Source organism: Shewanella canadensis (assembly GCF_003966225.1).
Lineage (GTDB): Bacteria > Pseudomonadota > Gammaproteobacteria > Enterobacterales > Shewanellaceae > Shewanella > Shewanella canadensis.
The window spans coordinates 173,015-230,685 of sequence record NZ_RXNU01000003.1; the positions used below are offsets into that span (position 1 = coordinate 173,015).

Annotated in this window: 57 protein-coding genes, 1 pseudogene and 1 riboswitch (1 of these 59 cut by a window edge); of the genes and pseudogenes, 39 read left to right on the forward strand and 19 right to left on the reverse strand. The window is 44.5% G+C overall.

Going from position 1 to position 57,671, the window contains the following annotated elements:
* Positions 1 to 90 precede the first annotated feature (90 nt).
* The 3 genes from EKG38_RS06880 (at position 91) to EKG38_RS24900 (ending at position 1,483) form a co-directional block, all read left to right on the forward strand.
* Positions 91 to 726, forward strand: a complete 636-nt coding sequence (locus tag EKG38_RS06880) for a response regulator transcription factor (RefSeq protein ID WP_126519549.1) — start codon at positions 91 to 93, stop codon at positions 724 to 726.
* A 238-nt stretch (positions 727 to 964) separates the two neighbouring features.
* Complete coding sequence (locus EKG38_RS06885; protein WP_126519550.1) at positions 965 to 1,318, forward strand: hypothetical protein; 354 nt, start codon at positions 965 to 967, stop codon at positions 1,316 to 1,318.
* A gap of 9 nt (positions 1,319 to 1,327) precedes the next feature.
* Positions 1,328 to 1,483: a hypothetical protein gene (locus EKG38_RS24900; RefSeq protein WP_185826802.1), complete on the forward strand. Its 156-nt coding sequence runs from the start codon at positions 1,328 to 1,330 to the stop codon at positions 1,481 to 1,483.
* A gap of 50 nt (positions 1,484 to 1,533) precedes the next feature.
* Here EKG38_RS24900 and EKG38_RS06890 read toward each other — a convergent pair whose 3' ends face one another.
* The gene (locus tag EKG38_RS06890) at positions 1,534 to 1,947 is read right to left on the reverse strand and encodes a TetR/AcrR family transcriptional regulator (RefSeq protein ID WP_126519551.1); all 414 of its coding nucleotides are present in this window, start codon (positions 1,945 to 1,947) and stop codon (positions 1,534 to 1,536) included.
* A 305-nt stretch (positions 1,948 to 2,252) separates the two neighbouring features.
* On the opposite strand from EKG38_RS06890, the gene hinT reads away from it, so the two are divergent.
* The 9 genes from hinT (at position 2,253) to EKG38_RS06935 (ending at position 10,642) form a co-directional block, all read left to right on the forward strand.
* Positions 2,253 to 2,609: a purine nucleoside phosphoramidase gene (gene hinT / locus EKG38_RS06895; RefSeq protein ID WP_126519552.1), complete on the forward strand. Its 357-nt coding sequence runs from the start codon at positions 2,253 to 2,255 to the stop codon at positions 2,607 to 2,609.
* 16 nt (positions 2,610 to 2,625) lie between these two features.
* A complete protein-coding gene (locus EKG38_RS06900; protein ID WP_126519553.1) occupies positions 2,626 to 3,630 on the forward strand; it encodes a PaaI family thioesterase in 1,005 nt (334 codons plus the stop codon).
* A 61-nt stretch (positions 3,631 to 3,691) separates the two neighbouring features.
* Positions 3,692 to 4,081 (forward strand): YcfL family putative periplasmic lipoprotein, encoded by a 390-nt coding sequence (locus tag EKG38_RS06905; RefSeq protein ID WP_126519554.1) that lies wholly within the window; start codon positions 3,692 to 3,694, stop codon positions 4,079 to 4,081.
* A 174-nt stretch (positions 4,082 to 4,255) separates the two neighbouring features.
* A riboswitch (TPP riboswitch) is annotated at positions 4,256 to 4,375 on the forward strand.
* A 64-nt stretch (positions 4,376 to 4,439) separates the two neighbouring features.
* Positions 4,440 to 6,635 (forward strand): TonB-dependent receptor, encoded by a 2,196-nt coding sequence (locus tag EKG38_RS06910; protein WP_126519555.1) that lies wholly within the window; start codon positions 4,440 to 4,442, stop codon positions 6,633 to 6,635.
* Between the two features lie 94 nt (positions 6,636 to 6,729).
* Positions 6,730 to 6,990 (forward strand): hypothetical protein, encoded by a 261-nt coding sequence (locus EKG38_RS06915; RefSeq protein ID WP_012143088.1) that lies wholly within the window; start codon positions 6,730 to 6,732, stop codon positions 6,988 to 6,990.
* 116 nt (positions 6,991 to 7,106) lie between these two features.
* On the forward strand, positions 7,107 to 7,748 hold the full coding sequence (pnuC, locus tag EKG38_RS06920) for a nicotinamide riboside transporter PnuC (protein WP_126519556.1): 642 nt from the start codon (positions 7,107 to 7,109) through the stop codon (positions 7,746 to 7,748).
* A gap of 145 nt (positions 7,749 to 7,893) precedes the next feature.
* Positions 7,894 to 8,919 carry a phosphotransferase gene (locus EKG38_RS06925; RefSeq protein ID WP_126519557.1) on the forward strand — a complete coding sequence of 342 codons (1,026 nt, stop codon included), beginning with the start codon at positions 7,894 to 7,896 and terminating at the stop codon, positions 8,917 to 8,919.
* A 448-nt stretch (positions 8,920 to 9,367) separates the two neighbouring features.
* The gene (locus EKG38_RS06930) at positions 9,368 to 9,964 is read left to right on the forward strand and encodes an HvfX family Cu-binding RiPP maturation protein (protein WP_126519558.1); all 597 of its coding nucleotides are present in this window, start codon (positions 9,368 to 9,370) and stop codon (positions 9,962 to 9,964) included.
* Between the two features lie 129 nt (positions 9,965 to 10,093).
* The gene (locus tag EKG38_RS06935) at positions 10,094 to 10,642 is read left to right on the forward strand and encodes an NAD(P)H nitroreductase (RefSeq protein WP_126519559.1); all 549 of its coding nucleotides are present in this window, start codon (positions 10,094 to 10,096) and stop codon (positions 10,640 to 10,642) included.
* Positions 10,643 to 10,748: 106 nt separating this feature from the next.
* Here EKG38_RS06935 and EKG38_RS06940 read toward each other — a convergent pair whose 3' ends face one another.
* The gene (locus EKG38_RS06940; protein ID WP_126519560.1) at positions 10,749 to 11,483 is read right to left on the reverse strand and encodes an oxygen-binding di-iron domain-containing protein; all 735 of its coding nucleotides are present in this window, start codon (positions 11,481 to 11,483) and stop codon (positions 10,749 to 10,751) included.
* Positions 11,484 to 11,558: 75 nt separating this feature from the next.
* Positions 11,559 to 12,188: a chemotaxis protein gene (locus EKG38_RS06945; protein WP_126519561.1), complete on the reverse strand. Its 630-nt coding sequence runs from the start codon at positions 12,186 to 12,188 to the stop codon at positions 11,559 to 11,561.
* 58 nt (positions 12,189 to 12,246) lie between these two features.
* On the opposite strand from EKG38_RS06945, the gene EKG38_RS06950 reads away from it, so the two are divergent.
* From EKG38_RS06950 to EKG38_RS06995, 10 genes are all read left to right on the forward strand, one after another.
* Positions 12,247 to 12,774 carry a GNAT family N-acetyltransferase gene (locus EKG38_RS06950; protein ID WP_126519562.1) on the forward strand — a complete coding sequence of 176 codons (528 nt, stop codon included), beginning with the start codon at positions 12,247 to 12,249 and terminating at the stop codon, positions 12,772 to 12,774.
* A 102-nt stretch (positions 12,775 to 12,876) separates the two neighbouring features.
* Positions 12,877 to 13,476: a GNAT family N-acetyltransferase gene (locus EKG38_RS06955; RefSeq protein WP_126519563.1), complete on the forward strand. Its 600-nt coding sequence runs from the start codon at positions 12,877 to 12,879 to the stop codon at positions 13,474 to 13,476.
* A 76-nt stretch (positions 13,477 to 13,552) separates the two neighbouring features.
* Positions 13,553 to 14,008 (forward strand): hypothetical protein, encoded by a 456-nt coding sequence (locus EKG38_RS06960; RefSeq protein ID WP_246033110.1) that lies wholly within the window; start codon positions 13,553 to 13,555, stop codon positions 14,006 to 14,008.
* Between the two features lie 156 nt (positions 14,009 to 14,164).
* A complete protein-coding gene (locus EKG38_RS06965; RefSeq protein ID WP_126519564.1) occupies positions 14,165 to 14,551 on the forward strand; it encodes a hypothetical protein in 387 nt (128 codons plus the stop codon).
* Positions 14,552 to 14,883: 332 nt separating this feature from the next.
* Positions 14,884 to 15,570: an ABC transporter ATP-binding protein gene (locus EKG38_RS06970; protein ID WP_126519565.1), complete on the forward strand. Its 687-nt coding sequence runs from the start codon at positions 14,884 to 14,886 to the stop codon at positions 15,568 to 15,570.
* Positions 15,560 to 16,603 (forward strand): HlyD family secretion protein, encoded by a 1,044-nt coding sequence (locus tag EKG38_RS06975; RefSeq protein WP_126519566.1) that lies wholly within the window; start codon positions 15,560 to 15,562, stop codon positions 16,601 to 16,603. Before EKG38_RS06970 ends, EKG38_RS06975 begins: the two co-directional genes overlap by 11 nt.
* On the forward strand, positions 16,600 to 17,799 hold the full coding sequence (locus EKG38_RS06980; protein ID WP_126519567.1) for an efflux RND transporter periplasmic adaptor subunit: 1,200 nt from the start codon (positions 16,600 to 16,602) through the stop codon (positions 17,797 to 17,799). The genes EKG38_RS06975 and EKG38_RS06980 overlap by 4 nt, the downstream gene beginning before the upstream one ends.
* The gene (locus EKG38_RS06985) at positions 17,796 to 19,058 is read left to right on the forward strand and encodes an efflux RND transporter periplasmic adaptor subunit (RefSeq protein WP_246033111.1); all 1,263 of its coding nucleotides are present in this window, start codon (positions 17,796 to 17,798) and stop codon (positions 19,056 to 19,058) included. Before EKG38_RS06980 ends, EKG38_RS06985 begins: the two co-directional genes overlap by 4 nt.
* Complete coding sequence (locus EKG38_RS06990) at positions 19,055 to 20,311, forward strand: ABC transporter permease (RefSeq protein WP_126519568.1); 1,257 nt, start codon at positions 19,055 to 19,057, stop codon at positions 20,309 to 20,311. Before EKG38_RS06985 ends, EKG38_RS06990 begins: the two co-directional genes overlap by 4 nt.
* Before the next feature lie 349 nt (positions 20,312 to 20,660).
* Entirely contained in the window at positions 20,661 to 21,725 is a 1,065-nt protein-coding gene (locus tag EKG38_RS06995; protein WP_126519569.1) for a Preprotein translocase subunit SecY, read from the forward strand.
* Between the two features lie 142 nt (positions 21,726 to 21,867).
* Here the strand turns inward: EKG38_RS06995 and EKG38_RS25345 are convergent, their stop codons facing one another.
* Positions 21,868 to 21,990, reverse strand: coding sequence for a hypothetical protein (locus tag EKG38_RS25345; protein ID WP_281276985.1), 123 nt, complete (start codon positions 21,988 to 21,990; stop codon positions 21,868 to 21,870).
* 78 nt (positions 21,991 to 22,068) lie between these two features.
* Between EKG38_RS25345 and EKG38_RS07000 the strand changes: the two genes are divergently transcribed.
* From EKG38_RS07000 to EKG38_RS07035, 7 genes are all read left to right on the forward strand, one after another.
* Positions 22,069 to 23,133 carry a M43 family zinc metalloprotease gene (locus tag EKG38_RS07000; protein ID WP_126519570.1) on the forward strand — a complete coding sequence of 355 codons (1,065 nt, stop codon included), beginning with the start codon at positions 22,069 to 22,071 and terminating at the stop codon, positions 23,131 to 23,133.
* 344 nt (positions 23,134 to 23,477) lie between these two features.
* A complete protein-coding gene (locus tag EKG38_RS07005; protein ID WP_126519571.1) occupies positions 23,478 to 24,710 on the forward strand; it encodes an iron-containing alcohol dehydrogenase in 1,233 nt (410 codons plus the stop codon).
* 150 nt (positions 24,711 to 24,860) lie between these two features.
* Positions 24,861 to 25,424 carry a phosphodiesterase gene (gene yfcE / locus EKG38_RS07010; RefSeq protein WP_126519572.1) on the forward strand — a complete coding sequence of 188 codons (564 nt, stop codon included), beginning with the start codon at positions 24,861 to 24,863 and terminating at the stop codon, positions 25,422 to 25,424.
* A gap of 107 nt (positions 25,425 to 25,531) precedes the next feature.
* Positions 25,532 to 26,224, forward strand: coding sequence for an aspartate/glutamate racemase family protein (locus tag EKG38_RS07015; protein ID WP_126519573.1), 693 nt, complete (start codon positions 25,532 to 25,534; stop codon positions 26,222 to 26,224).
* 756 nt (positions 26,225 to 26,980) lie between these two features.
* Entirely contained in the window at positions 26,981 to 27,640 is a 660-nt protein-coding gene (locus EKG38_RS07025; RefSeq protein ID WP_126519575.1) for a response regulator transcription factor, read from the forward strand.
* Positions 27,630 to 28,961, forward strand: a complete 1,332-nt coding sequence (locus tag EKG38_RS07030) for an ATP-binding protein (RefSeq protein ID WP_126519576.1) — start codon at positions 27,630 to 27,632, stop codon at positions 28,959 to 28,961. Before EKG38_RS07025 ends, EKG38_RS07030 begins: the two co-directional genes overlap by 11 nt.
* 320 nt (positions 28,962 to 29,281) lie before the next feature.
* Entirely contained in the window at positions 29,282 to 29,944 is a 663-nt protein-coding gene (locus EKG38_RS07035; protein ID WP_185826804.1) for an FUSC family protein, read from the forward strand.
* Positions 29,945 to 30,018: 74 nt separating this feature from the next.
* Here the strand turns inward: EKG38_RS07035 and EKG38_RS25185 are convergent.
* Positions 30,019 to 30,144, reverse strand: a pseudogene (locus tag EKG38_RS25185) (YccF domain-containing protein); the annotation flags it as partial.
* An 87-nt stretch (positions 30,145 to 30,231) separates the two neighbouring features.
* Entirely contained in the window at positions 30,232 to 30,510 is a 279-nt protein-coding gene (locus EKG38_RS07045; protein ID WP_126519578.1) for a glycosyltransferase family 2 protein, read from the reverse strand.
* 139 nt (positions 30,511 to 30,649) lie between these two features.
* On the opposite strand from EKG38_RS07045, the gene EKG38_RS07050 reads away from it, so the two are divergent.
* Positions 30,650 to 32,296 (forward strand): YiiX/YebB-like N1pC/P60 family cysteine hydrolase, encoded by a 1,647-nt coding sequence (locus EKG38_RS07050; protein ID WP_126519579.1) that lies wholly within the window; start codon positions 30,650 to 30,652, stop codon positions 32,294 to 32,296.
* Here EKG38_RS07050 and EKG38_RS07055 read toward each other — a convergent pair.
* The 3 genes from EKG38_RS07055 to EKG38_RS24905 form a co-directional block, all read right to left on the reverse strand.
* Positions 32,268 to 33,422 carry an alpha/beta hydrolase gene (locus EKG38_RS07055; protein WP_126519580.1) on the reverse strand — a complete coding sequence of 385 codons (1,155 nt, stop codon included), beginning with the start codon at positions 33,420 to 33,422 and terminating at the stop codon, positions 32,268 to 32,270. The genes EKG38_RS07050 and EKG38_RS07055 overlap by 29 nt on opposite strands.
* Positions 33,423 to 34,398: 976 nt before the next feature.
* Positions 34,399 to 34,809 (reverse strand): YgiW/YdeI family stress tolerance OB fold protein, encoded by a 411-nt coding sequence (locus tag EKG38_RS07060; RefSeq protein ID WP_126519581.1) that lies wholly within the window; start codon positions 34,807 to 34,809, stop codon positions 34,399 to 34,401.
* A 58-nt stretch (positions 34,810 to 34,867) separates the two neighbouring features.
* Positions 34,868 to 35,017: a hypothetical protein gene (locus tag EKG38_RS24905; protein WP_185826805.1), complete on the reverse strand. Its 150-nt coding sequence runs from the start codon at positions 35,015 to 35,017 to the stop codon at positions 34,868 to 34,870.
* A gap of 897 nt (positions 35,018 to 35,914) precedes the next feature.
* Here EKG38_RS24905 and EKG38_RS07065 point away from each other — a divergent pair.
* Positions 35,915 to 37,639, forward strand: a complete 1,725-nt coding sequence (locus EKG38_RS07065) for an Ig-like domain-containing protein (protein ID WP_126519582.1) — start codon at positions 35,915 to 35,917, stop codon at positions 37,637 to 37,639.
* 471 nt (positions 37,640 to 38,110) lie between these two features.
* Here the strand turns inward: EKG38_RS07065 and EKG38_RS24910 are convergent, their stop codons facing one another.
* The 3 genes from EKG38_RS24910 to EKG38_RS24915 are packed head-to-tail and all read right to left on the reverse strand — an operon-like array spanning position 38,111 to position 38,945.
* Entirely contained in the window at positions 38,111 to 38,284 is a 174-nt protein-coding gene (locus EKG38_RS24910) for a hypothetical protein (RefSeq protein WP_185826806.1), read from the reverse strand.
* A complete protein-coding gene (locus tag EKG38_RS07070; protein ID WP_126519581.1) occupies positions 38,285 to 38,695 on the reverse strand; it encodes a YgiW/YdeI family stress tolerance OB fold protein in 411 nt (136 codons plus the stop codon). It lies immediately after the preceding gene.
* A 58-nt stretch (positions 38,696 to 38,753) separates the two neighbouring features.
* Positions 38,754 to 38,945 carry a hypothetical protein gene (locus EKG38_RS24915; RefSeq protein WP_185826807.1) on the reverse strand — a complete coding sequence of 64 codons (192 nt, stop codon included), beginning with the start codon at positions 38,943 to 38,945 and terminating at the stop codon, positions 38,754 to 38,756.
* A 457-nt stretch (positions 38,946 to 39,402) separates the two neighbouring features.
* Between EKG38_RS24915 and EKG38_RS07075 the strand changes: the two genes are divergently transcribed.
* The 5 genes from EKG38_RS07075 (at position 39,403) to EKG38_RS07095 (ending at position 45,846) form a co-directional block, all read left to right on the forward strand.
* On the forward strand, positions 39,403 to 40,080 hold the full coding sequence (locus EKG38_RS07075) for an ABC transporter ATP-binding protein (RefSeq protein WP_126519583.1): 678 nt from the start codon (positions 39,403 to 39,405) through the stop codon (positions 40,078 to 40,080).
* Positions 40,081 to 40,175: 95 nt separating this feature from the next.
* Positions 40,176 to 42,563 carry an ABC transporter permease gene (locus tag EKG38_RS07080; RefSeq protein WP_246033112.1) on the forward strand — a complete coding sequence of 796 codons (2,388 nt, stop codon included), beginning with the start codon at positions 40,176 to 40,178 and terminating at the stop codon, positions 42,561 to 42,563.
* A 64-nt stretch (positions 42,564 to 42,627) separates the two neighbouring features.
* A complete protein-coding gene (locus EKG38_RS07085) occupies positions 42,628 to 43,764 on the forward strand; it encodes a type 1 glutamine amidotransferase domain-containing protein (protein ID WP_126519585.1) in 1,137 nt (378 codons plus the stop codon).
* Between the two features lie 119 nt (positions 43,765 to 43,883).
* Entirely contained in the window at positions 43,884 to 44,582 is a 699-nt protein-coding gene (locus EKG38_RS07090; protein ID WP_126519586.1) for a response regulator transcription factor, read from the forward strand.
* Positions 44,575 to 45,846, forward strand: a complete 1,272-nt coding sequence (locus EKG38_RS07095) for a sensor histidine kinase (protein ID WP_126519587.1) — start codon at positions 44,575 to 44,577, stop codon at positions 45,844 to 45,846. Before EKG38_RS07090 ends, EKG38_RS07095 begins: the two co-directional genes overlap by 8 nt.
* Positions 45,847 to 45,850: 4 nt before the next feature.
* On the opposite strand, the gene EKG38_RS07100 is transcribed toward EKG38_RS07095, so the two are convergent.
* Positions 45,851 to 46,606, reverse strand: a complete 756-nt coding sequence (locus tag EKG38_RS07100) for a hypothetical protein (RefSeq protein WP_126519588.1) — start codon at positions 46,604 to 46,606, stop codon at positions 45,851 to 45,853.
* Positions 46,607 to 46,749: 143 nt separating this feature from the next.
* A complete protein-coding gene (locus EKG38_RS07105; protein WP_126519589.1) occupies positions 46,750 to 47,646 on the reverse strand; it encodes an eIF2B alpha/beta/delta subunit family protein in 897 nt (298 codons plus the stop codon).
* 458 nt (positions 47,647 to 48,104) lie between these two features.
* Here EKG38_RS07105 and EKG38_RS07110 point away from each other — a divergent pair, with 458 nt between their 5' ends.
* Together EKG38_RS07110 and EKG38_RS07115 are read left to right on the forward strand one after the other, a co-directional pair.
* A complete protein-coding gene (locus EKG38_RS07110) occupies positions 48,105 to 48,620 on the forward strand; it encodes a DUF2087 domain-containing protein (protein ID WP_126519590.1) in 516 nt (171 codons plus the stop codon).
* A 65-nt stretch (positions 48,621 to 48,685) separates the two neighbouring features.
* Positions 48,686 to 49,108, forward strand: coding sequence for a GNAT family N-acetyltransferase (locus EKG38_RS07115; protein ID WP_126519591.1), 423 nt, complete (start codon positions 48,686 to 48,688; stop codon positions 49,106 to 49,108).
* 474 nt (positions 49,109 to 49,582) lie between these two features.
* Here the strand turns inward: EKG38_RS07115 and EKG38_RS07120 are convergent, their stop codons facing one another.
* The 5 genes from EKG38_RS07120 to EKG38_RS07140 form a co-directional block, all read right to left on the reverse strand.
* On the reverse strand, positions 49,583 to 50,884 hold the full coding sequence (locus EKG38_RS07120) for an anaerobic C4-dicarboxylate transporter (protein WP_126519592.1): 1,302 nt from the start codon (positions 50,882 to 50,884) through the stop codon (positions 49,583 to 49,585).
* 357 nt (positions 50,885 to 51,241) lie between these two features.
* Complete coding sequence (locus EKG38_RS07125; RefSeq protein WP_126519593.1) at positions 51,242 to 51,562, reverse strand: YdbL family probable chaperone protein; 321 nt, start codon at positions 51,560 to 51,562, stop codon at positions 51,242 to 51,244.
* Positions 51,563 to 51,589: 27 nt separating this feature from the next.
* Positions 51,590 to 51,751: a YnbE family lipoprotein gene (locus EKG38_RS07130; RefSeq protein WP_398355961.1), complete on the reverse strand. Its 162-nt coding sequence runs from the start codon at positions 51,749 to 51,751 to the stop codon at positions 51,590 to 51,592.
* A 233-nt stretch (positions 51,752 to 51,984) separates the two neighbouring features.
* The gene (locus EKG38_RS07135; RefSeq protein WP_126519594.1) at positions 51,985 to 55,548 is read right to left on the reverse strand and encodes an intermembrane phospholipid transport YdbH family protein; all 3,564 of its coding nucleotides are present in this window, start codon (positions 55,546 to 55,548) and stop codon (positions 51,985 to 51,987) included.
* Positions 55,549 to 55,780: 232 nt separating this feature from the next.
* The gene (locus EKG38_RS07140) at positions 55,781 to 56,629 is read right to left on the reverse strand and encodes a D-hexose-6-phosphate mutarotase (protein ID WP_126519595.1); all 849 of its coding nucleotides are present in this window, start codon (positions 56,627 to 56,629) and stop codon (positions 55,781 to 55,783) included.
* A 255-nt stretch (positions 56,630 to 56,884) separates the two neighbouring features.
* Between EKG38_RS07140 and EKG38_RS07145 the strand changes: the two genes are divergently transcribed.
* A protein-coding gene (locus EKG38_RS07145; RefSeq protein ID WP_126519596.1) for an acyl-CoA dehydrogenase C-terminal domain-containing protein crosses the window boundary here: on the forward strand, positions 56,885 to 57,671 show its 5' portion. The gene runs 1,004 nt beyond the window's last position; only the first 787 of its 1,791 coding nucleotides appear in the window; it begins with the start codon at positions 56,885 to 56,887; its stop codon lies beyond the right edge, outside the window.

Genomic DNA, 57,671 nt, shown 5'->3' on the forward strand with positions numbered 1-57,671 from the left:
TTGTAGCTAGATTTGTTGTCTTAATGTAGCTTGTGTTGTTACTGGCCTGATTTGTGTTAACTGCCTATTTTGTTGCATGGAGTGCGATTAATGTTCAAAGTTACCCACTGGGTTGTCATTTCCCGTTCTCAACTTTTATGTGATCTACTCGAAACCCGCTGGCCCCAGGAATTTTTAGTCAAATTGTACAGTATCAGGCCTGAGTCGCTCGAATGTCAGCTGAGGGAGACGCAGTCATCCTTAGTCATTATTGATCTTGCCTCGATAGATGTGCAGGTCGCCTATCAACTGCAGCGGCACATAGAGCGTGAGCACCCTGGCCTTAAAGTGGTTTTTATCCACTTCCCAAAACAGTTAGACCTTAAATTTTTAATTAACTCCTCGGTGACGGCGGGTGCTTTTTATAATGATCTGTCTTTGGAAGCGATTGGAAAGGAGTTAAGCAATATTCTCAGGGGCAGGAGTTATATTCCTGCTGAGTTGAGCGTTTGCACCAGTGACGAAGAGGTCAGTCATGAAGAGAGTGAAAGCCTGACGATCCGCGAGCGTGAGGTGTTACAGGCACTGCTTTCGGGTAGTACCAATGTCGATATCGCCAATCAACTCTTTGTCAGTGAAAGTACGATTAAAACTCACCTCTATAGAGCATTCAGAAAAATTGGTGTGTCCAGTAGAGGGCAAGCCATCGCTTGGGCTCAGACCCACCTCCATGAGGTTCATGCTTGATATAGTGCATACCAAAACGACCTCGAAATGCAGGAAAGTGACGACTTTCCTGCTTTTTTTTGTCTCGAAAATGGTGATAAAGCTTAATGATGATCTGAAAAAGGATAAGCAATATTAAATGGCGGGAGTTACTAGTGAATAGTTGCGTGACTATACAGTTGTGTACTTGTTGTGTATACTTGCACACTCTTATTTACTCTTAGGGTAAATATTCACCGTTTAAGTTGAGGTTTTTAAGATGGTTAAGTCACTAACGGCTATTTTTAGCATGCTGATATTATATTTTGGCACCACCGTTTCTTTTGAATCTAATGCCGCGACAGTCGGCTGTGAACGGGCGGGTGGGGTTAAATGTCAATATGTGAGCCCTAAACGTGTAAAAAGAGGGGCCGTGATTGTTGTTCCTAAGACTCATCGCCATTATCGCTCTTATCATTCTCCTATGTTAACGGCTTTGGGAATTGCCATCATTTTGGATGCTGCGGGTAATGCGGTAACTGAAAAGGGACAGCAGGTTGTTGTACTGGGTGAGGGTAATGAAGTCAGTAATGTGTATGAGAAAGATGGCACTGTTTACTTGATTAAAGCCTAGGGTACGGTGATGAAAAGTACCAATGAGTTTACGCGTAATCTCGGGACTCTCGATACGCTGCTCACGATTTCATTGGCTATTTTGACTATGGGTGGTGGATTTACACTACTGACCATCTATGGCGATCAAGATTCCCTATGGGGCATATTAGCTCTGCTAACTTGATACTTAGAGATAAATGGGCGAGTTTCAAACTGCGCCCAGAGATGTTGGTACTAGGCCTTTTGAACTCTCTCTGTATTTAAGAAGTCAAACCCTTGCTTGAGGAAAGAGAACTCTTCAACATCAGGCAGATTTTGTACAGCTTTGAACATCTGCTCAAAGGCGGAGTCTATCATGAGTCTATCGGCCAGTTTCAGGTAGTTGTAGACAACAGGGCGCAATACAACGGTAAAATCACCGGTTAATTCTTTATATCTTTGCTCTTCAATCGCACATGTATTTTGCACCAGCTCACGCATGCATAGTGCGGCAAGCAGAGAGTTTTTATCACTGAAGGATTGATATTGAGCCGCTCGTGAATACCCAGCCTTCTTATGAACATCTGACATGTTCAGTGCTATCATTCCATGTTCTCTAATCAGATCGGTGGCGGCATTAAGTAATGCGGTTTCTTTGGCGGTCAGCATGGTGTTATCCCGGAAAAATTTTATCCATTAAATGCCTATCCAGAACCCTTGTCAATATATATGTATACACAATTGTGTAACTGTTGTTTTCTTGTTTAATCGCTGTTGTTTTCGTGGGTTCGGTTGTCGTTGATTGTAATTAATTGTTCGTTTAGCCAGCAAGTTCAGTCAGATATAATACCAAATCCTGGATTCGCATATACTAAGTGGATTATTTTAAGAAAGATGAATCTAGTGTGCTATTGATCATAAATCCTTAAATATAGGTATACTTCTATTATTCCCATCGAGTCGAGGACATTATAGTGGCCGAAGAAACCATATTCAGTAAAATTATTCGTCGTGAAATCCCTGCAGATATCTTGTTTCAGGATGATTTAGTCACCGCTTTTCGTGATATCAGTGCACAAGCACCGAGCCACATCTTAATTATACCTAACCATCTAATTCCAAGCGTGAATGAAGTTAAAGCATCAGATGAGAAAGCGTTGGGCCGCATGGTGACTGTTGCTGCTAAGTTAGCCGCGGAGGAGGGGATCGCAGAAGATGGCTACCGCTTGATTATGAACTGTAATAAACATGCCGGACAGGAGGTGTTTCATATACATATGCATCTGCTTGGCGGTGAGCCTTTAGGCCGTATGTTGAATCCTGACAGATAATGGTGAGTACGGAGTCATGAAGGTTAATCCTGAGTTTTTCCCCTTAACGCAAATTGCGACTCGTTTCGTCGATCAACTTGCGCAGTGTCGTCGTCTCAATCTGACCGTGCATGAGGCGAGTGAGCACCATGTATTGATAGAGCTGCCCTATAGCAGTGAATTGATTGGTTATCCCGATACCGGCGTTATCCATGGTGGTGTGATCACAACCTTGATGGATACGGCGAGTGGCAGTGCCGTAGTCTGTTCTATCTATGATCACTATCAGAGTTTAGAGCTATCACCGACTCTGGATTTGCGGGTCGATTACATGAAACCGGCACAGCCCAATAAGCCTGTGTATGGTTTTGCCGAGTGCTATAAAATATCGTCGAGTGTGGCCTTTACGCGTGCTATCGCGTACCAAGATTCTATCGATGATCCGATTGCTCATGCCGTCGGTTCATTTATGCGGATAAGTCCTGAGATGATAGGCGATAATTTTCGCCAGGCGTTGCTGGGCAAGACAAGTGAGCAGCCTAGGAATGTTTCGCTTCAGGCACAATCTCAAAGCCAGAACGAAACACACACTCCCGAACGTTCAGCCTTGTTAGACGTAAAGGAGATAGTTAAGCAGGCCACCGAGCTCAATGACTTCAGTCATCTGTTAGCGCATGTTCCCTATACCAACTTTATCGGTATGGCTGTCGAGCGTTTCGGTGATGAGTTGGTGTTCAGGTTACCCGCAAAGGATGACAATATCGGTAACCCGACCCTGCCTGCTATTCATGGTGGCGTGATTGCCGGATTTATGGAGATGTCAGCGATTGTTCAGTTGATGGTATTTATGAATACCTCAAAAGTCCCTAAGGTTGTTGATTTTTCTATCGATTATTTAAGGGCTGGTTACCATAAAGATACGTTTGCCGAATGTAAAATCACGCGACAGGGTCGCAGGGTGGCTAACGTTAGCATCGATTGTTGGCAGACAAGCAGGAAGAAGCTTATCGCTACGGCGCGGGCACACTTCTTGATTGATTAATTTCAAAACAGATAACTTTGATTGGAGCCGTATTGCTTCTGTGACAGAGAGAAAATTTACGATGAAAAAAACAGTATTGGCATTTGCCGCAGCGCTTGTACTCACCGCCTGTGCCCCACATACCTCAGGTATCATGGGAAGCTCGACCGGTGAGGTAAGAGTCGACAACCGAAGCTTTGCTAGTGAAGTGAGTGTCGATAAGATACAGGCTCGTCAGCAGGGTGACCTACTGCAGGGCTCGGGGATCATACAGAGTAAGGTTGCCACCGATCTGCGTCTTCAATATAAGTTCACCTGGTATGATGCCAGCGGGTTTACCTTAGAAGATGAAGCGAGTGCCTGGAAATCATTAAAACTCCACGGAAAACAACGCATGCAGGTGACGGCGCTTGCCCCGAATGCCAATGCGATAAGGTATGAGCTCTACGTGAGAAAAGCTTTCTCTAATTAAGCCTCCTTTTTCGCGCTCATTCAGGTGTGCTAATCGGGTGCTTTAATCGGTTAGCATCATGTTAATGTCGCTTCCTATTTTACAAAAAACGTCAGCATCGCTGACGTTTTTTTATGAAAATTCACTTAATGATGACATAAGTATGTCAATTACTTGTTTATCTCATGTATACTTGCCGGCGCCAAGGGGTGATGCCGTGCTGATAATGTTAGTGCCGTGTCTGAGATGTCATAAGACAAACCCTTTGAACCTGATCCGGCTAATACCGGCGTAGGAATGGGCCAAAAGTACAATTGTATTTGTACAACCTTTCTCGCTTTTCCAGTTGCCGGATCTCAAAATATTAATTTGGGGTCCTATGTCTATTTTTAAACCATTTACTTTTAAATCACTTAGTTTTAAATCTGATACGTTAAAACGCGTATCACCAGTCGCACTTGCCATCTCTACGGCATTGACCAGCGGCTATGCCTTTTCTGCAGAACCAGCCAATGAACCTACCGCCTCCGATGATATGGAAGTGATTGTGGTTACCTCTGATTTCAGAGGCGCTTCGTTAGACAAAATGCCGTCGAGTATTACCGTTATCGATCAACAGCAGATTGAGGATGAGGGGGCTCAGCATTTTGAAGAGGTGCTCAACTCGATTGCTAACTTCAACTGGTCCGGTGGAAGTTCGAGACCTAAATACTTCCAGATCCGTGGTGTCGGAGAGCAGGAGGAGTATCAGGGAGCACCTAACTCTTCGGTGGGATACATCATCGATGATATCGACATGTCCGGTCTTGGCATGATCTCCAGCATGTATGATCTTCAACAGGTTGAAGTGCTTCGCGGCCCTCAAGGAACACGTTATGGTGCTAACGCTCTAGCGGGTTTAATCTACCTTAAGAGTAATGATCCTACCGATGTCTTCGAGCATGGCGCCGAAGTGTCGATGGGTGATGATGACCTCACTACATTCAGTGGCTTTAGCTCGGGTCCATTGACCGATTCGGGTAAGTTACTCTATCGGGTATCTTTGCAGCAACATAAACAAAATGGTTATAGAGACAACCTCTATCTGGGCTTGGATGATACCAATGGGCGTGATGAGTTTACCGGACGTGCCAAATTACGTTGGTATGCGACCGACCATCTTGAGCTCGACCTTACCCTGCTTCATGCCGATTATAATAATGGCTACGACGCCTGGACATTGGATAACAATGGCTTCGATACGCTCACCGATGAGCCCGGTATCGATAAACAGCGCACCACTGGTAGCTCGCTGAAGATGACCTATTCCGGGGCAGAGTCATTCGAACTCGTCTCATTGACATCCTATGCGCAAACTCAGCATCATCATGGTTATGATGGCGATTGGGCCAACCCGGATTATTGGGGGGATCTGACCTGTTATGGTGAGGCTTGCCAGTATGATTACACCTGGAATAAAGAGGGTGAACGCAAAACCGTCAGCCAGGAGTTCAGACTGAGCTCAACCGAAGCCGGGCGAATTTTTGCCGGGAGTACCGACTGGTTAGTGGGGCTCTATGGCATGAAACTCGATGAAGATAACGATACGTTAGAGATCTATAACGGCTGGGAAGATCCATTAACGGCGGAATATGACGCTGAAAACCTGGCCGTCTTTGCTCAAATAGACTCAGACTTAGGCAATGATTACTCCCTTTCTGTTGGTGCCAGAGTCGAAAGCCGTGACAGTGAGTATAGTGACAGTGCCGGCGATGCGTTTAACCCGAGTGAAACGATGTGGGGAGGACATATCGCTCTGAGCAAGACCTTGAGTCATACTCAGCAGGCCTATGTCAGAGTCGCGCGAGGTTATAAAGCGGGTGGTTTTAATATGTCGCTGCCAGCCGAGCTGTCGGACAAGAAAGAATACGATACCGAGACCCTGTATAACTATGAAATCGGACTTAAATCCAACTGGTTAGAGGGGCAGGCGTCAACCAACCTGTCATTTTTCTATATGGACAGACGTGATCAGCAGGTGTCGGCCTCACAGCAGAACCCTGATGAGCCACAGAAATTTATCTTATATACAGAAAATGCAGGAAGCTCGCACAATTATGGCGCCGAGTTAGAGGGGAACTGGTACGCGACTGATAATCTAAAGCTTTATGCCACTCTGGGCTGGCTTGAAACCGCCTATGGTGACTATCAGTATCAGGATAAGTATGGCGGAACCGTCGACCTGTCGGGCCGTGAACTCGCTCACTCTCCTAACTTTACCTACAGCGCCGGAGCGACCTATCGCACCGATTCAGGTTGGTTCGCTAACCTGACGACCAGTGGAAAGAGTGATTTCTACTATTCAGACAGCAACGAGTCTAAGTCTGATGCCTATACTATCTTTAATGCACGTATGGGGTATGAGACCGATCTCTGGTCTGCCTATCTGTGGGGGCGTAACTTGTTTGATGAACAGTATGGCACCCGCGGTTTCTATTTCGGGAATGAGCCGGACCAAGATTGGGCTGATAAGCAATATATTCGTTATGGGGATCCGCGCCAGTTAGGGCTGACCGTTAACGTCAAATTCATGTAAGTCTGTCTAATTTTAACCACTAGATTATATAGTATTTTTTAATTTAATTGTGGCGGCTCTCTTATTATTAAAGAGGCTGCCTGAGGTCGATGAAATGAAATTAACTGCTGAGATAAGCTGTTACCCTTTACAAGATAACTACCTGGATCCGATCAGATGGTTTATCGGTCGGGTCGATAGTTATTCAAATATCGAGCGTAAAACCAATGCGATGGCCACTCAGGTCTGCGGTGAGTACAGCGATGTGATGTCTATGCTTGCTGTCGAGATGCAAGCGGCTCACGAGAAGTGGGGCAAGGCTGTATTTGTGTGTAAGTTTATTGGTGGTGAGTTGGATCTTTCTCACAGCGAATAACGAGAAACTTCCTGACAACATAGCCTCATAAACTCACGGCTATGCCGATGTGTTTTAATCGGTAGATGTGAGTTTATTTTTTAGCTGAGATCAGAAAATAGAAAGCGGATAGGGTAATGACAGATTTTTGGGCTGCATTGTTGAATACGATCGGTGGTGCTTTAGTTGAGGCAAACGCCTTGACTGCGTGGGAGGGCGTCGCGGTCGTTCTGGCGGCTGCATATTTAGTTCTTGCGATGAAAGGCAGTATATGGTGCTGGTTTGCCGCATTTTTAAGTACCGCCATCTACACGGCTCTTTTTTGGAAGGTGTCACTGCTGATGGAGTCGGTGCTGAACGTCTACTATATGGCGATGGCCGTATATGGTTTTCAGCAATGGTCCAAGGGAAAACAGGATGAGCATGGCAGTACGGTTATCTCCTGGAACCTTACCCGTCATACTCAGATCATCTTTGTGACGGCGGCAATCTCAGGTGTGGTCGGTTACCTGATGTCTAACCATACTCAGGCTTCTTACCCTTATCTCGATGCGGCAACGACCTGCTTCGCTGTCATGACGACCTACCTGGTGGCCAAGAAAGTGTTAGAGAATTGGCTATACTGGGTCATCATAGATCTCGCTTCTATCTATCTGTATTTACAAAAAGGGCTGATGCTAACGTCATTATTATTTATCCTCTATGTCGGTATGGCTATCGGGGGATACTTTTTATGGAAATCGACGATGCGTGAGCAGAACCAAGCACTCTCTTATTAGACCGTTTTATCAGGCTTCTTATTAAAGCGTCTTATTTAGTCGTCTTAATTAAAGAGCTTTATTGATTGGCTTTAACCTGAGTCATTATGATGGCAGTTTGCAGTGAGGGGCGTGATTGCCTGGAGCGTGAGAAGATGAATAAACCATGAAACCAGAAAAGCGCCTCCTTGCAGTGCTGCCAGCATCGGTTATCGATGAGATTAAGCACGTGGGGTTAAATTTTACTTCCGCAAATGATGTGACGCCTCTCGCTCATGGCTTGAGTAATCAAAACTATCTCATTAATGACGGTGAGCGAAATTGGGTTCTCAGGGTCAACTCATCGGCGAGCAGCCAACTCTGTGATCGTCAATCTGAAGTGAGAAATTGGAACATTGCCGCAAAGCAGGGGTTAGCACCAAAGCTCTATTTCGTCAGTCAAGATCATGCTTATTACCTTAGCGAATATATTCAGCAAGCCCCTGAAACACCATGGGGCAGCTTATTAACGGCAAAACCAGCGCACCCTTTGATCGATGAATCGACCCAATGGCCTGATGCTGAAGCCCTGTTGTTACCCTTTTTAAGAGAAATTTCTCGCTTACCAATACCTGAAAATATTATGGGTGTTACTAAGCAGTGGCAGAACTACCGCGATAAACTGGCGCTTATCGCAGCTAAGCTGTCGACTCACCCCAATGCGGATCTGGCGGTTCAATGGCAAATGAGTCACCTGGAATTGTTGGCATTAGAGGATGATATTATTATCTGGCTTGAACAACTCAATGCCTGTTCGCGCTCAGACCAATACAGTCACAGGGATCTTAACCCCCATAATCTACTGTATAAAGAGGGGAAGCTGTACTGTATCGATTTTGAGTATGCATGCAGCTCTCATCCTCTGTTCGATCTTGCGGGCGTCCTGTCGACCCATGCACTTTCCACTGCACAGCGTCATTATTTGATAGAGGGCTATCTGGACGGTCACCCCAACTTAACCTCCGATGCGAAGGCGGCACTGCCAGATGCAATAAACATCTATTGGGTCTTTGCCGCTTGCTGGTCTCTGTTGATGGCGGCCGACAGTAGCGATATGGCCTGTGTCACTCAAAATAACGACACCGGGGGGAACCCTCATAGTTCCCAGGAGTACCTGGATTGTTTCGACGATTTTGTTGCTCTCATAGGCTGAATCCGAACCGGAATTCTTGCACAAGCAAGAGCCATAATCCTATTCACCTGGGATTACATTTTCGGTCAATATTGTAATTATACCAATTTCAATAAATATCTATTCATTCAGCGGGAATTCAAAGCGCTGAAGGCAAGGCGGATGATTGAAGCTAATAGCTATTCTATATCAAAAGCATCAAACGTAGCATGCAGGGCTTTGAAACCCGCCCTGTGGGAGTATCTCAGACTTCCCACTTCTGTGTTGCATTGACTTACAAGGGAATAACCATTCTTTCATCAATGCGCCTTGAATTGAAAAGTCTGAGTGACTCTGAATTGATAACATATTTAATAAAACTGGTATTATATTAGTTATTTTAACAATGTTGACATAAAGTTAAATCCTGATGAAAGTTATTCCTCTCCATGATGGTCTATTGTGACAGTAGTGATAAAAAGGATTAGCGATGCCACTAGTTAAAATATATCAAAAGTTTTTAGGGTTACTTCAATACGTTGAAGGTCTGGCTCCTCTGGCGCTTAGACTCTATCTTGCGCCGGTGTTGATGCAGGCTGGATACAACAAGTTATCGCATTTCAGTGATACAGCCGCCTGGTTTGGTAATCCTGATTGGGGACTTGGCTTGCCTATGCCTGAGGTGATGGTGGGACTCGCTGCCGGTACCGAACTTTTTGGGGGAGGACTCCTGATCTTGGGGTTAGCCACACGCCTTATCTCTATTCCTTTAATGGTCACTATGTTAGTCGCCGCACTTTCGGTTCACTGGGATAATGGTTGGTTGGCCATCGCAGATGTTAACTCCTGGCTTGCCAACGAGCAGGTTCTCGCAGCGGGAGATAAATTGGCTAAAGCCAGAGAGCTGTTACAGGAAAATGGTAACTATGAGTGGCTGACGAGCTCGGGAAATTTCGTGGTGCTAAATAACGGGATTGAGTTTGCAATTACCTATCTCATTATGTTGATGGCGCTACTCTTTATGGGAGGAGGACGTTACACCAGCCTGGATTATTATGTCGACAGGTATTTTAATAAGAGAAATTAAACCTGCTTTTCCTCTGTCTTGATAACATTTTTGTAAATCCCACCATTTTGGTGGGATTTACGTTTAAACCTTTGTTATTCTGTTTTTAAATAGATAACCGATACCAATCGGTATAACAAGGACTGCATCTTGGACGCCATAAAATTACTGCTAACCCGACAGTCATCTCCTCGTCTTGTTGAACCTGGTCCCGATGAGACTCAATTAAAAAACATTTTGGATGCGGCCGTGAGGGTTCCCGATCATGGGGGCCTCTCGCCTTGGGAGTTCATCATCGCCGAGGGAGAAGGTTTATCCCGACTGGGTGAGGCCTTCCTCAATGCCGTGATAAAAAACGGGGGGGATGAGACCCTGCAAGGTAAGGTGAAAGGGATGCCACTACGTGCGCCTATGGTAATAGTGGTGGTAGCTAAACCAAAACCACACCCTAAGGTGCCTGAGCTTGAGCAGCTACTTGCAGCGGGCTGCGCGACGATGGCCATGCAACAAGCGGCGTTTGCTCAAGGGCTTGGCGGAATATGGCGTACCGGCGATATGGCATACGATGAGCATGTTCATCAAGCGCTGGGCCTCGAGGGGAGTGAGACAATTGTCGGCTTCCTGTATCTGGGGACTCCCGCACTGAAGGCACCGATAAAAGCGAGTCGAGAGGGGGCACATTTTGTTCGCTATCTCTGATCTGTTATTTCACGACTGATATCGACGGATAATTAGTCAATAAAAATGCCCGATTGATTCTCATAAACCGGGCGTTTTTATTGATAATAATTGGTGTTGTATCGCGTTAAGAGCCCGCTTTCCCAACATCCAGCTGTTCAAACCAATCCAGAAACTGAGCGACTTGTTCCCCTCTGAATATGCGTCCATGCTGAGGGCACATAAAGTCGATGTCGAGCTTTCTGACTCTTTGTATCCACTCATTTTTTGCACTGTTTGAGGGCATCCAGCGTTGATGGAAGAATTTCATCTTCTTGGTATGGGCCTCGAAGTCATCGACGAAAATATCGACATCGTGATCTTCCAGCGCGGCACCAATGTCACCACACATCAAAATCCTGGCTGCCGGATCATAAACATTCATATTTCCGGAGGAGTGCAGATAGTGTGCGGGGATAAAATGTATTTCTACTTGATCCAACATTAAACGACTTCCCTCATCGGGTATAGGCTCGTAGCTGATATTACTCATGCCAAAATGTCTGATAAAGCTCTCCCAAAGCCATGGCGAATAGAGCTTTGCGCCGGGCAGCGTCTGATCCCAGAGTCCGAGGGATGAGATGATGTCAGGGTCCTGATGGGAAGCAAAGAGGTGGGTGAGTTGTTCGAGCGGAATATGTTTTACGATATTGGCTAACATGGGCGCAAATAACTCGACTCCCCCCGGATCCATCAACAGGGCTTTCTTGTCGGTGACTATCATGTACTGATTTGTATCTATGATTTTTTCCGACTTTTCCGGATCCCGGCCAAAGTAGATCCATTTATGAGTGGGTGTTTCAACGATAAGCTGACTCTTCATCTATTGTGCTTCCCTGTCTGTGTGACTGAAATCGAGTTGAATATTGAGTGTATGAATTTAGTGTATGAACTTAGTTTATGCGGCTTCTTGTCCGCATGAACCATCGAAAAGTGCGATGGCATTATCGACTCGTTGCCGGATAAGGTTGGCAACATTGTCGACGCGATTGGCAACATCGTTAAAGGTTGCCTGATTGGCGACATCGACCCGACACGCCTCAATTCTGCATATGGATGCGAGGATATTGGCGGTTCTTAGGTTTCTCTTTAATTCATGGAGCTGCACCTCCATTTGGTTGATGAGATGCTGAAATGAATGTTGCAGTTGTTGATAATTTTTTGAGGTCTTCTCGACGGCAGGTGCGATGGTCGATGCAAATTTTGCCTCTCGAGCATTTTTCTTCGCTTTCTCAAAGTGCTTAAGTGCTGTCGCCGCTCTAGCGGTATCGGCAGCTAACTTACTGGCCTTGTGAGCCAGATTGTTAATGTCAGTCGCGGCCTTCATCGTGTAACAGGCTAGATCATCGATGAAACCGGTTAAGGCCTTAAACCCTAATGCGGCATTACCGACCCGGGATGATGCAGCCTGGGCATTGCTGGCGGTCAGGTTAATCTGTTTACAATAGGTTAATGTATGGTTGAGTTCGGCAGCAACAACGGCTGCAATGACGTAATATTGGCTGACTTGAGTTCGTTTCCTTGACATAGTTCGCTGCTTCCTCTGCTTGACTGAACAAAGTATAGTCTAATTATTTCATGTCAATATGTTGGAAATTCATTTGATTGTATTGGAAACATCCAGGTTAATTCTGCGTCATGTAGAGATCGCAGATGCAGATTTTATTTTGAGTTTACTCAATACTCAGGGGTTTCTTGAGAATATTGGTGATAGAGGAGTCAGGGACCTTTTACAGGCTGAAACCTATCTACTCGATGGCCCACTGGCCAGCTATCATCAGAATGGTTTCGGACTTTACCTCGTTGAGCTAAAAGAGAGTGGTGAACCGATAGGCCTCTCCGGCTTAGTGAAAAGACCACTGTTTGACAGTCCCGATCTAGGCTATGCACTCTTGCCTGCGTTTTGGGGGAAAGGCTTTGCGCTAGAGTCAGCTAAAGCCGTACTCCTTCATTGTAAAGTACTAGGGCTCAGGCGGGTGCTGGGTATAGTGAGTCCCGGTAACGAGGCATCGATTTCGGTGTTAGAAAAAGTGGGTATGTCTTATAAAGAGACAAGAGTCTGGGAGGAGGATAACTCGGAAGTACTCATCTATGGAGTCACTATTGACTGGTGAAGTCAGTCGGCAATTGTGTTAACTTTATTGATATAAATCAAAGTTGTTGTTTTTTTAACTCAGTTTTTTTGATTTTTGCCTAATCGAAACAGGGAGAGTGTTGTGAAAAGTGAAGTTCATGCTGAGTGTTTATCCGGAGAACATATCCTGCTCGAACCTTTGAGTTTAGAGCATATTCCCGCGCTTTCTCTGGCGGTCTCAGACGGAGAGCTTTGGCAGTTATGGTACACGAGCGCCCCTCATCCCGATGAGATGAAAGAGTATATCGAAACGGCATTAGCCGCGGAGAAAAAAGGAGAAGCATTAGCCTTTGCCGTACGGGATAAACTTTCCGGTGAGATCATCGGCTCGACGCGGATCTGCAATTGGGATCAGGCAAACAGGCGTTTGGAAATTGGTTATACCTGGTATGCCAAGCGTGCACAAAGAACTTCTGCGAACACCGAGGCCAAGCTGTTAATGCTGGAGTATGCTTTTGAAACGCTGGATGTCATGGCGGTGGAGTTTAGAACCCACTGGCATAATCAAGCCTCGAGAGAGGCCATCACCCGTCTCGGGGCCAAACAAGATGGTGTACTGAGAAACCATAAATTACTGAGTGACGGTACCGTCAGGGATACCGTGGTCTATTCGATTATTGATCGTGAGTGGGCCGCGGTAAAACAGAATTTGAAGTTCAGGATGCAGAAATATCACGTGTGATCAATAAGTACTATCCATAAGTACTATCAATAAAAGCTATCAATTATTTAAAACAATAAAAACCAAGGGATCTCAAATGCTGACTTCTGTACCTCATCTATCCATCTCCAATAAGCATAGAGTCAAAAATATTGTGCTCGTACTTTCTCTCTCTCTGTCGGTTCACCTGCCAGCCGCCGCAGCAGCCCCAGAGGCTTCAGAGGCTGAAATTGCGTTTAATCATGAAGTGCTCGAGTGTGCGTCTTATTATCAAATTAGCTCGAATGCGATCTCTCAGATGAATGCCCCACAGATGAAAGTCGTCGGTGAGCGTTTGTTGCAGTCTTCACTGGATGCGATAGCGTTAGCTGAGAAATATCAGAGTAAAGAGCAAGTCGCTAATACACTCTCGAGTGTCAAAGAAAAGCAGCTGGCATCATTGCCCAATAGTAAAAGTTTAGGGGGCTTGATGGGAAAATATAAAGACAGATGTAAGTCTCTGCTCGCCGACCCACAACAACGACTCGATTATTGGACCATGGCGACCATGTAATATCCTTCAGTTTCCTGTTTTCAAACCGACTCAGTTTATTAAGAATGAGCTTATTTGCCTGAAGGTGAGAATTTATTTGAAAGATTTAGATCCACTCTCCTGTCTATTAGGCAAGGTCAACCGATTAATGAGCGAAGGGAAGGTTAGATAATTTCCATGAATCTATATTTTATAGCTGCTGCAGGTATGGGACTTATTACCTGCGTAGGCCATTTCACCTATGGCGTTAAACATTTTTTAACGCCTATGCTGAATGCTCAGTTTGAGCCTGTGGCTAAAGCGGTATTACATTGTGTGTTCCATTATGTGTCAGTTTTTCTTGTTTTATCAACGTTAGTGCTCGCTTCATGTGGCTTCGAATTAGTGTCAAATATGCAGGGCTTTAGCCTTGTCTTGTTTGTGGCATTAAACTTTGGCATATTTGCTATCTGGCAGATCTATATTGCCTTTGTCAGCGATATAAAGACGCCATTTAGACACCTTTTTCAGTGGGTGTTATTTTTGGGGATCGCGACGATGACTCTGATGGGGGTCTACCTCTAATTATTCACCTTTTCGACCAACATGATTAACCTTTCTAACGTTATTTCCGCATTTGTTGCAGTTAGTTGAGAGTCATTCTTAACTAATTGCAAATTAATTAAATTCAATTGCTATTTCATTCACCTATCTGTCAATCTGTTGCGCAGATACCTGTCATGACTCGCTATATAAAACGCTGACATTATCAATTTGTCCTGAACTCCTATGGCTATTTTAGGTCGAAATTGGGTCGGGCTGGTATTCAATTTTGCAGGTGCAACACTGAGCCGCAAAGTGATGAGCTGTATTCCATTTTTTGTAGAGCTAAACATGAGCGTTAGTAAGAGATTCTTATGATAAAAGTGAGCGGATTAAAAAAAGAATACCGGATGGGAGAGACCTCTGTTTTTGCCCTCAATGGGGTCGATTTTACCATCAATAAAAATGAGTTTGTCGCGATTATGGGCCCATCAGGTTCGGGTAAATCGACATTGATGAATATCATAGGTTGTTTGGATAAACCCACTGAAGGGAGTTATCAGCTAAACCAACAAGAGGTTGCGAGCCTTGACGATGATGCCTTATCGGCGGTGCGTAATAAGGAGATAGGCTTCGTCTTTCAAAGTTTTCACCTTTTACCTAGGATGACCGCACTACAAAATGTCTTGTTGCCCCTGCGTTTTTCTAACCCTCCAAATGATGACCGCACCTATGCCAGTGAGTTGTTAACTCGGGTGGGACTCGGTACCAGACAAGAGCACCGTCCAAACCAGTTATCCGGTGGCCAAAGGCAGCGAGTCGCCATCGCGCGCTCGTTAGTTAATCGCCCCGCAATCTTACTTGCAGATGAACCGACCGGGGCATTAGACAGCAAGACATCGGTTGAGATAATGGCTCTGTTTACCGAGCTGCATAAAGCCGGGCAAACCATAATCCTGGTGACTCATGAAGAGGAGGTTGCCGCCTATGCGCAGCGGGTGATCCGTATGCGTGATGGTCATATTGTCGAGATAGAGGAGCGAGGTGAGTATGCGGCTTAACCGTAATGCCAAGGGAGTAAACTGGTGTCAGACCATGTTGATGGCCGCTCTTTTGCTGCCTTTTTCCCCTATAGGCGCAGCGAGTGAAGCCCCCGGCCTGAGCTCGAACCTTAGCTCGAACAAACCGTCAGTTGCTGAGCGCTTGTTATTGACAGGTAAGATCTCATCGGTGAAATCACAATCCTTTATGGTGCCCAAAGCAGGCGATGCCTGGCGCTATCAAATTCAATGGATGTTGCCCGAAGGCTCGATAGCCAAGCCCGGTGAAACCGTAGTCATCTTCGATAAGAGTCAGCTCGCTAATCAAATTGAACAGTTAGAGGCCAGTCTGCTGCGGGTGACGGCTCAAGAGCAGAGTCAGTCTATCGATCTGACCTCGAGCGTATTACAGGCCAAATTTGATCTTAAACAGAAAGTATCCGAGCTTGAGAAGAGTCAGCTCGATGCCGGTGTTCCCGCCGATTATATCGCTGCCAAAGATTATGCCGAAAACCAGTTTAATTTAATGAAGGCAAAAAGTGAGTTAGCTAAGGCTAAGCAATCCCTCAAAGAGGTATTAGATAAGCAGATGGCGAGTAATGCCCAGCTGGCCATAGATAAAAGTCGTGCAAACCTCGAGTTGGCACAAGCCTTAAATGGTTTAGAGCAGTTAGCGCTGAAAGCCGAGATAAAAGGCCCGCTGCTTTATGGTAGCGACCCCTGGTCGCAAAAGAAGTATGCGGTGGGCGATACCGTTCAGATAGGCAGGCTGATAGCCAGCTTACCCGCCATGGAGGAGTTAGAGGTTGTGGCGTGGGTGAATGAGGTTGATGTCGATAAGATCGCTATCGGACATCCCGTGACATTACGATTAGATTCGCAATCTGATATCAGTTTTAGTGGTGATATTAAGCTGATTGGCCGTCAGGCCCAGAAGCAGGTCGCCTGGGGAAGTAGTAACTGGTTTAAGGTGGAGATCCGTTTTGAGCCCGATGAGAGAGTCAAAATCATCCCCGGAATGAGTGTATTAGTCACCGCAGCGGGGCAGATATGATGTTTTCTAAAATGGGTAACAAGGGTCACACTCGACTAAAGCTGCTCGTCCCGACAGTCACTCTACTATTGCTAAGCGGCTGTGGCGGCGCGGCCGTGACCAGCGTGGAGCGAGGTGTATTGAGCCAAAGTATCGATGTCACGGGTGAGCTCGTTTCGGCCGATACCATCTCCATGATGCCGCCCGCATTACGCCGGGTGTGGCAATATCAGGTCAAACAGCTGGCACCCGAAGGCTCAGAGGTTAATCAGGGTGACATGGTCGCTCAACTGGATACTTCGGAGCAGACTCAACGTCTCTCGGTCAAGACGGCCAAGCTTGAGGCAACGACTCAAGATATTGAAACCTCTAAGTTACGCAATGCGAAAAGGCTCGAGGAGTTGAGACTCGAACTTGCCGAAGCCCGGATGAATTTCGAGAAGGCCCAGAGAAAATTCAAACTCTCTGACGATACGGTCGCCGCGATCGACAAAATAAAATATGAAAAAGATGCGGAGATCGCGAAGGATAGAGTCGTTCTGACCGAACAGAAGCTGGATCTCGAGGCCCAGAGCGCCAGACAGAGAGAAGCGATGTTGATGGGAGACCAGCAAAAATTTGCCTCTGAGGTCGATGCGCTCAAACGTGGGATCGCGTCTTTGACTCTGATTGCGCCGAGAGCCGGAATGGTGGTGTACGGTAATGATACTCAAGGGAATAAGATCAAAGAGGGTCAGTCTGTGTTTATGGGAGACACGGTGTTGAGTATTCCCGATCTCAACAATATGCAGGTGAACATGACGATTCCTGAGGTAGAGGCAAGAAGGGTTAAGTTGGGACAGGTGTTAAAAATTCGCCTCGATGCCAACCCGGATCGTCTCTTCAGCGGGAAGATCATCGAACTAGGCGCCGTCTTTCGTAATAAAAATCAGGATATCCCTTTGGTTATCTTCGATGCCGTCGCCAGCATAGATGAAGCGGATACTGAGCTTATGCGTCCGGGGATGACGGCCAAGATATCGATCGATATCGCCAACGATAAAGAGCAGCTGCTCCTGTCGCTGGATGCGGTGCATTATGATGCCGGTCAAGCTTACGTATTAACGCCGGGTCTGTTTGGTGAGTCAAAACAGCGGGTCACATTAGGCGCGATAGGCAAGGAGCTGGTGTCGATCACTTCCGGCCTCGAAGTGGGTCAGGAGGTGCTACTGCCATGATAGCCATATTCACACTAAAACAAACAGGAATGGGCACCACGGGTTGGGTTACAAGAGGTCAGCTATCTAAGGCATTAGCCTTAATCGGACTCTTGAGCTTGTCTGCCTGCAGTCAACAGGCCACCGATGGGGTGTTGACTATGGATGTACAACGCTCCGACTTTAATGTCGAGATCCCTGCCGTTGGTGAGTTAGAGGCCAGTCAGTCGACCGCGGTGACGGTGCCGTCGGGTCTGAGAGGGCCCCAGTCTTTAGCCTGGATCTTGGATAACTTTACGTCGGTTAAAGCGGGGGACGTTGTCGCACGTATGGATCCTACCCGTGAGACTTATCGTCTTAAGATGGAGCAGTTTGATTTCGATAAGCTCAGTTTCGACAGTCAGATACAGGCAGAGAAAGACAGGACCATCAGCCAGACACTGTCGACCGGAACAGAAATGACGAGCCGGGAGAAGGCGTTAGCCGAGCGTTATTTCAGTGAAGATGAACGCGTCTACACTAAGATAGAGATAATCGATCAGATGCGAAATCAAGACTATCTGGTCGCCAAGATGCACTATTTCGATTGGGGCCTGGATAAGCATGGTTCTCAAGCTCAGGCGGAGCAGGAGCTAATTAAGCTCAGGCAGAAAGGGCACTCGGCAAAAATTAATCGTTTCGAAAACAATCTAAACCAGATGGAGATCACCGCTCCCCATGACGGACTCTTCGTCTATCAAGCGGGCTGGGATGGTGCATTTCCGGTCGTTGGCGACATGATGTGGTCTGGTTTCCCCATTGGCCTGCTTCCCGATACATCTGTGATGCAAGCCAAACTCTTCGTGCAGGAGTCTGAAGCGGCAGGCTTATCTATCGGTAAAAAAGCCACCGTCTATCTCGACGCGTATCCGGACAGAGCGTTTATGGGAAAGGTGACGCAGCTCGACGCTTTAGCTAAGCCGAAAGAGAAAGACAGCCCGGTGAATTACTTTCAATTTACCATCAGTCTGGATAGTACCTCGGCAGACATCATGCAGCCGGGTCGTCAGGTGCGGGCGCAGGTGCACTCTCTGAATCTCAAAGATGTGGTGACAGTGCCCAATCAGGCGCTGTTTCAAAAAGAGGGACAATATTGGGTCTACCTGAAAACCGGCAAAGGTTTTATCAAGCAGCAGGTGACTCCCGGTAGTCGCAGCTTAAATCGCACCGTCATCACAGAAGGATTAGTCTCAGGAGATGTTATCGCCCTGACAACGCCGCCTAAAAGGAGTCGGGTATGAGTCTCTTGAACGAAAGCAGAGTCTACATAGAGGGCATTAAGCAAGCCTTCGATGAGATGCGCCATCATAAGCTTCGCACAGCATTAACCCTGCTGGGCATGATTTTCGGTGTCGGCGCGGTCATTGCCATGTTGAGTGTGGGGGAGGGAGCCGAGCGTGAAGCCCTTAAGATGATCGAATCCATGGGAGTCAGGAACCTGGTCGTCAACGCCAGATCCGCCGATGGAGAGGCGCTTAAGTCGATTCGTGAACACAGCATTGGTCTTAGTCTCAGAGATGTAGAAAGCGCGAAGGATACTCTGCCATTTGTTGAAAACTGGAGTGCCCAGAAGCAGGTAAAAACATTCAGCCTGTTTAGTCTGGAGGGGCGCAGTGATGCACAAGTTAAAGGCGTGACCCCGAGTTACTTCTCGCTCAGTGCACTCAGGCTCAGTGGTGGTAAAGCCTTCGATAGTTCGGATGAAAGTCATTACCGCCAAGTGGCTGTGCTGGGCCCGGAAGCGGCGAGAAGCCTGTTTCCTCAGGGGCAAGCTATCGGCAGCGAGATCAAGATAAATCATCAGTGGTTTACTGTGGTTGGCGTGTTAACCGACGCTCAGAGTGGTAAGTCAAAGATACAGGGCGTGAAGCTGGGCGGCGAACGAAATCAGGTCTTTATTCCGTTGGCGACGGCGCTTAAGAAGATGAACTTTAAGTCTCTGGAAGATGAATTGGATTCGTTTAAAGTGTCGATTACTGAAAATGTGGATCCCTCACTGGCTGCGAAGAGTCTGCGTCACCTGATTAACCGCCGCCATGGCGGTGAGAAAGACTATGACATCGTGGTGCCAGCCGATCTGCTGGCGCAGCACCAAAAGACTCAGCAGATCTTCAATATCGTTATGGCGTGTGTTGCCGGGATCTCTTTATTGGTGGGTGGCATAGGGATCATGAATATCATGTTAGCCACTATCATGGAGCGTACGGGAGAGATCGGTTTGTTGCGGGCACTCGGGGCGAGGCGTAAAGATATTGCACGTCAGTTCTTAATCGAGAGCATCGTCATCTCAGCCACCGGCGGCATCATAGGTATTGGTGTCGGTTTGCTGCTTGCTGTGGTGATATCGGCTGCTGCCGGCTGGCCTGTGGCTTGGTCACCCTTCGCCATCATTCTAGCGCTCGGTGTCTGCATGACAATCGGTGTCGGTTTTGGTCTGTATCCTGCCAAGAAAGCCGCCAGATTAGATCCGATTGTCGCCCTGCAACGAGATTAATAACCTCTTATGCTACCCATTATACCAATCGGTATAATGGGTAGCTCAACTCAAGCTAAGATCATTCAAGACCGCCAACCCTGCCTCGCTTCTCTGTTTACTCTCTCAATCCCTGTAAACCATCACAATCATAAAGTTTTCTGATGATTAGCGAGTGCTTTATAAGCAGAGCCTGAACACCTTTTAGACACTTACAGAATTGACGTTTGAAATTCCGGCAAAAGCGTTCGGTTGCTTATGTTTTATAAGGGCGTAACCGGCTTTTTGATATATCCTTACGCACCATTTTTTGCCTGACGATCCCGTTGACAGGTTTTGAGCTCGCCGCTCACCGATAAAGAAGTCCGTTATGTTTTACACCGAAAACCCAGCCGTTCGATACCCGAAAGGGAATTTTGCCATGTGGAGCGTTTACAGCTTTACGGGGGCATCCATCCTCGCCTCAATCGTCTTCTCCATGTTGTTATTTTTATCCATCGATGACGATCCATTTATGCAGGTGATGTTTGGCTCGCTTGCAGTGATTTTTGAGTTGGGTAAGTTTTTCGCCTGGTATGAAGTTGGCGAACGTCAGGCTCGGCGTAACTATAGTGGGATGATATTTGCTTTAGCCTTCTATGCTGTACTGGCTGCCATCTCAATAGGTGGCTCGGTAGGCGGAATAAACAGCGCCACCAATAAGGCGCAGGAGCATGCGAATGTTCATCAGAGCAAAGTGAACGCTTATAACATGCAGATTGACTCGATAGAGAAGCAGATCGAGCTTAATAACGTAGCGGCTGAGAAATATATTCAGATGGAGCGTATCGCAACTGGGGTTAAGCGTATTCAAAAAGAGAACGATAAACTCAGGAACGAACAGCGGCGCTTAGCGATGGAGCGAGACAGCTTGCCCCTGACAAGCCAGGGCTCGGTCATTGGCTTGATCGATAGTCTGGCCAACGCCTTGAATGTATCGACTCAGACGGCCCAATTAAGCTTAGTGGTTTTTCTCTCGGTACTGCTCGATTTTTTTGCCGCATTCTTCGTCGGACTCATAGGTGAAGAAAATCGATTCAGATACCAGTTCCGCCACACGAACCCGATGACCATTGATGGCTTCTCCATTCCGGAGCTGAAGGCCCCGGACCTGCTCAGTCATTTCAAACCACATCAAGCCAGTTCGATGCAATATGCCAGCGAAGTTGAAGATGTCACTGCTGCGCCAGTTATTTCAAAGAGCGCCTATGAAATGGCAATCGATGCCTTAACTGCAAATCAGGTTAATTGCAGTAAGCGCGCGGTCAGTAAATACCTCAATATCTCTACCGATGAGGTGGATCAGATATTTAGCCGCTTATTTAATGAAGGCATTGTCAGTAAGAAACCCAATAACCACTTTCAGTGGCATGGTGTGAGCGAGTCCATTGCTTAGTTAGTTATTGATTGATAATACGACTTTACCAGCTGCCTGGGATCACTTGGGCTGGTTGAGTCGTCCTTTCTCACCTTTCCATATCCTTTTCATTTTTACTGCCTTCTCAGATTAATCGAACGCTAATTCAGTTATTCAGACTTTACAAAATCCATATGTTCTGTATATTGAATATTGGATATTTTATCTGATTTGGTCGCAAACAGATAATGCTGTCATTCAATACCGCGGTGCCGGGTCGCTTGAACTCGGTTACTGCGCTCATCTATACCTCCTTGCTTTAAATTATTTTCACAGAATGTTTAACAAGGCAGGTTTAAAAACAATAAGAGAAACTATTGATATGATAAATAAACTGACCCTCTCGATCTGTGCCGTGCTGATAGGTACATCTTCATACGCACAGGCTAAGCAGCCCGAGTTCGCCGCTCACCACTGTAAAGCTGCAGAAATTAATGCTCAGCATTATAGGAATTTTCCTGATGCCTTACTGGAAGCTCAAATGCGGCAAGAGAGCATAGCTGCAGTTAAACAGGCTAGGCAGGATAATCGTCACAAGTCAGGGGATAGCAGCAGTCTTGTAGATATGTTGGCCATTTCAGACACTCCCGGATATGTCATTCCTGTGGTATTTCATGTCTATGGCACGGTTCATAATGGTGACACGGTTAATGATGCCGTCATCATCGATGCCCTCTATAAAACCAATGAAGATTTCCGGGGTCAGACTGCGGATTACGCCGACATCGATCCTGAGTTTACCGGTGTTAAAGACAGCTTGAATGTCGAATTTCGTCTGGCCAGTCTGGATCCCGACGGTAATCCCACTTCGGGGATCATCTATCATCCGCAATCTTCGGGTGCCGGTAACTATTCCAGCAGCGATGTGAAGAATGATCATTGGGATAACTACAAATACATGAACGTGTATATTCAAAATGATCTCTATGCCGATGGTGTGACCAATAACTCCGGGGTCGCCTGGTATCCGGACTCTGGCATGTCTGACGATGGTTTGGCCCGTGTTACCTACAATGGGGCTTATTTAGGTACGAACACAGATGAGAATTTCCGCTCTGTGTTAACCCATGAATTTGGCCACTTTCTCGATCTGATCCATACCTTCGAAGGTGGATGTAAGCGCGGCGCGGCTAAGCGTTGCGGTAAAACCGGTGATAAGAATTGCGACACGCCTCAGCAAAATAGTTGGCAGATGAACCCGGGAGATGGTGGGATCTTAAACTGTCTGGGTGAGACGATTAACTGGCAGAACTTTATGGCCTATTCGGATCAGTATGCTAATTACACTCAAGATCAGGTCGACCGCATGGTTAATGGCTTAAATAGCAATGCACGTCAAACCTTATGGTCAGCGTCTAACTTGGCGGCGACCGGCACCGCCGATTGAACCTTGTCATCATGCTGTCAGTAAAATAATTTATGGAAAATTTCGACCGCAAGGATGCGGTTTTTAAGAGTCCCCTTCAACACTAGCGTATCGACCTGATAAAACTCCAATAAGGCGACTGCACTACTCCCGGCAAACGGCTGCTCTCACGGCTCGATTTCACTTCTCAATTCCGTTTAACCTGTTAGAGTAGATACTCGACACCTGTCTTATGCTGGTCATTGAAAAATATCGAATTTTTCTACCGAAACATACCGGAAGCAGGTTAAAAGACTAATATCAGAAGCTAATACAAGCGCTTGTATCTGAGGCTAAGACAAGCGCTAATGTCAGGGAGAGTCACCATGGAACGCAACACTAAAAGCATGATTTTTAGTCTTCAGGTTATAGCGTACAAGGGCTATATGAAGGTTTTAAAGGTGGCGGCCAAGGTCATTCCAATGCCTAAACCAACCCTGTTTACCGGTGCCGGTTCATCACTTGAGTTGTGTGACGCCATGGCTCAGATGGGGATGAAGAGGGTGTTGATCGTCACCGACACTGTTCTGATAAAGCTGGGGCTTTTAGATGCGATTCAAACGAGTCTGTCGGACAATGATGTTGAATATGTCATCTATGATGGTGTATTGCCCGATCCGACTTATGCCCAGGTAGAGTCCGGCTTAGCCCTATATAAAAGCCATGCTTGTGATGCCATCCTGGCTGTCGGCGGAGGCTCGCCGATAGATGCTGCAAAAGTGATCGCCGCCAGGGTTAATAATCGCCGGGAGATCAAGAAACTAACCGGGCTCTTCAGAGTCTGGAAAGCGCCTGCGCCATTGTTTGCCATTCCGACCACTGCGGGGACGGGTTCGGAGGTGACTATCGCCGCGGTGGTTTCCGATCCAGTCACCCACAAAAAGACACCTCTCATCGATCCCAAACTTGTTCCCATGATGGCATCGCTGGACGCGTCGTTAATGACGGGGTTGCCCGCTCATGTGACGAGCGCGACAGGCATGGATGCACTGACCCATGCCGTAGAAGCCTTTATCTCAAAAAATGCCTCTGCCGATACCGATGCCTATGCAATCGCGGCGACGCGTCTTATCATGCAAAATTTATCAAAAGTGGTCCTCGATGGCAGCGATCTCAAGGCGCGGCACAATATGGCTATGGCCTCCTATTACGCAGGTCTGGCATTTACCAAGGCAAGCTTAGGCTATGTCCACGCCATCTCGCATAACCTGGGGGCCAAATATGGCACTCCCCACGGCTTAGCCAATGCCATCGTGTTGCCCTATGTACTTAATTACTCTAAGGCCGAAATAGTGCCACGTTTGGCCGAGCTGTCACGTGCCTGTGGTTTTGGCGCAGGTGGAGACACAGACGAGGCGTTGGGGCAGGGCTTTATCGAGCATATTCAGGAGATGCTCAAAGAGTATGGCATCGCTTCACAGCTCGATGTGTTGAAGCTTGAAGATGTGCCCGAGTTAGCCAAGGCGGCGTTAACAGAAGCCCACTTTAACTATCCTGTGCCAAAATATATGAATCAAGACCAGTGTGAATCTCTGATCAAGCAGATGCTGGTGGCTTAACCGGCACTGCTCAGCTATCAGGGGCCAGCGGATAGCTGAGCTTACTCATAGTCCTTGGTGAACTCGCCCGTAGAAGAGGGTGAGCTCACTCATAGAAAAAGATGCTGAATAGGCGTAATATGCCGTTCCTGTTTTTATGGTGAACTTCTTATGAAACTTTTTTTTGCCTCCGATCTCCATGGCTGCTTCGATAGCACTTCACAAATGATCGCCGCGTTCGAACGAAGCGGCGCCGAGCATCTTATCTTATTAGGGGACATACTCAATCACGGTCCCAGAAATGCGCTGCCATCGGGCTATGCACCTATCAAGGTTGCAGAACTGCTGAACCAATACGGTGATAAAATCATCGCCGTAAGAGGAAACTGTGACAGTGAAGTCGACCAGATGCTGCTCGATTTTCCTATCATGTCTGACTATAACTTAGTGCTGCTGCCTAACGGCCGACGTCTGTTTTTGACCCATGGTCACCTATTTAACAGTGATAGCAGTAACAGTCATAAGCATCCCCGCCTGTGCCCCGGTGATATCATCGCCTCCGGTCATACTCATCTTCCTGTCGCCGCACCCAAGGGTGAGTTTATCGAATTTAATCCAGGCTCTGTGACCATTCCCCGTGGCGGACATGTTGCCAGCTATGGATTACTTGAGGACGACACCCTATCGGTAATGAGCTTCGATGGAAAAGAGCTCTGCTCTGTGCACCTCGACTAAGTATCGCGGCTGCGATATCAATTAACTCATTGACTCGATTGTTTTTTCTGTGTTACTTGTTAATCACTGTTTGTGTTTAGCTTCGTGATAAGAAAGAGGGAGTAAGAGTGAAAACAATCGGCATGATAGGCGGAATGAGTTGGGAGTCTACGTTAAGTTACTACAAGGCCCTCAATGAGGGGGTAAAGCAACACCTCGGTGGGCTACACAGTGCGAAAATAGCACTCGTGAGTGTCGAGTTTGCCGAGATAGAGCGGCTACAACACTCGGGAGAGTGGGGCAAGACGGCAGATATTCTTAGCGATGCCGCCGTTTCGGTCGAAGCCGCCGGCGCCGATTTTTTCATGATATGCACTAACACCATGCATAAAGTCGCCGATGAGATCTGCGCTAAGGTGTCTATTCCGCTACTACATATCGCCGATGCCACGGCAGAGCAGTTAGTCAGTGACGGAGTAAAAAAGGTTGGCCTGCTGGGTACCCAATTTACCATGGAGCAGGACTTCTATCGTGGGCGCTTAACTGACAGGTTCGGTATCGAAGTGGTGATCCCAAATAGCGCACAACGAGAGCGCGTGCATCAGATCATCTATGAAGAGCTTTGTCAGGGGCAGGTGAATACAGCATCTCGTGAAGCCTACCTCGCTATTATTCAAGACCTACAAGCACAGGGAGCCGAAGCGGTCATCCTAGGCTGCACCGAAATAGCGCTGTTGGTGTCTCAGCAAGACACCGAAGTGCCTCTCTATGACACCACAGATATTCATGCCAAAGCGGCAGTTAAGCTGGCGCTGTCGTAGGTTTATAGTTATCTAAAGCCTGCGGCTCGTGCCGTGCAGGGATGCACAAATGTCGTGGTGGTAGTTCAATGATGTTCCCGACATCATCATGACATTACCCATATCCCTATGGGGCAGATGCCGATAAAGGACCCTAAAGTGCAGATACTTCTGTGGCTTGCTGTGAATACTTCCATGTAAGCTCGACGACAGCATCCATGCTGTCAACGGCCACAGCCGCATCTGCACCTGCTGATTTTAAAGAAAGTTATCTCTTCGATTTGGCTTTGTTGCTGGGCTTCGTAACTCATTTCTGCCCCAAAACGAGTTTCGTTATACTCAACACACTACAAAAATCACGAAATTATCCATAATAGAATATTGGAGCTAAACCTGCATATTTATGCTTATAAAGAGTTGAAAGAATACATCCTCACTAAAGTCACTAAAGTCACTAAAGTTACTTAGTTATTTTAAGAGATGATTTTAGTAAAAGTAACGACAAGTCGGAGCTCAAGCTACAAAATCAATTGAAAAAATAGATTCAACAGTACTAGATAGCCAGTACCACAAAACATCAATAGTGCATTGAAATAACAAAATAATGAAATCTGCAAGTAGCTCTATCATGGGGTTCTCCTCTTTAGGTATGGGTATATATTAAGCGAGATGTTTTTTACCTTTCATGAGTAATGTATTTATTTTCGGTTTAAGTCACTCCATAGGATATAGTCAATATGTTAAATTACTTAAAAACCAGAGCAGAGGAGTGAAGAAATGAAAGTCTTAGTCATTGAAGATGAGCCGCAAATAAACGAACAGATTTGTCAGTCTGTAGATGAGTCTGGCTGGGTGTCTGAATCTTCATGTGATGGAATCGATGCTTTGTACCGTGCTACGTCGGAAGAGTGGGATATGATTGTACTTGATTTGGGTCTACCGAAAATCGACGGTTTGACAGTGCTGAAAGGAATAAGAGATGAAGGAATTTCAACACCGGTCATCATATTAAGCGCTAGAAATTCTTTGAGTCAAAGACTAGATGGTTTAAATGCTGGAGCCGACGATTACTTGACTAAGCCTTTTGAAATGGCAGAACTTATTACCCGAATTCGTGTGTTGATTCGTAGAAGCTCGGGGAGCGCCTCCAATACAATTAAAGCGGGTAAGTTAATGTTAGATGCTCGCTCCTCTCAAATCGAGTGGAATGGTTCTGTACTTAATCTTACCGCACTAGAATTCAAAGTTTTGGCTTACTTCATTCACAACCAAGGTAAAGTTATCCCTCGACTCGAACTAATAGAGCACATCTACAAGCAAGACTTCGATCGTGACTCTAATACGATTGACGTTATTATCGGTCGCCTACGTAAAAAAACGTCGTCCTCTGTCATCAAAACTATACGGGGGCTAGGGTATAAATTATATGCAGAATAACACTTTAGCAACTCGAAGTATAAAGAGCCGTTTACTTCTTTCTTCGATTATATGGTTACTACCGGTTGTGTTGCTAGTCGCAATTTTGATTCCCCAAGTGATTAATGAGCATTTACATAGGAACGTGAAAACGCAAATTGATTTGTTAATTGATCTAATGGAAGAGAACTTAGCTCTTACTGAGGAAGGCGCTCTAGCTTTTGAACATAAAATGCCAGATCCTCGTTTTAGGAAACCATATGGAGGGCTCTATTGGCAAATAACAACTCCTACCTCTCAGCTCCTTTCACGTTCTTTATGGAATGAACCCGTCGTTAATAATGAACAAACGCGGGTGGGCCCAAAAGGTGAAACACTAATTTATATTGAGCGTCAGGTGTTTCTTGAAGGTTACCCGAGCCCAATCAGTATTTTGGTCGGTAGAGATAACAACCCAATAGCCATGACAACACAAAAGTTAATGAAAGATGTATGGTTGATTTTTATGGTTTTTATTCTATGTTTAATAGCCATTATCACTGTTCAGGTAGGTTGGGCTATTCGCCCTTTAGTTTCTTTGCAAGAAGAGCTTGAGAAGTTAAAAAATGGAGAAGTCACCTCTCTGACTGGACGCTTCCCTTTAGAGGTCTCCCCTTTAGTCGAGAGTTTGAATACCTTGGTATTTCACTATCAGGACCTATTGGAAAGAGCTCAAAATCATGCAGGTAACCTATCTCATGCTCTAAAAACGCCATTATCTATATTTAAGAATTTAGTAAAAAAGGTACCTGAAACCGAGCGAGCTGAATGGGATAAACCACTTAACGATATGCAACATTATATCGACTATCATTTGGGTCGTTCAAAAATGGCTGGTTCTCCTAATATTTTGTCAGTGAGCTCTTGCCCTGCTGAGCGCGTAGATGCTATGGAGCAGGCTTTTAACAAGGTTTATAGCGAACGAGGGATAGTTTTAGTTAATGAACTAGATAATGCCCTGTATGTTGCAGTTGAAAGGCGCGACTTGGATGAGATGCTAGGGAACTTAATAGAGAATGCTTATAAATGGGCAAACTCAGTTATTTCTGTGTCCTTAGCTAAAGGTATTAATGATGAAGTTACCATTATTATTGAAGATGACGGCCCAGGAGTTCCCGAAAACAAGCTTAATGAGATTACTCAACGAGGTTACCGCTTGGATGAAACAACGCCCGGTACCGGGTTAGGTCTAAATATTGTAGCCGAAATGGCACATAGTTATCGTGGCAAAGTTGGGTTCGAAGCGGGAGTTCGTGGCGGATTAAAAGCCTGCCTAACGCTTAGGCAGGCGAACTCTAAATAATGAATTGGTTTAATAAAGAAGAGTTAGTTCTCGTTCTATTGTGCGCGTTTCCTAGCTACGTACTGTATGTACTTACTGGATCATCTCTATTTGCAGTTATGGGGCTAATAGCAAGTTGCAGTTTCATCGTTTTTTATTCTATTCGGTGTGATGTTTTTAATCTAGTTCTACATTTATTACAAGTGTTAGTATGTTCACTTAGCCTTTATTGGGCTAGACATGATGCGTACCTATTTGCCATATGTGCATCTATAATATGTTCTTTTTATATCGGCTTTTCCAGAGGGGATAAGAAGCTAATAACTTATGGCACATTTGTAATGGTACCTGCGCTCTATGTTGCCAATGAGCTGTATCGTCAGGTTGATTCTGGACATGAGCAAGTTTTGTATAAGTATATCTTGTACTTTCCATTACTGGCATTACCCACCTTAATTTTCGCTACTGGACTTAGCTATTTAGATAAACGGCCATTACTTCGTTTTGATAAGTTATGGCAATTCGATTCGAATATAAACAAGGTGGTTGAAACATGGTTGACCGCCGTTGCGGTTTTCTTCTCCGTTGGGTTAACGATTTTAATTGCGGAGTACTACTCGATTGGTCATTATGAATGGATTGTTTGGTCTGCGGTGAGCGTAAGTACAGGCGAATCCATTGCAATGAAAAAAAAGGTTAAGCACCGAATATTAGGTACAATTGTCGCCGTTGGTTTTGCCTGTACTCTTTCATATCATAGTATAGAGTATGAGTTTTTGGGATTTTTGAGCGTTTTACTTATACCGGCAACCGTAACCTTGAATAACTATTTTTTTGCTTTTACGTTACGTAGTTTTTTAACCGTATTTGCTGCAAGCTCAATAGACTTTAGTGTGGAAAAGTTAGTCGCTGTGATTTCTGGATGTATAATTGGCTATTCGTTAGCGTTATTCATGGCACAGGTTCATAATAAATGGATGAACGAAAAAAAAGTACAGCAGTAAGCGGCTGAATTACAAATACATTATGTTTTGATTGAGACTAAACATAATGTAGATTTTCGAGTTGTTTTTATTTACTAAAAATGTCTGTTACCAATAGATATCAGTGATATTGGTGCTGGTTTTATGTGTTGTAGGGTAAATGGAATGCCAGTTATCGTGAATAAATAGGCAACAGCGGAGATAAGGTGACCAATTACTAACCACCATCCTGCTCAGAAAAACCAAACTGTATTACCTATCCAGCCCAACGGACTCGTTCCAATATCCATACGAGATGTTACACACGACTAATCGGCTACATCTAGAAACAGGAGCTGTTCATGTGTGGCTAGCTTGGCACCGGTATTTCGTCCGAGACCGACTCCTTTAGTGGCTATTCTTTCTACGGTAAGTGACGGCAGAATCTCAGAGTAGCTCAGCGCTAATTGAACTGTTGAGTCTTGACTGTTTGAGTCGATAACAATGACTTCAAAATTTTGATATGTTTGCAGGCTTAAGCTCTCTAACAAGCTTCCAATTCGCTTTTCTTCATTGAGTGTAATGATTATAATACTTATAGGTTTCATATAGTTTCCTGTGCTTTTTTCTTAATGAATAAAAATCAGTATGCCGAGGTGGGATTTAACCTTTGGTGAGCTTAAGATTTATATTCCATTTAAGTAAATGTGTAGGATGGCAGTTTAAAGTGACAGGGAAAGTGGAAACGTGAATAAAATTAGTTGGTTACTGGTGGTTTTTACCGGTTTGTTATCTGCTTGTGGGGTCAGTACTGATAACAAAACTTTGAGCGAACAGCAAAATATACTTAATAAGAATGTTGACAGTTACGAAACTCAGTTTCAGATAGAGTACCAACGCTTTATACCTGCATATTTTACAGCTGTAGAGAATAAGCAGCGCTTTGAATTTTTGCTTGAGTCTATGAATCAGAACCTATCTGAGGCGGAGCATTTGTCGTCTCTAGAACAAGCAAAGGTAGAGGAAATACTAAAAGAGATAAAAAGTAATTGGGACGAATTATCTACTATTGCTATCGCTATGGATGCCTATAAAAATCTAGACTCTAAAGTAGCCTATGACATTGATAAACCCACTACTTTATTGATTGCTGAAGGGATTGACTGGTTCAGTTATGACTTGGTGGTATCTATCAACCCTGATGACAAACTAGGCCAACTTTTCATTGCGCGTAATAAACTTTGGCTGGTAGCAAGAGTGACACTTTTTGATGCCTATTTAGTTAATTTGGTGAAATATACTTATCGTGATGAAGGAAGAAGACAGTTCGAGGTTGGAGATATTGACGCTGAAGCCGGCCAATTTGTAGAGGAGATGTACGAGGAAATTGTAAATCAAAGTATGTTTGAAGAAACATTAGATACGATCTTGCTCATTAAGGCAATGCCTGAAAGTGTGCATCTTACTAATGAACATGAGTTTCTCAATAAAGTACTTGCAAATAGCTATGCTTATCAACGACTACCGACTCTTTCAAATTTCGAGCAGACTCAAATAGCTATAGATATTACTTCTAATCAATTCGAAGATGGATTTTATGAGTTTGTTGATGATGCAGTATTTGTTATAAGTCAGGGAGTTGGGAATGTTTCAGGTTTGTTTGAATCCCGTGAAGGCAAGCTTAAAGGTATGGCTCAAAAAGAGATTGATAGCATTATTGAAGAGCTTCAACCATTGGATATTTTGCTCGAAAAGACCCCATTTCGTCTTACGGACAGCTTTATCCCTGGTCATTGGGGGCATGTCGCAATTTGGGTTGGGGGGAAACAAGCTATACCAGAGCTTAAAAGGTTAGGCGTTTGGGATGAATTACCTAGATTAGAGGCGTATGCACGTGCTAAACGAGGTTATCAGGGGCCTAGTTTTCAAGCTGCTATACAAAGTGATCAGTCAATTGTCGAGGCATTACGAGAAGGGGTAGAGATCAATAACTTAAGTCATTTTTTGAATGTTGATGACCTAGCTGTGGTTCGAGCAAACCAATTGACTGATGAACAAAAGCGGCGCTACCTTTTGCATACGTTTGCTCAGGTTGGCAAGCCATATGATTTCAATTTTGATGTGGAAACAAATAACGAAATTGTCTGTTCAGAGCTTATTTTTGAGTCTTTTAACGATGTATCTTGGCCTGTTGAGAAGACCGTAGGACGCTACACTATTAGCCCTGATAATGTTGCAGTAATGGCTGTAGGAGAGGATGCATTATTCTCTCCTACAATCATTTATCATGACGGTCTTCGACTAAATGATTTGTATCATCAGCAGAATTTTAAATTGTTACTCGAACAGAAATATGAGCAAATTATCAGTGATTCGACTGTAGAAAATCACTGATATTATCGATCATTGTATTGTAATGAGGGTTAAAGGTGAGCCGAGCGTGCACTTTGCCCTCTTCAACATGGCCGAAACGTGAATACCAAACCTCACTCTTTTTATCCTTACATTTTGCAGTTAGGGCCTCTGGTTGTCCGTTCCGACACAACCTGAATGTGCCTCTTGTCCCATAATAAGAATTAGCTGGAGAGAATAATGCAAACATGTGCGAACCTGTTGATATTTTAAGTGTCTCCGAGCGTACAGATAAATGCGAGGCCCTTTGTATAATTGGTGCGCGCTCACCAAACCATAACAATTTGCTACCAGGGTGTGTGAATGTATCACTAAAGCGAAGTTTAGCGTATTCTGCATCGATGACGGTATCATCTTCGCTTAACGCCATAAACACTGGCTTCGTGTAGCTTTCGCTTTCCAATAAACGGCGTACAGCTACTGATGATTTGTAATACTCACCACCGCCATGGAAGGTTTGAGAAGTATACCTTACAGTGTTATCTTCCTTTTCTTGAATAGCCCATGTCTTAATTTTGCTAGTTAGTGTGGAAAACTGTACAAACGATGAATAAGGCTTAAAGCCTGGAGAAAATAGTACGAGACCTTTAACGTCCTCATCTAACATCGCTTGTCTGGTTACGAGATTAGCACCTGTAGAAAAACCACCAAGCCAAACATTGTCATACTGTTTCAGCAATAAATCAGTGTGGTGTTCTATTATTGAGTACCAATCTTTTACGTTGGCTTGTAGCATATCTATTGGTTGGCTGCCGTGCCCTGGAAGTAGAATTGTACGAACGGTAAAACCCTGCTTTGAGAGTGACTGTGCTACACCTCGGAATGTAAAGGGAGAGTCGCCTAAACCATGCACCAGCAGTATTGCCCCATGAACATCTCCTTTGGGTAACATCTCAAAAGGACTATTGGCCATCAACTCAAACTGATGGTTAGATGAAAAGAAATATCGGTGATTAGAAAGCCAATGGGATGTGTGATTGACATACTCTTCAAAATTATCAAATCGATACGAAGGTAACGGGTGTTTCGTCGATTCATTATTTATTGTCACGAACAACACAAGTGAAATACCAACTGTAATACTTATTAAAACAAACCTACGAATCATTTATCTTACCTATGAATATTATGTATTTTCAATGGCCAACGACCTGTCATCAGCCTGAAGCGAGAGCCAGGTAAAGGGTGACAGCTTCAGGCTGTTAGTCAATAATGATGCCATCTAATCATATAGATCTTGTACCTGCCCCTTCAAGCAGCCCGCTCTTGCTCTAAAATAGATTGATATCGTGCAAGACAGTATAAAAACCACGATAGAGTGTTAACTCTAGGTGCTCGTCATAACTTAAGGGCCTACTCATACCATTTATCATTCACTTTAGTGAGTTCACTGTACCACCGCCGAATTTGATTACTAGCCGATAATTTGTCTGGTAGTTACCAAGTTTACCATTATGTTGCGCCTTTTCAGAATAGAACGGATACGGGAGAGGTGGAATTTTTGAACATTCCTAATGTATTCAGGTGTTTCAATGTTGTTTCGGTTAAAGGGTTTACTCGGAATCCAATTATGATAGTGCGTCGAGTAAAGTCTGTGAGAACCCATAATGGTTTGCTGATACTGATTTACACAACGATATGCCAATTAACTTCAAGTTTGCGAGAAAACTTGAATTGACAGAGATATGGAGAGCGAGATTAATAGCACTACAAAGTGCCTTAATGTCAGATAAAGGAGGGGGGGTGAATGCTTTATAATCTCATATTTAATAGGTGGTAGTCTTAACTCGAATTAGTTTTACGATGGCAATTGGTTTGATAAGTACTCAGCTTCGATGTTTAGCATTGGCACCAGATGGATAACTTCCTATGAAGTTGAAACAGATGACTAGATATTGGACACTGCATCCTTCCAGATAGCATAAAGCACCGAACGTATCTAGGTTCAGTGCTTTATGCTCCTTACCGCTATCCACTTAAGTATAAACGATGTAGCTTAAGCGAACGGCATTAAGCGTAATTGCAGGCTTTCAAGGTTTATAAAATAATGCCAATAGCAATGATGCGCTGTGCGACTTCCATATTTACTTCACTTCGAGTCTATCTACATCAAAGTACAACCCTACTTCTTCATAATCCGCTTCGCCGTAAAGAATAACGGTATCTTGTGGGGAGACATCACGTCCGTTAAATAGTGACTCATCGAGGTCAATCATGATGGAATCGGTGCCGTCATTGAAGGTATAGGTATCGCTATCAATTTGATTGACGATGTTACCTTGAAAAATGAATTCCATCTCATCAGCCTTCGCACCAGTGATCAGCATATCGAATAAGCCATCACTTTGGCTGATATCAGTTTGGGCTCGAAACTCTGTAATAGTGGTATATGGTACGCTCGACTGAGAGCTTTGAGCAGTAGAGCCTGTAAACTCAGCAAATGCATTTGCTGAAAGTAGAGTTGGAACAATCAGTAGTAAAGTCAGCTTTTTCATGGTTAAACCTCTTCTTTAAATTTTGTAATTAGGTGCGTTTTATGTGTTCGTTAGACGTTTAGTCGAATTCGATATCTAAGTCGTTATCGTTGTCAAAGTCACCATCAAATTCAGCGATATCTTCTGCGATGTCAAAGACCACATCGGCAGTATCTACAGCTACGTTGATGAGAACGAGTCCTAGGAAAATAGCGAGAATAGTTTTCATGATGTTGACCTCTAGAGTGAATCGTTGCTTAACAAGTTGAGGTCATAATAGCGGGGTGAGAATGTATAGATGGTGAGATGAAAATTTATATTCAGTTTAAGTTACTGATGTTGATATTTGTTAATTACCGAGTCTTGCGAGTTAGCATGAGAGGTAGTTCATTTTATTTTTTAGAAACAACTTATATTAAAATTAGCTTAACCTCCTCTCTATGTGCATCTCTATGCGATATCATTGGGACAAAACAGTGTGAGAATGGTGTATTAATAACCTAGTATATTGAAGTGAAAAGATGAGATGAGTTCTTTAAAACAACCTTCACTTACAGTTAATAATGACTGAAGTGGCATAGTTAATTTGGCTGCCCTTTGGAAATATTCATTGGTTATTTGATAAAGAAAAACCTCTTTCGAGGGGTCATATAAGCTCTATGAGATCATCTTAGTTTCAAAAGATTTAGCTGCGTCCACACCTGATTCAAAGAAATGAGAGGATTGGTTGCGCTGGCTAAGGAATATTTGATTAGCACTTGCGAAATTGTGGGTTATAAAGAGTGGACGTAGTACTTCGACCACCTCCAACAAGATAGCAGTAGCCAGCCCACATCGAGTTTTGAATTGTAAGGCAAAAGGCGTGGCTGTCTAGTATGTTTTGCATAAGCCTTCGGCGTGTAATCCATTTACAAGTTAACTTGCCCGTCGTTTCTTGCTCATAAACACACTCATCAGTGGATATGAACCTTTTAGCGGTGATTATTATAATCTGAGGATACATTGGGAGTGAGGAAAAACTAATGGTAGCCCTGCCTTTTAACCTTGTCATAGTGTAGCAGAGGTGTACACTCTTGGTTGTATATGTAACCATTCTGTAAGGCTTTTAACATTCCAGGAGAGTGTCATGAAAAAGAAACACCTGATAATGATTAATGCTGCAATACTTTGCATTTTGACCGCTTGTGGAGGGGGCGAAGAAGACTCAACACCACCTCCGGCAGGAGATTCTACGGCTCCGTATGTCGAATTAACTAGTCCATCTTCTGACGTTACCTATACATCAGCTCGATTTGTTTCCATTGCAGCTACGGCAAGTGACAATTCTGGCATCACTAAAGTCGAATTCATCAAAGATGATGTAGTTATCTTCGAAGACGATGAAGCACCATATCAATATCGATGGTCTTTGGATTCCTCATTAAATGCAGTGCATAGTTGGACTGCTAAAGCATATGATGCGGCAGGTAATACGGCAAATAGTGACGCGATTAATTTGATCGTTGATATTCCAGTAGGTACCGGGCCTGAAGATACAATACCACCGCGAATAGCTGAGATAGAATCGCCATCTGATGGCGCAAGATTCTCTCAAGGAGGTGCATTAACTATTAATGCTACTGCTGAAGATGATATGAATATCGGTTCAGTTGAATTTTATATTAATGGTAAGCTAGTTCAGAAAGATACAACACCTCCATACAGCCATACTGTTAAATTAACTTCAGCTAGTAATGGTTCTCTTACGTTACTATTAAAGGTTTATGATGAATATGGAAATAGTACCTTATCAGAAGAAAGAAATGTTACGGTTGACATTCCAAATAGTGGTGGAGAAAATCCTAATGAGGGTGTATGGTCATTTGCCAGTCAACGCTTAGTTGATAGCGCTATTAACGATTTAACGTTAACGTTAAATGATGATCTGACAGTTGAAACTTTAACTTATACATTTAATAGCGTTGACTATTCTATTCCCGGTACAGAAATGACTCGTTCAGGAGTAGATGTCGATACTGATGAAAACATTGAAATTGAACTAGATTGGGGCGATGACAATGGTATTACTTTCACTGGAATATTAGATTCTAGTAGAGATTATGTGTCAGGTTATATAGCTTTTAACTTCGTAGATGATAGCGATATTGAAATAGGAACTGGCTCTGCTTCAATTACGAAGGCATCAGTTCCAGGTACTGAAGATGATACCATTAGCCCAACAGTAATTATCTCTAACCCTGCAAGTGGGACAGTTGTAACATCAAGAGGTTACTTTACTGTTGAAGCACAAGCGGAAGACAACGTAAAAGTTGCAAATGTAAAGTTCTATAGAAATGGGGTGCTTCGTGGCACCGACAGCTCAACGCCTTTTACATTTGAGCCATTATTAACTGCTGCAAGTAATGGTGTTTATTCACTTTACGCTGAGGCAATCGATACCAGTGGAAATGTGACAAAGTCTGAAACGATTCAAGTTACTGTCGATATTCCTTCAGATGCTTCAAACGGAGATATTAGTGGTGTCTGGACTTTTGAGAGCATGAATATGGCGTTTGATTCCATTTCTGATTTTGAAGTTGAATTTGATAATGCTGGAGATGCAACAAGAATTTCCTATAATTACCGCGGCTCAAACAGAGTGTTCACAGGTAATGAAATCAACAGAGGTGGTGTGGATTTAGACTCTTTAGATTTTGATATTGAAATTGATTGGGATGGTGATAACTCACTTGTTTTCGGTGGAAGAATCAACAGCGCGAAAGACAGTGTCGACGGTATTGTCATTTATTATATTCAGGATGGTTTTGATTATATTTTGAGTGAAGGTAATGCGACTGTGAGTAAAAAGTAGAATAAACTGAAAACCCAACAAATTATACTGATATGTACTGGTGCTGTAGTCAACTAAAACCTACAGCATCAATGCTTTTATAGTTTTAATTGAAAATTGTATTTTTCAATTTATTAAAGAAATGGGTATTCAGTGTAAGGTCTATAATGTTTTTCGAGCAAGTTTAGTCAAGTTTGACCTACACCTCTACTGTGGCCCATACTCCTTTTAGTCACCCACAGATTATGATCAAGCCTATTTTATGAATCAAGACTACGTCTAAGTTAGTCTGGTCGATTCAATAGTTTCTACAGCTACGTTGATAAGAATGAGTCCTAGGAAATAACGAAAATATTGAGAATAGTTTTCATGATGTTGACACCCTAGAGTGAATCGCAGCTTAACAAGTTGAGGTCATAATACGATGTGGTGACTGTATCTATGGTGAGACATGAATTTACATCAGGTTTGATATTTTGGTGTAAGTTTTGTTTATATTTGTAATTTTCGGCTTTTCACCCGGTTGGTAAAAATTTTACTTTGCAAGAAAGTATGCATGGCAGCGACAATGGGTGAATGAAGGGAATAGAGAAAGCCAGCATAATCGCTGGCCTTCAAGGTTTTTAAAATAGTGCTAATGGCACTGATAAGCTGTGTGACTTCCATTTACTTCACTTCGAGTCTATCTACATCAAAGTACAACCCTACTTCTTCATAATCCGCTTCGCCGTAAAGAATAACGGTATCTTGTGGGGAGACATCACGTCCGTTAAATAGTGACTCATCGAGGTCAATCATGATGGAATCGGTGCCGTCATTGAAGGTATAGGTATCGCTATCAATTTGATTGACGATGTTACCTTGAAAAATGAATTCCATCTCATCAGCCTTCGCACCAGTGATCAGCATATCGAATAAGCCATCACTTTGGCTGATATCAGTTTGGGCTCGAAACTCTGTAATAGTGGTATATGGTACGCTCGACTGAGAGCTTTGAGCAGTAGAGCCTGTAAACTCAGCAAATGCATTTGCTGAAAGTAGAGTTGGAACAATCAGTAGTAAAGTCAGCTTTTTCATGGTTAAACCTCTTCTTTAAATTTTGTAATTAGGTGCGTTTTATGTGTTCGTTAGACGTTTAGTCGAATTCGATATCTAAGTCGTTATCGTTATCGTTATCGTTGTCAAAGTCAAAGTCAAAGTCAAAGTCAAAGTCAAAGTCACCATCAAATTCAGCGATATCTTCTGCGATGTCAAAGACCACATCGGCAGTTTCTACAGCTACGTTGATGAGAACGAGTCCTAGGAAAATAGCGAGAATAGTTTTCATGATGTTGACCTCTAGAGTGAATCGTTGCTTAACAAGTTGAGGTCATAATAGCGGGGTGTGAATGTATAGATGGTGAGATGAAAATTTATATTCAGTTTAAGTTACTGATGTTGATATTTGTTAATTACCGAGTCTTGCGAGTTAGCATGAGAGGTGGTTCATTTTATTTTTTAGAAACAACTTATATTAAAATTAGCTTAACCTCCTCTCTATGGCATCTCTATGCGATATCATTGGGACAAAACAGTGTGAGAATGGTGTATTAATAACCTAGTATATTGAGGTAAAAAGATGAGATGAGTTTCTCTAACTCGCCAGTGTCCAGAAATGAGTATGGCTGGCGCTAAAGTCGTGGGCAGTCCAGGCTGGACTGGCCCCTGAACCCCTGGCATTTCACATCCGTTTCACAAGTCACTACTTACATTAGCGCTACAGCTTAGTAAATAGAGTCTTAATCATGTCTTGCTACATTGAACTACAAAATATTAGTCAGTCATTTCAGGCTACTCAATCAAAGGTAACCTTGTTTAACAATCTAAATTTGCGAGTCGAGCAAGGTAAGTCTTACGCGATTACGGGACCTTCCGGAGCTGGTAAATCAAGTTTATTAATGTTGATGTCTGGCTTAGAGCAGCCAACTTCTGGCCAGGGAATCTATTCCAAAAATGGCCAAAGCCATTCATTAGCCTATTTGAAAACAGACATTGGCTTTATTTTTCAACAGTTTCATCTGTTGCCTGAGCTCACCGCACTCAATAATGTGGCATTGCCGTTAAAGCTGCGAGGTGATAAGCGGGCTATGAATAAGGCAAAGATATGGCTGGAAAAGGTTGGTTTACAACACAGAGAAAATCATAAGCCAAGTGAATTAAGTGGGGGGGAGCAACAACGTGTGGCGATAGCTCGGGCACTCGTTTTCAATCCAAATTTTATTTTTGCTGATGAACCAACAGGAAACCTGGATAAAGATAGCGCGGCCAGTATTGCCGATATTTTGTTTGATTGCTGCCGGGAAAACAACGCCGGGCTGGTTATTGTTACCCACAGTGACGCGCTGGCCAATCGTGCTCAACAGGTATTCTCATTAGCCGATGGCCAACTTAATAACCCGCTGGCAAATGTTGAGGTGGCATAATGTTATCCCAAAATCTTCGGCTTGCGTGGCACTTTTTCCAACAACAAAAATCGGCTTCCTATCAGAGATTGTTACGCTGGACACAAGGCATATTGATGATATTTATCATCACGCTAAGCTTGACGAGTAACAGCATACAAGATTATCTCCAAAATAATTTACAGGGTTTACTGGGAGCCGATGCGGTGATCAGTCAGCAGCCAATGCTGACACAACAGCAGCTATCAGCCCTGTCAAAGTTAACTAATAAGATAGCGACAACCCAACAAGTTAGCACGACTCTGACTCATGGGGCTCAATGGCAACAGGCGAAACTAAAAGCCGTCGATGATAGCTATCCATTGCAAGGAGAGTTATTAACGGCGACAACTCTGCACGGAACGGGACAAGTAACCAAAGGTGGCCCCAATACTGGAGATATCTGGTTAGACGCTCGATTGTTTGCAAGTTTGTCACTGAATATAGGTGACGTGATTGTCATCGCTGGGCAGGACTTTATCGTGTCTCGGGTGCTGTTGCACGAACCCGATCGTTTAATGGAAGGGCATACCGTTGCTATGCGCGCCATGATTAATCCGGCAGACATGAATGGGTTAGGGTTTTCAGCAGAGCTTATCCGCCACCGCTACTTAGTTAACGCCGATACCGAACAAACGAACCAGCTGATAAAGTGGCAACAAGCATACTTACCCGCAGCACAGGTTTATCACAAGAAGGGCAATCATCCTCTCGCCCTGTTTTGGAAACGAACCGAGAATTTTTTAGGGCTGGCATCCATCATTTTGTTTTTTATGGCAGCTATCGCCATTGAGCAGTTAACCCAAATACATATGAAAAAAGACCAGTACTTTTCGGCCATATGTATGAGCCTGGGCGCTTCTAAACTCACAGGGGTTCAGGTGTCGATGTTTAAGTGGTTATTGGGAATTGTCACCTTGTTGCCAGCCGTTTTACTGTTATCAACCGCAGCTCACTGGTCGATTGTTAACTGGTTAGGAGGCACATTTTCTGACTTACAATGGAGCTGGGATTTATGGCCCGTTGTGAGAACTGTCGCTGCTATTTCGCTTGTTTTCGCCGTATTTCACGCACCTGTGTGGTTTTCTCTGTATAAAAACTCAGTCGGGAGATTATTTCATAACAACAATTCCGGCCTTAGCCATTGGTTCAGTAAAATGTGTAGCCTGCTGGTGCTATCAGGCGTTGCGGTAAGCTATTCAGATAACGGCCTGCTAACCTTGATGATGGTCAGCGCAATCGTCATTACCATAGGGTTAATGATAATCATGAGTTGGAGCTCTCTGACCCTGGGAGAGAAGCTCACTCAGCAGATTTCGGGGTTGATTCCTTTTGCGCTATTTATGATGAAACAGCGCATTCTCAGTAAGAGCACACAGATCATTGGCGTGGGTCTATCTGCATTTATGCTGTTGTTTACCTTAATGCTGCTAAAAGATCTGGGGGCCAGCATGTCCTCTTATCAACGAGAGCACGACGGTAACGTTATTGTATCCCAGGCAACTCAAGGTCAAATGACCCATATTCAAACCTGGGCGAAGCAGAACGCCATAAACATTCGTCAGAGTAAACCCTATATGTACGCCAAGCTTATTGCAGTTAATGAGCAAAGATTAGCTGCGTTTACGCAAAAACCCAGCGATAGCTTAGCCACGTTATCCAATGCCATTCGACTGCATTGGACTCAGGTTATTCCGGCCAATAATCGTGTTGTTAGTGGGCAATGGTGGCAAAGCAACAGTCAAGATTGGCAACAGGTATCAATCGAACAGGAGATAATGACAGATTTGGGGTTAACCCTTGGCGATTCGCTAACCTTTGTTGTTGGCCAGCAAAGCATCAAGTTTACCATAGCCGCCAGTCATGAATTTAAACCCGGTGGCGGCTCTATGACCTTTTGGGTGCAGATGCCTCCTGCGGCACTCGCGCATATTGGTGGGGCTCATTTCAACATGGCGAGTATGGAGTTAAGTGATCAGCAATTTCATCTGTTGACGCCGCTGTGGCAAAAATTCCCCACATTGCGTATGACGTCGCTAAAAGAGATGACTGCTCGGTTCGATAACATTCTGGCCATGATCACTAAGGTGATTAGCGGGTTTTCGCTGATGATTATATTACTGGCTAGTGTTGTTATTCTCGCATCGGTTAATGCGCTGGAATTAAAAGAAAAAAAGAAAAACAGCATTATCATGAGCTTTGGTTTTACAAGGGGTACCTGTTTTAAACTCAATATTATTGAATGGTTAGTTACAGCGGGCATTACAGCCGCCGGGGCAATATTGGGCACCTATATAGCCGGGTTATTGATCTATCAATCTCAGTTCTCGTTGACTTATCAACCTGACTTTATCTGGTTGCTGCTTACGCTTTCGCTCGTTTTATGTTCGGTTACTTGCTTCGGTATTTATGCCAGTAGGCATAGTTTGCGCAGCTCGGTGCGAACATTAATGTCTGAGGCTTAACTATTTCACATCTGTTTCACGGTGAAGCCGTAACACTGTGCATAAATCATTGGAGGAGATATTGATGAAAGCCCTATTAAAACGAACCAAACAACTGACAATTAAGCTGGCGATGTTTATCACATTAACCGCTATATCCATACAGCCTGGTGTTGCCGCCGAGACTAAGAAAATTGTGATGGTGATAAGTGGCTATGGACAGCAGCAAGGTGAACAAAAACCGGGTTATGAATTTGATGAGTTTGCCAAAGCCTATAGGGTATTTAAGGACAATGGCATTTCGGTTGATGTGGCAAGCCCCCAAGGCGGCAAAGTTGTTGCCGACAAATATGACCCAGGCAAACCTTATAACGCCAAAGTGTTAGCGGATGCTGAAGCGATGGCAATGCTGAACAACACATTAGCAACCACAGCACTTAACGCGCAAAATTACGATGCTATATTCATTGTTGGTGGTAAAGGCGCCATGTTTGACTTACCTAAGGATGAAGCATTAAAAACAGCCATTGCTAACATCTATCAACAAAAAGGCAGTGTAGCGGCAGTGTGCCACGGGCCAGCCGCGTTAGTTGATGTAAAGCTAAGTGACGGTAGCTACCTGGTTGCCAATAAAGCAGTTAATAGTTTTACCAACCAGGAAGAGCAATTATTTGGCAAAAAATGGTTAAGCAAGTTCGAATTCATGTTGGAAGATAAACTCGTTGAACGCGGCGCTAAATTTCAATCGAGTGATATGATGTTAAGTCATGTGGCCATTGATGACCGCCTAATCACAGGGCAAAACCCGGTGTCTACTGTTGGTGTCGCAACAGCCTTGGTAACAAGCCTTGGATTAACCCCGGTTGATGCTGAACAATATAGCGAAGATAAAACCATGACGGTCATCGCTAAGTTTCTGTCAGGAGAGAATGAAGCGATTAATGAACTGGCGAGTAAACCAGAGCAGTATCAACTACCACTCGTTGGCATGTATGGTTTCTATTATCAAAAGTCAGCACAAACGGATCAGCAATTTGAACATGCATTAACGTTAATGATAGTTGCGCAAAAAACAATTAATAATCCGAAGTTAGATATGCAAATCGCTAAGACACAGCATAAATTGGGCAAGGTTGATCAAGCTAAAGCAACGCTCAATCAACTACTAATAACTAAACCTGATTTCAAACCCGCGTTAGACATGTTACAAACAGCATTCTAACAATAGACATATAGCAATGAGACAGGTGCCTCGACAGCCAAGATTGAGGAACTTGTCTTTTGTGTTTTGGCCTGGAATTGGAATGTCGGAAGTTTAACCAACCATGTTTGGAAATTGCTATGACAAGTAAACCTGCTTCACTTTCGATATTACTCGTTGAAGATCAACTTAGTGTCGCACGCAACATATCTGAGTACATGGAAGAGAAAGGCCATGTATTCGACTTTACCGGCCAAGGTCAGCATGGGCTCGATCTCGCCTTAGAAAATTACTATGACCTGATCATACTCGACCTGAACTTACCCGTGATGGACGGTCTTGAAGTCTGCCAACAAATACGAGCAAAGTCGGCGCGCCATATCCCCATATTAATGTTAACAGCAAGAGATAGTATCGAAGATAAGGTGTCTGGTTTTACCGCTGGGGCTGACGATTACTTAACAAAACCTTTTTCTTTACAAGAGCTTGAAGTTCGATGTTTAGCGCTTTCCAGACGTCACCTATTGCAGACTAACGACATACTCACCTTAGGTTGTTTAAGCGTTGATCGAAAGCGACAACAAGCCACGCGTGATGGAAAAGTACTTAATTTGCATGCCATGGGCTTTCGTATTTTGACAGAACTCGCAGAGGCTTACCCACAAGTGGTTAGCCGTTCAGTTTTATCGCAAAAAATATGGGGCGACGAACCTACCGAGTCCGATGCAATGCGCTCTCATATTTATCAGTTACGTAATGTATTGGACAAACCGTTTGATTATCCGATCTTGAAAACGGTACATGGTATTGGTTTTACTTTGGATATTAACAATGAATAATAGCTCGGTGAAATTCCATAGTCTCAGCAGGCGAATCGTCGCCCAGTTTTGTATCTTCACCTTAATAATGTCAGTTATTTATGGTTTGTTTAGTTTTGTGCTTTTATACAGCATCGAAGACACTTTTATTGAACGAGAAGTTACCCAAGAGGCAAGTTATCTCAGCAGTGAATACCAAAAAAACGGGGCGTGGCCAATAATCAGACACGATTATCTAACGCTACATTTCTCAAAAGACAGTTTTCCTCAAGATCTAAAACAACAATCTATCCGTCAACCGAATCGGGCTGAATTTTATGGTGAAGAAGGGCGCCATTATCACTTGTATCAGTTTCCACAATACCCGGGAACTTATCTGGTAGCCGAAGTAAGCCAAAAATTATTAGTGCGTCCTATTCGTGGCGAAGTGGTAACGTTTTTAGTATACAGCGGCATAGCGTTAACATTAATTGCATGTTTGATTGCTTGGCTGCTTGGCCGAAAAACGGCAAAACCACTGCGGGATCTTGCTGAACTGGTTGATGGCGTTGCCCCCGAGAATATTCCTGACAGTTTCGCTCACAATTACCCGAATAATGAGATTGGCATTTTGGCACGTACCCTTGAGCAATCGATGCGCCAAATAAGTCAGGCGTTAGAACGAGAAAAGTGCTTCACTCGCGATGTCAGCCATGAATTAAGAACGCCGGTGGCCATCGTTAAAAATGCAGTTGAGCTTTATAAAGAGAAAAACCCCATTACTGATGAATCTCACCGTCTCATAGATCGCATAGCTGACGCCACGATACAGATGGAACAGACGGTAACCACCTTACTCGTGCTTGCAAGAGAAGAGCACACCAATGCAGTTCAAGATTCAGTCAAGCTGCTGCCATTGATAGAACAAGCGATACTGGATCACCACTATTTACTGGCACAAAAATCTGTTGCAGTAAGAGTGGATGATAATTGTGATGCGAGCGTATTTGCTCAACAAGGAATGCTAAAAGTATTGTTGGATAATTTACTGAGTAATGCCTTTCAATATACAGACTTAGGTGAAGTTAATATTCGCTTTGTTGATAAGAAGTTAGTCATTGAAGACACGGGCCCAGGAATTGAAAAATCAATCACTTCACATATCACGGAACCCGCTGTAAAAGGGAGTCAAAGCACTGGTTATGGTTTTGGTTTATCTATTGTCAAACGCTTGTGTGAACACCAAGGCTGGCAACTAAACGTATCTAGTCACCAGGGCACAAAAATATCAATCGCATTTGTTTAGCTGCTTACTTGCTTAAACTCTTATCAGGCTTGCCGGTATATTGATAATCTGAATAGGTATCAGTGGAGGTTTCATCTATTTCAGAAAATAAAGCAAAGCGTCCTTTCATGTCCATCTTATGTTGATGAGGTAAAACGGCGCTATCAATCTTAATAAAACTAAAGGTCAGCGTTAGCTCAGAAATAGATGCACTAAACATAGGCGAAAACTCAGCACTATTGACGATCATTATCTCTTCTATGAACTGCTCTTGCTGATTGTAAGTTAATCTCCCTTGCAGTTTGCCTGCGGCATCATCGCCCAACCTAGCTAGCTGCACGGGAAAGCTCATAATAATAAGGCTCTCTTCATTGGTAACCAGCTGAAGTTCATCCAGGTTGATTAGCTCTCGTAGTTTTAGCGAAAAATTTCCGCCACTTCCTTTACTCTCTGCCTGTTTGCGTTTTGTCTTCACGAACTTCTCTTGCTCTTTCGCTGTAGGAACCTTGCCATTAGCACTGACTAAGACCCAAGGATTATCTATGTCTGCAGCTGGCGTATAGCGCTCAATACTCTGGGTAATATCACCTTCTTCATTTTCATAACGTGATAGATGATAAGACCAATATTCTCTCGGCGTTTGCTCAAACTCAACAATGGCCTGTTCTATTTTTTGCTCAAATTTTTGCTCAAATTCTTGTTCAGAAGAGGTTGTTTCTGTTGAGTATGCAGTGGTGATAAACATTGGTAGGGTTAAAGTAAGCCAATATCGGTAACGCATAGTATTCCCTTTTTCAATATAGAGAAAATAAGCGTATTGGCAGCAGTGTGAAAACGATGTGAAATATATGAAATTGTAATCTGTGTAGTGGGATAGATCATTAATCTGGGCAATGTTTCGAGAGTATCTTTACATGGCGCACCTTAAGTAGATGGCACCCCCGTAATAGTTTGTACACCATGTTCATTTATCCATCCGCTGATCAGTCTGGCCGGGGTGACATCAAAATAGATATTTCTCGGTTCGATATGGGGCAAGTCAGGTAAATTTATTTCGGTGGTATCCATCTCTTCCAAATGAATGGTTTCATAGGTTTTCCTGCTTTGTTTAAAGTTTTCTGCACAGATATAAAGCGGGATACCGACATCATGGGCCGCCAAGGCGGTAAGATAAGTCCCCGCTTTATTAACGACTGAACCGTCCGCCAAAATCGAATCGGCACCCAGTAGAACAACATCTGCTTTTGGCATGAACAAACCCAATTGTGCGTCAGTGATGTATTGCGTTTCTATGCCTGATTTCGATAGCATTTCGGCGACTAAAAGGCCTTCATTACCCGGTCTGGATTCAGTGATAATCGCGCTTATCTTTTTCTTTGCCAGCTTAGTAAAGCAGTTGATAATCGTAGAACTGATACTATGAGTGAGAACGACACTCTTGTCTGCAATCAGCTCGCAAACATGTTGAACAATGCGATCATTGGCTTGGCTGGATTGCATCATTAAACCGTTTGCTTTGACCAGTGCGACTTGCTTTAAGGTCATTAGATTTGATTGCGGGTTTTTGTTCTCATTCTTATTTACTTCCTGTCGCCAGGCATCGATGATATTGGTCAGCATAGCCATGCTAGGACGCGTTTGTTGCAGCTCAAGGGCAAAGGAGTTCAAGTCTTTCAGATAGGTCGCCGGCTCTGTCATCACACTTCGCTGACTATAGTCTGCAAGGGACTGAAGCGCCACGAAGGCAATTTTAGCAGAGCCACTTTGGTGGTCCGCAATGATTTTTTCCAGGCATGCTTGCTTGAATTGATTGTTCTCCATAAATCAATATTAGTTGATATTGCCCGCATCATCACGGTTTCAGGAGCATGGTTTCAGGATCATTGTTTCAGCATCGCTTTGTATGTAGTGCGGTTGTTTGCTGCAAGCAATAAACACCGATGACGCTAGGGTATCTGGCAAACAAACTATGTACCAAGCCTGCCCAATGAACCCAACCCCAAAAGATACTTGAAACTTGTTATCGGACAAGTGCCTAACCTTGAGTATTGCAATTTATCCTAACCCCGTTAAGATAATCTCAGGGTCGGCAGTTCACCCAGGCATCGCCACTGCACTTTTTATTGAGCGCAGCGCTAAACCTGCTGATAGCACTATGGATATCCAATTTAAGATTTCAGGCTACCTGAAGATTTGTGTGCCTTGTTTGGAATGGCGATCACTGACCCTTGAATGCTGCTGCATTCGATTATTAGGCACCCAGAAAACGGGTAAATCCTATGTCAAAAAATCTGACCCCTTTTAGCTGCGACGATATCTCTTCGTTGGCTAAATCGTTACGTAAACAGTTGCAACAACATGAGTCGTTTCCCAGCCATGTAGAGATGCTAAATATCCTGGCCAAGGCGACGGGTTTACAAAACTTCCAGCAATTGCGTCAGCAGCATGCTGAACAATTATCTTCGCAATCCAGTCTATCTGTCCCTATTCCTAAACGGCTGATGCCCTTTATGAGCGCAGATTACATCATGCATACCTGGCCTTCAAAGTATGCTATCCAACAACAAAGTTTATGGTTTTTCTGGTGTCGCTTTCAGTACCAGAAAAGCTATAGCGAACGGCAAGTTAATGACATCTTAAAGGGCTTCCTCGGTTTTGAGGATTTTGCTCTGATCCGCCGGGAGCTTTGCAACCATAAACTGCTTAAACGCACCGATGATGGCCGTACTTATTGGCGTGCATCAGCAACTCCACCCGAAGGTTTTGAGTCTCTGTCTGATTTCTGGCCTAGCTAAGTTTTGATTCAATCCTAAGTGCAATTGGCCTAGCCAATTGAAGAGTGATAGCCGAGGAGCGTTAAGTGAAGTTTCAAGTGATTAAGGAAGAAGATCCCATACTGGTGAATGAACTGGTTGAGGGCGTGCGGGCATATGTCCATGAACAGTTGGGGGATGAAATAACGCTCCCACTGTCGGTCATCAGCCGGGATGATAATGGTGAATTAATCGGAGGAGTTTCCGGGCGGACCATATACAGAAACTTCTTAATTGGGGTTGTTTGGGTCGATAAAAAATACAGAGGCACAGGACTGGGACGTCAGCTGATGGAGTTAGCCGAAGACGAGGCCAAAGGTCGAGGCTGCTTAGTTTCTCAAGTGGATACCTTGTCAATCCAAGCCCCTGTGTTTTATCAAAAATTGGGGTTTGAGATTATCGGGTCGGTACCTGAGTTCTCAGGCAGCCCTGCGCGCTATTTTCTGATGAAAACCTATGGTGAGACATAAGTATTTAGCGAAACATAAATAATCAGTGAAACAATAGTTAGCGAAACATAAGTAATAGGATAAGGCCCCTGTCGCTCTGCAGGCAGGGGCTGATTGCTAACGAACAGACGCATTAAATCTGCCCTATTTATTTCAAAAATCATGAGCTAGAGACAAACCTCCAGCTCACTTCTGTCAAAATCGTGATAACAAGTAAAGCTTAAGTCGAAGAGATAAACACTCAAGTGAAAACGCGGCTGTGACCTTCCGTGACAAGGATGTCACGGCAGAGCCCACAGGGATTGTGCTTGCGGCGTGTCACAGAAGTGTTTGCACAATCAGCGAGCCGCAGGCTATAAATTAATTTGAAGCCATGCCATTAAATATCGAGCTAAATTCCCACAAAGTCAGAAGAAAAGATACTTGTAACTTGTTATCGGACAAGTAAACAAACTTTTGTTCAAGAATGACTTTAGCTTTAATGCGATTCTCTGATTAAAGCATCATTCCGCCAAACGCAAACCCTAATGCTACTGAGGTCGATATGGTGACTAATCCTGGAATAAGGAATGGGTGGTTAAATACCATATTTCCGATACGAGTCGAGCCGGTATCATCCATCTGCACCGCGGCTAACAGCGTCGGATAGGTTGGCAATACAAACAGGGCACTCACGGCTGCAAATGAGGCGATAGCCGTGATGGGGGCCACGCCAATGGCTAAGGCTGCCGGCATCAATGCAGTTGTCGTAGCCCCTTGGGAATAGAGCAGCATAGAGGCAAAAAACAGGGTCACCGCAAGCATCCAGGGGTACTGATTAAGCACATCCGCAGAGAGTGCTTTAATGTCGTTAATGTGGCTGGACACGAAGGTGTCTCCCAGCCACGCGACACCTAGTACGCAGATACAGGCGCACATTCCTGACTTGAAAGTAGGCGCATTAGCAATCTCTGAGGCATCGATTTTGGTGAATGTCACAATTGCGGTCGCCGCCGAAAGCATAAACACCATGATCGCTTCATTGCGACCCAGGGATGGGTTTGGAATAAGATTTACCGTGTCTGAGATTAAGGTGGCGTAAACAATGACACCGGCAATGGCCGTGATAAAGATATAGGTGGCGGGTTTGGCTGTCGGGAGAATATCCCTTTGAGTTTTCCCCTTCAGTTTAACTAACCCCTTCTCGAGGCGTGCCCGATAAACCGGATCATCTTTCAGTTCACAGCCTAAGAAATTTGAGACGAAAGCCCCGGCCATACAGGCGATAAAGGTGGTGGGGATACAGATAGCCAGCAGGGTTAGGTAACTCACTCCCAGAGGCTCTAAAATCCCGGAAAAGAATACGACTGCGGCCGATATCGGGGAGGCGGTAATGGCTATTTGTGAGGCAACGACCGAGATCCCAAGTGGTCTCGATGGTCTTATGCCTTGCTCTTTAGCCACCTCGGCGATAACCGGCAGTGTTGAAAATGCCGTATGACCAGTGCCCGCCAGCAGGGTCATAAAGTAGGTCACGATAGGGGCGTAGAAGGTGATATGTTTAGGGTTCTTGCGCAGAAACGTCTCTGACAGATCGACCAGCCACTCCAGACCGCCCGCGACCTGCATGGCGGCGATAGCTGCAATCACCGACATGATGATGAGAATCACATCTACCGGAATATGGCCCGTGTCGACGCCCAAAAATAACGAGAGAACCAAGACGCCAGCGCCACCAGCCAGACCAATACCAATGCCGCCAATTCGGGCACCAAGATAGATAAACGCGAGGACAACGAACAATTCAACAAAAACCATAAAAAACCTAATTTGAAGCAGAGGGGAACACATTCCTGACTGGCAGGAGGTGAAAGTTCAGGTGAAGCTTATTAGGAGAGTTGATGCCGCTTTTACCTGCAAGGCGAGAGCTTACTCTCCTTGTAGCTTATGTAGGGATGTTTAATTAACTATTTGTTGAAGCTGTGAGTCTGCTCACGTGAGGGCTGTCTGCGGTGGGGGTAAACGCACACTTATGCCGATCACAGATAAAAGTACCGCAGTGGAGGGCGGGGCAGAGGTGTGGTCGTCAAGGGGTCATTATTAATAAAAAAGCCCGCAATGCGGGCTGTTATACAGATTGGTATTATCACTCGTTCATTATGAAGATGATCGGCGTTACTTTTTTACCCATTTACCACTCGAGTTTTTGATGTACTGACCTTTCTTGGTCGCTTTCATCGCTTTTTCGGCAGCCAGCTTGGCGACATCCGATACTGAGATACCATTTTTCCTGGCGATATTCTGATAATGGGTTTTACGCTTAGCGTTGACCTGCTTAGCGACAGAGTTGGCTTCAGGGTTACTCTGTACTATGCCCAGATAACCATTAGGCTGTTCGCCAACGAGACCCTGAGACTTTGCGTCTTGAAGGGAGATTGCAAATGCATTAAGGCTCAGCAGCAGACCTGCGGCGAGCACCAGTAATTTAGTTTTCATTCTGTACTCCTTAATTAACCGAACCGATTAAAATAACTCATCGTTGGTGAGTAATTCATCCAGGTCTTTATCAACCTTTATCTTGATTTCATGTTCAATCTTGACGTTGAGGTTGATCACTATGGGTTTATCGGGTGGCTCAATTTTGACCGTGGGCGTACAGCCGGTCAGAGCCAGGAGTGCAATCATTGCGCTTACGGACGTTCGTAAAACTGGCAATCTTTTCACTGGAAGTTCCTTTTATCCTAATCGGCCCAGACAGATGACAGCCGACGTTTCATTTAAGTCTATTATATTGCGCTTAAGATGACACTAAACTGAACGTTTATTTTGAGCATCAAATATTGGCCGACATTATCGCACCAACTCATCGATTCAATAAGTTGATTCTAACAATTATTTCAATGAACTAGTCCTATTAATCAGTTCATCGATTGCTCGATTTGAGTCTGCAGTTTATCGCCCACCTGTAGGCTCTTTAGCAGTTGGAGCATGTTCTCCTCTTGAGAGTAGTTCAAGTGGATAGGGCGTTCAATCCCTTTGCCTTTTCCTTTCACATTGACTTTAAGCAGGGCATCGCCAGAGGGTTCCATATCGAAGGTGCTGGATAACTCTGTATATTGGAGATGCTCCATGGTCGAAAATGCAAAGTCGAGATAGGGTTGAGATTGACGCATCTGTTCGACGGCCGGGTTGCCACTTAACGAGATCAGTCCACCCGGCGCTCGCGCCGCTAAGCGTCCACCCGAGACAGAGATTTTACCGTCAATAAGGTCTACCGGGAGTACACCATCGAAGATACCATCGGCATAGAGACCCACCTGTGGTTGAATGGCGATGAGCTCCGCTAAACTCAGGCCTTGCAATACCAGGTAACCGTGAGATTTGTCATGTAGTTTGAGACTAAATTCTGGCAGTAAAACCTGTCCGCCCAGGAGATCGCCTGTGGCATTAAGATGAATTTCGGCATCACTTAAGTTAGCTGCCACACTATTACTGACCTGGGTATCGTGACGTAATGGCTCACCGTCTGATGGTGCCAGGAGTGGCGCCTCGAGTTGCGTGTCATCTAGTGAGAGGGAGATATCTCCTTCGGCTTTGATGTTAGTGATTAACATTCCGGGATTAAATGCCGCGGCAGCGAGATCTATTTCCGGACAGGTGAAGCTGCGCTTATTTGCCCCCTGGCTATCTTGCAGAAGGTTGAGATGACAATGGGCTGACATGTTGACATCTTCGAAGGGAAGGTCGCTAATACTGCCGTTTAAAGATGAGAGCTTAGGTGAAAAATCAATATCAAACTGAGTGTTATTATTTGATTGAAATAATTGATAATTTGCCTTTAGCTGAGTCTGTCCGTCCATATAAATATTGGTTGGCAAGGTGTAACTGTTTTGAACCAGAAAGAGTAGCGTACTCAGCTCGGTATCCAGATCAAGTTTTCCCTGCAATAGCGCTTGATTCTCCGCGCCGGGTTTCAAGCTGTGTTCACTATCAAACTCCAGGCCATCGATTGACCAGTGCTCTAACGAGTCGAGCCGATAGTCATCCCACTGTAGTGCTTGCGTCAGGGTTGCCTGATAGAGGTGTAATAATTTCTGTTTTCTTTTACGCTTATTTTTAATATAAGTGTGATGGATTGCCAGTCCATCGACTTCATAACTCAGCCTATTTGCTATTTGTGACGTTTTTAAAAATTGTTCGAAGTCTGACTCATCCCTTGGCTCTGAGACGGGTGTAGGCTCTGTGCCAACTGACTCAGACAGAGAAGCCAGCTCAACCGAGGCGGAGCTTGGTTTTTCTAATTGAATGGCAAGTCGCGGCAATGAGACAAGATAGTGATCCTTTGAGCTTGTGAGAAAGGGTGTGTGGCTCAATTCTGTCTGTGTTTGCTCCAGTGATAGTCTGGGGAGCGATACCTTGAGCGTCTTGCTGCTTGTTTCAAGCGGATCATTATTTCGGCTGGTTTCGATCGCTAACCGCGTCCTGCCTTGGCTGCTAAACAGAATATGCTCGGTAGTGATCAGACTGTCGCTACTACTGTCTTTGCTATCTTGGTTCAGATCGGCATAGCGGATGGATGAGGAGTCCAGTGTGAAGGGCGCTGCGATGAACTCGAAGTCAACGTCAGGCTGGTCATTGTCACGGCCTCGATTGTTATGATTGCTATCTAAAGCAAGGTCGACTCTGAGATGACTCGGCTCTGATGAGCTAAAGGTCAGCGTTTCAGCATCAAACTCGATAATCTTAGATTTAGAAGAGGGGCGGAGGTGACGGTAAGAGATTGGGCCCAGGTGCATCGATAGCTTAGGGAGCGCTATCTCGAGTAGACCCGTTTCGTCGTAGCTCAGAGAAAGGTCATCTTGGAGACGGAGCCACGCCGTTTGATTGTTAAAATAAAAATTGGACTCGGGTTGGCTCGATGGTGAAGTTTGCCGCTGCTCCACACTTAACTGACGGGTGTTTATTTGTGCATTTTTATTGACGTTAAGTTCAATGGAAAAAGGAGAGATCGCCTCATTACTCACTGCTTCATTATTCGTCGTTATGGCGAACGCGCCATCTAATGCCATTGAAGATGCGCCCAGCGTAAGATCTGCTATGGCTTTATCTGCAACGGAGAGTGGTTCAACTAATAACTCATTGATCGACAAAGCTTGGCGTTGCTCTGCGCTCAACTGCCATTTTCCGCTCATACTCAACCGCTCACTGTTCGCCTCTCTGTTTTTATTGGGCAGAGACAGTGAGGTGTTATTTAGCGAGACGGTGACCTCTAATTTTGATTGAGCGATACTGAGCTGAAGCCGATCTAAGCTGATTGTTTTGTCTTGCAGTGAATAGATGAGTGGTTGTTTAAGGCTTAGCTGTATCTCAGGTGATGACTCTTTACTTAAGGCTCGAATTAACTGCTGCGTCTGCTTCTTAACTGCGCCATCTTGTATGAGATTGAGCAACACCTCTTGCTGAGCCGGGCTGGGGGCAAGGCTCAAGGTGAAGGGGAGCAGACTCAGTGAGAGATCGGCAAGATGGCCATTAAGCTCAAATTCAAGGTTCTTGTTGGTGCTCCCCTTTGCCGTTTCAGCATTTTCAGTTACACCTTCAGTTACATCAGCTGTTATAAGGCTCGAATGTGGCGCGAGCGTAAGCGACTCAAGGCTGCCAAGGACGAGTTGGGCGTCGGTGAGCGTATGATGTGACATCAATTGAGCGGTTTTCAAGTTAAGTTCGACATATGAATTCAGGCTCCCGCTAAGTTCGATATTTGCATCATCTATCCGCTGCTTTAGGTTGAGTAGGGGGAGCAGTGCACTATCATTTAACTCTTGAGCTGATAAACGGCTCAGGAATGAAGTTAGCTCATCGAACACCAAGCTGGTTGATATCTTCCAACGTTTATCTGTTAAATTAGCTTTCAGATTAAATAGCTGGTTTCCCTGATGGCTCAAACTTGTGTTGAGCTGGCCTGATTCATCGAGTTGCAGCTTTTCCATGACCAGACTCAGCCGCGCCGGGTCGATGCCGACCAGAGTCAATGAGGTTTTACCGATATCTATCTCAGGCAGTTGGTTTAGATCCAGCGCCAGTGTGGGCCCTTGCTCATCGAGGTTTTTGCCCTCTTCGGTGAGCACTGCAGGATTGAGCACCACATCGATTTGGCCCAGTGCTATTTTATCTATCTGATTTAGCGATAGCTGGTTTGTAAAGAGCTTAAGAGGTGAAAATCCTTTATCTAAATTAATCGCCAGATCTGTTATTGCGACCCGAGTGCCGTGCACCATTAGGGTTAACCGGGGGAGATGCCAAATGTTAAGTGAATCCGCTCTGATGCTGAGCTCAGTTATCTGGGTGTCATATTCAACGAGGTACTGGTTTGCCAACCTGATGGCCAGCCGTTCATAGGTATTCGCCACTATGACGAAGAGAGTCAGTAATAAAAGAGTGAAAGCCAGTGTGATTCGCTTTGCACGAGATAATTTCCGCAGCATCGATAGAGTATTTCGATATTGATGATAATAATCTCTGAGTTTAGCACGCTATAATTTCAAATAATTGAGATTTATACCAATTCGATGGGAAAATCGAGTGATAAATTTACGAGATATTGAGTGAGAAACATAACTCGGCAGGATTAAAAAAGGCCTTGTAAAAGGCCTTTGTGCTGTCACTTATCAGGTGAATTGAGTGATTAATTTTGGCGTGTTTATGCCTTCCAGCCTATTACGCTTTCCAACCAATTTTCGTGGTTAACGTGTGGGACTCATTAGGGGCTAGAGTCAGCTTGTCTTCTAATACATTAGCCGCTTCCAGACAGACCATACTGAGGTAGTCATCACAATTGAAGCGTGACAGGCGCTGTGATTTATCTATCCAAGGATTCCAGAGTACCGCGGACTGGCTGTTTTCACGGCTGATCTCGATAGTTCCATCCGGCGTATGAAGTAACTGACTCTGACTAAGCTTGGTATAAACCCGGTCAGTCTCTGCCTCGAATTTCACCTCATCTCCGGGCTGTTGATAGGGGCCTTCACCGAACTCAATGTACTGTGAGCCTTCAAAACCGCTGGCGGTCAACTGGTGAATATCATTAATCGGCAAGTAAGTATGCAATGCCTGAGTCAGGCTGACAGGCTGGTTATCCAGATTAGTATTGATTAAGGAGACCGTTAGTGTTTCTGCCAGGGTAAACATGACCTCAACCCGGGTGTCGTGTGGCCAATATTGGCGGTTCTCTTCAGTGATCGCCAGAGCGAATTTAAGCTCTACCGCTTCAGATCGCATCTGCACGGATTCGAGTGTCCATAGACTGGTGCGGGCAAAGCCATGTTGCGGCCAGTCTGGGGTGTCACTCATGCCAAACCAGGGCCAGCAGATGGGGATCCCGCCCCTGATACCACTTCCCGGTTGATAATCGTCGGCAGAGGAGACCCAGAGTAGGGTTTTCTCTCCTTTAGGTTGAAAGAGGTCAATCTGAGCGCCTTGCATAAAAATTCTCGCCTTGCACAGTGGCGTATCAACATCCACATATTCTAATCCGCTGGCGTGTTTTTTTGTCGTTACAGAACCCATCTATTTCTTCCTCATTCCCTAATGGCGACCTAATTAAGCGTTAGCTTACAGCGTTTTAATGGCTTTCATAAGGGGGAGTTATCTTCATTTTACGGTTACGCTGTTCGAGATCAAAAACAAACGAAGAAGAACAGGCTAATTTAGCGTAATAAGTAGACGCCTCTTGTAAAAATATAAATTTAAACGCATGATTGAAACCATCGTATGAAAGGTCAGAATATTTTTGTCTTAATATAAAAATAAAAGGAACAGGGAATGCCGACATATCAAGCCCCACTTCGTGACTACCAGTTTGTATTAAATGAACTTCTTAATATCTATGAGCGTACAGAGCTCAAAGGTTTCGATGAAATTGATGCCGAGCTAGCCGATGCAATTTTGCAAGGTGTGGCCGATTTTTCAACTGAAATTATGCTACCGCTCAACAGCAGTGGTGATGTAGAAGGTTGCAAACTGGTCGATGGTAACGTCATTGCGCCTAAAGGATTTAAAGAAGCGTATCAGCAATATGTTGATAATGGCTGGGGCACTTTGACCTGTGATCCCGAATATGGCGGTCAAGGTTTACCCGAAGCCATAGGTGTGTTTGCGACCGAGATGAAAACCGCGACCAATATGGCCTTTGCCATGTATCCCGGGCTCACACATGGTGCCTATGCGGCAATTCATGCTCATGGCAGTGATGCACTAAAACAGAAATACTTAGAGAAGCTGGTTACAGGTGAATGGACGGGTACCATGAACCTGACCGAGTCTCATGCCGGAACCGATCTCGCCTTACTGCGTACTAAAGCTGTCGAGGCTGGAGAGGGGCAATATGCTATCTCCGGCGAGAAGATATTTATCTCATCCGGCGATCATGATCTGGCCGAAAACATTGCCCACCTGGTACTGGCTCGATTACCCGATGCGCCGGCTGGTGTGAAAGGGATCTCTCTGTTCGTCGTGCCAAAGTTTTTGATCAATGAAGATGGCAGTCTGGGTGAAGCCAATACTCTGTGTGCCACCGGACTCGAGCACAAGATGGGTATCCACGGTAACT

Bases quoted from the DNA above. Each gene is read 5' to 3' on its own strand.
- EKG38_RS06880 (WP_126519549.1), top strand. From the start codon at position 91: ATGTTCAAAGTTACCCACTGGGTTGTCATTTCCCGTTCTCAACTTTTA.
- EKG38_RS06885 (WP_126519550.1), top strand. From the start codon at position 965: ATGGTTAAGTCACTAACGGCTATTTTTAGCATGCTGATATTATATTTT.
- EKG38_RS24900 (WP_185826802.1), top strand. From the start codon at position 1,328: ATGAAAAGTACCAATGAGTTTACGCGTAATCTCGGGACTCTCGATACG.
- EKG38_RS06890 (WP_126519551.1), bottom strand. From the start codon at position 1,947: ATGCTGACCGCCAAAGAAACCGCATTACTTAATGCCGCCACCGATCTG.
- EKG38_RS06900 (WP_126519553.1), top strand. From the start codon at position 2,626: ATGAAGGTTAATCCTGAGTTTTTCCCCTTAACGCAAATTGCGACTCGT.
- EKG38_RS06905 (WP_126519554.1), top strand. From the start codon at position 3,692: ATGAAAAAAACAGTATTGGCATTTGCCGCAGCGCTTGTACTCACCGCC.
- EKG38_RS06910 (WP_126519555.1), top strand. From the start codon at position 4,440: ATGTCTATTTTTAAACCATTTACTTTTAAATCACTTAGTTTTAAATCT.
- EKG38_RS06915 (WP_012143088.1), top strand. From the start codon at position 6,730: ATGAAATTAACTGCTGAGATAAGCTGTTACCCTTTACAAGATAACTAC.
- pnuC (WP_126519556.1), top strand. From the start codon at position 7,107: ATGACAGATTTTTGGGCTGCATTGTTGAATACGATCGGTGGTGCTTTA.
- EKG38_RS06925 (WP_126519557.1), top strand. From the start codon at position 7,894: ATGAAACCAGAAAAGCGCCTCCTTGCAGTGCTGCCAGCATCGGTTATC.
- EKG38_RS06930 (WP_126519558.1), top strand. From the start codon at position 9,368: ATGCCACTAGTTAAAATATATCAAAAGTTTTTAGGGTTACTTCAATAC.
- EKG38_RS06940 (WP_126519560.1), bottom strand. From the start codon at position 11,483: ATGAAGAGTCAGCTTATCGTTGAAACACCCACTCATAAATGGATCTAC.
- EKG38_RS06945 (WP_126519561.1), bottom strand. From the start codon at position 12,188: ATGTCAAGGAAACGAACTCAAGTCAGCCAATATTACGTCATTGCAGCC.
- EKG38_RS06950 (WP_126519562.1), top strand. From the start codon at position 12,247: ATGTTGGAAATTCATTTGATTGTATTGGAAACATCCAGGTTAATTCTG.
- EKG38_RS06960 (WP_246033110.1), top strand. From the start codon at position 13,553: ATGCTGACTTCTGTACCTCATCTATCCATCTCCAATAAGCATAGAGTC.
- EKG38_RS06965 (WP_126519564.1), top strand. From the start codon at position 14,165: ATGAATCTATATTTTATAGCTGCTGCAGGTATGGGACTTATTACCTGC.
- EKG38_RS06970 (WP_126519565.1), top strand. From the start codon at position 14,884: ATGATAAAAGTGAGCGGATTAAAAAAAGAATACCGGATGGGAGAGACC.
- EKG38_RS06975 (WP_126519566.1), top strand. From the start codon at position 15,560: ATGCGGCTTAACCGTAATGCCAAGGGAGTAAACTGGTGTCAGACCATG.
- EKG38_RS06980 (WP_126519567.1), top strand. From the start codon at position 16,600: ATGATGTTTTCTAAAATGGGTAACAAGGGTCACACTCGACTAAAGCTG.
- EKG38_RS06985 (WP_246033111.1), top strand. From the start codon at position 17,796: ATGATAGCCATATTCACACTAAAACAAACAGGAATGGGCACCACGGGT.
- EKG38_RS06990 (WP_126519568.1), top strand. From the start codon at position 19,055: ATGAGTCTCTTGAACGAAAGCAGAGTCTACATAGAGGGCATTAAGCAA.
- EKG38_RS06995 (WP_126519569.1), top strand. From the start codon at position 20,661: ATGTTTTACACCGAAAACCCAGCCGTTCGATACCCGAAAGGGAATTTT.
- EKG38_RS25345 (WP_281276985.1), bottom strand. From the start codon at position 21,990: ATGAGCGCAGTAACCGAGTTCAAGCGACCCGGCACCGCGGTATTGAAT.
- EKG38_RS07000 (WP_126519570.1), top strand. From the start codon at position 22,069: ATGATAAATAAACTGACCCTCTCGATCTGTGCCGTGCTGATAGGTACA.
- EKG38_RS07005 (WP_126519571.1), top strand. From the start codon at position 23,478: ATGGAACGCAACACTAAAAGCATGATTTTTAGTCTTCAGGTTATAGCG.
- yfcE (WP_126519572.1), top strand. From the start codon at position 24,861: ATGAAACTTTTTTTTGCCTCCGATCTCCATGGCTGCTTCGATAGCACT.
- EKG38_RS07025 (WP_126519575.1), top strand. From the start codon at position 26,981: ATGAAAGTCTTAGTCATTGAAGATGAGCCGCAAATAAACGAACAGATT.
- EKG38_RS07030 (WP_126519576.1), top strand. From the start codon at position 27,630: ATGCAGAATAACACTTTAGCAACTCGAAGTATAAAGAGCCGTTTACTT.
- EKG38_RS07035 (WP_185826804.1), top strand. From the start codon at position 29,282: ATGGTACCTGCGCTCTATGTTGCCAATGAGCTGTATCGTCAGGTTGAT.
- EKG38_RS07045 (WP_126519578.1), bottom strand. From the start codon at position 30,510: ATGAAACCTATAAGTATTATAATCATTACACTCAATGAAGAAAAGCGA.
- EKG38_RS07055 (WP_126519580.1), bottom strand. From the start codon at position 33,422: ATGATTCGTAGGTTTGTTTTAATAAGTATTACAGTTGGTATTTCACTT.
- EKG38_RS07060 (WP_126519581.1), bottom strand. From the start codon at position 34,809: ATGAAAAAGCTGACTTTACTACTGATTGTTCCAACTCTACTTTCAGCA.
- EKG38_RS24905 (WP_185826805.1), bottom strand. From the start codon at position 35,017: ATGAAAACTATTCTCGCTATTTTCCTAGGACTCGTTCTCATCAACGTA.
- EKG38_RS07065 (WP_126519582.1), top strand. From the start codon at position 35,915: ATGAAAAAGAAACACCTGATAATGATTAATGCTGCAATACTTTGCATT.
- EKG38_RS24910 (WP_185826806.1), bottom strand. From the start codon at position 38,284: ATGGAAGTCACACAGCTTATCAGTGCCATTAGCACTATTTTAAAAACC.
- EKG38_RS07070 (WP_126519581.1), bottom strand. From the start codon at position 38,695: ATGAAAAAGCTGACTTTACTACTGATTGTTCCAACTCTACTTTCAGCA.
- EKG38_RS24915 (WP_185826807.1), bottom strand. From the start codon at position 38,945: ATGAAAACTATTCTCGCTATTTTCCTAGGACTCGTTCTCATCAACGTA.
- EKG38_RS07075 (WP_126519583.1), top strand. From the start codon at position 39,403: ATGTCTTGCTACATTGAACTACAAAATATTAGTCAGTCATTTCAGGCT.
- EKG38_RS07080 (WP_246033112.1), top strand. From the start codon at position 40,176: ATGATATTTATCATCACGCTAAGCTTGACGAGTAACAGCATACAAGAT.
- EKG38_RS07085 (WP_126519585.1), top strand. From the start codon at position 42,628: ATGAAAGCCCTATTAAAACGAACCAAACAACTGACAATTAAGCTGGCG.
- EKG38_RS07090 (WP_126519586.1), top strand. From the start codon at position 43,884: ATGACAAGTAAACCTGCTTCACTTTCGATATTACTCGTTGAAGATCAA.
- EKG38_RS07095 (WP_126519587.1), top strand. From the start codon at position 44,575: ATGAATAATAGCTCGGTGAAATTCCATAGTCTCAGCAGGCGAATCGTC.
- EKG38_RS07100 (WP_126519588.1), bottom strand. From the start codon at position 46,606: ATGCGTTACCGATATTGGCTTACTTTAACCCTACCAATGTTTATCACC.
- EKG38_RS07105 (WP_126519589.1), bottom strand. From the start codon at position 47,646: ATGGAGAACAATCAATTCAAGCAAGCATGCCTGGAAAAAATCATTGCG.
- EKG38_RS07110 (WP_126519590.1), top strand. From the start codon at position 48,105: ATGTCAAAAAATCTGACCCCTTTTAGCTGCGACGATATCTCTTCGTTG.
- EKG38_RS07120 (WP_126519592.1), bottom strand. From the start codon at position 50,884: ATGGTTTTTGTTGAATTGTTCGTTGTCCTCGCGTTTATCTATCTTGGT.
- EKG38_RS07125 (WP_126519593.1), bottom strand. From the start codon at position 51,562: ATGAAAACTAAATTACTGGTGCTCGCCGCAGGTCTGCTGCTGAGCCTT.
- EKG38_RS07130 (WP_398355961.1), bottom strand. From the start codon at position 51,751: ATGATTGCACTCCTGGCTCTGACCGGCTGTACGCCCACGGTCAAAATT.
- EKG38_RS07135 (WP_126519594.1), bottom strand. From the start codon at position 55,548: ATGCTGCGGAAATTATCTCGTGCAAAGCGAATCACACTGGCTTTCACT.
- EKG38_RS07140 (WP_126519595.1), bottom strand. From the start codon at position 56,629: ATGGGTTCTGTAACGACAAAAAAACACGCCAGCGGATTAGAATATGTG.